At 68.2% G+C, this 56,217-nt stretch carries 50 protein-coding genes (1 of these 50 only partly in view); 28 read left to right on the top strand and 22 right to left on the bottom strand.

Going from position 1 to position 56,217, the window contains the following annotated elements; translation table 11 throughout:
* On the bottom strand, positions 1-2,317 hold the 5' portion of the coding sequence (locus tag MC380_RS06525) for an alpha-1,6-glucosidase domain-containing protein (protein WP_242163754.1). Its footprint begins 686 nt before the window's first position; only the first 2,317 of its 3,003 coding nucleotides appear in the window; the start codon lies at positions 2,315-2,317; its stop codon lies beyond the left edge, outside the window.
* Here MC380_RS06525 and MC380_RS06520 point away from each other — a divergent pair.
* The gene (locus tag MC380_RS06520) at positions 2,316-3,836 is read left to right on the top strand and encodes a tryptophan halogenase family protein (protein ID WP_242163753.1); all 1,521 of its coding nucleotides are present in this window, start codon (positions 2,316-2,318) and stop codon (positions 3,834-3,836) included. The two genes, MC380_RS06525 and MC380_RS06520, sit on opposite strands and share 2 nt — an antisense overlap.
* Before the next feature lie 163 nt (positions 3,837-3,999).
* On the opposite strand, the gene MC380_RS06515 is transcribed toward MC380_RS06520, so the two are convergent.
* Entirely contained in the window at positions 4,000-5,622 is a 1,623-nt protein-coding gene (locus MC380_RS06515; RefSeq protein ID WP_242163751.1) for an alpha-glucosidase family protein, read from the bottom strand.
* 224 nt (positions 5,623-5,846) lie between these two features.
* On the opposite strand from MC380_RS06515, the gene MC380_RS06510 reads away from it, so the two are divergent.
* Entirely contained in the window at positions 5,847-7,376 is a 1,530-nt protein-coding gene (locus MC380_RS06510; RefSeq protein WP_242102399.1) for an MFS transporter, read from the top strand.
* Between the two features lie 123 nt (positions 7,377-7,499).
* Here MC380_RS06510 and MC380_RS06505 read toward each other — a convergent pair whose 3' ends face one another.
* Entirely contained in the window at positions 7,500-8,531 is a 1,032-nt protein-coding gene (locus MC380_RS06505) for a LacI family DNA-binding transcriptional regulator (RefSeq protein WP_242102400.1), read from the bottom strand.
* 190 nt (positions 8,532-8,721) lie between these two features.
* On the opposite strand from MC380_RS06505, the gene MC380_RS06500 reads away from it, so the two are divergent.
* From MC380_RS06500 to fghA, 6 genes are all read left to right on the top strand, one after another.
* On the top strand, positions 8,722-10,101 hold the full coding sequence (locus MC380_RS06500; RefSeq protein ID WP_242163749.1) for a glutamate--cysteine ligase: 1,380 nt from the start codon (positions 8,722-8,724) through the stop codon (positions 10,099-10,101).
* Between the two features lie 84 nt (positions 10,102-10,185).
* The gene (gene ppc, locus MC380_RS06495) at positions 10,186-12,909 is read left to right on the top strand and encodes a phosphoenolpyruvate carboxylase (protein ID WP_242163747.1); all 2,724 of its coding nucleotides are present in this window, start codon (positions 10,186-10,188) and stop codon (positions 12,907-12,909) included.
* A gap of 139 nt (positions 12,910-13,048) precedes the next feature.
* Positions 13,049-13,333, top strand: coding sequence for a metal-sensing transcriptional repressor (locus tag MC380_RS06490; RefSeq protein ID WP_242102964.1), 285 nt, complete (start codon positions 13,049-13,051; stop codon positions 13,331-13,333).
* 46 nt (positions 13,334-13,379) lie between these two features.
* Positions 13,380-14,492: an S-(hydroxymethyl)glutathione dehydrogenase/class III alcohol dehydrogenase gene (locus MC380_RS06485; RefSeq protein ID WP_242163745.1), complete on the top strand. Its 1,113-nt coding sequence runs from the start codon at positions 13,380-13,382 to the stop codon at positions 14,490-14,492.
* 139 nt (positions 14,493-14,631) lie between these two features.
* Entirely contained in the window at positions 14,632-15,204 is a 573-nt protein-coding gene (gene gfa / locus MC380_RS06480; protein ID WP_242102404.1) for an S-(hydroxymethyl)glutathione synthase, read from the top strand.
* A 94-nt stretch (positions 15,205-15,298) separates the two neighbouring features.
* Positions 15,299-16,129, top strand: a complete 831-nt coding sequence (gene fghA / locus MC380_RS06475) for an S-formylglutathione hydrolase (RefSeq protein WP_242163743.1) — start codon at positions 15,299-15,301, stop codon at positions 16,127-16,129.
* A gap of 6 nt (positions 16,130-16,135) precedes the next feature.
* Here the strand turns inward: fghA and MC380_RS06470 are convergent, their stop codons facing one another.
* Positions 16,136-16,819 (bottom strand): adenine nucleotide alpha hydrolase, encoded by a 684-nt coding sequence (locus MC380_RS06470; RefSeq protein ID WP_242163741.1) that lies wholly within the window; start codon positions 16,817-16,819, stop codon positions 16,136-16,138.
* 363 nt (positions 16,820-17,182) lie between these two features.
* On the opposite strand from MC380_RS06470, the gene MC380_RS06465 reads away from it, so the two are divergent.
* Positions 17,183-19,135, top strand: coding sequence for an NEW3 domain-containing protein (locus MC380_RS06465; protein ID WP_242163739.1), 1,953 nt, complete (start codon positions 17,183-17,185; stop codon positions 19,133-19,135).
* Between the two features lie 131 nt (positions 19,136-19,266).
* On the opposite strand, the gene MC380_RS06460 is transcribed toward MC380_RS06465, so the two are convergent.
* A complete protein-coding gene (locus MC380_RS06460) occupies positions 19,267-21,024 on the bottom strand; it encodes a hypothetical protein (protein WP_242102408.1) in 1,758 nt (585 codons plus the stop codon).
* A gap of 348 nt (positions 21,025-21,372) precedes the next feature.
* Here MC380_RS06460 and MC380_RS06455 point away from each other — a divergent pair, with 348 nt between their 5' ends.
* Positions 21,373-21,876, top strand: coding sequence for a LuxR C-terminal-related transcriptional regulator (locus MC380_RS06455; protein WP_242163737.1), 504 nt, complete (start codon positions 21,373-21,375; stop codon positions 21,874-21,876).
* A gap of 44 nt (positions 21,877-21,920) precedes the next feature.
* On the opposite strand, the gene MC380_RS06450 is transcribed toward MC380_RS06455, so the two are convergent.
* From MC380_RS06450 to MC380_RS06435, 4 genes are all read right to left on the bottom strand, one after another.
* Positions 21,921-22,265: a hypothetical protein gene (locus tag MC380_RS06450; RefSeq protein WP_242102410.1), complete on the bottom strand. Its 345-nt coding sequence runs from the start codon at positions 22,263-22,265 to the stop codon at positions 21,921-21,923.
* A gap of 95 nt (positions 22,266-22,360) precedes the next feature.
* Positions 22,361-23,302 carry a DegV family protein gene (locus MC380_RS06445; RefSeq protein WP_242102411.1) on the bottom strand — a complete coding sequence of 314 codons (942 nt, stop codon included), beginning with the start codon at positions 23,300-23,302 and terminating at the stop codon, positions 22,361-22,363.
* An 83-nt stretch (positions 23,303-23,385) separates the two neighbouring features.
* Complete coding sequence (locus MC380_RS06440) at positions 23,386-24,018, bottom strand: 2-hydroxychromene-2-carboxylate isomerase (protein WP_242102412.1); 633 nt, start codon at positions 24,016-24,018, stop codon at positions 23,386-23,388.
* Positions 24,019-24,022: 4 nt separating this feature from the next.
* A complete protein-coding gene (locus MC380_RS06435) occupies positions 24,023-24,430 on the bottom strand; it encodes a DUF1761 domain-containing protein (RefSeq protein WP_242163734.1) in 408 nt (135 codons plus the stop codon).
* 103 nt (positions 24,431-24,533) lie between these two features.
* Here MC380_RS06435 and MC380_RS06430 point away from each other — a divergent pair, with 103 nt between their 5' ends.
* Positions 24,534-26,144: a GGDEF domain-containing protein gene (locus tag MC380_RS06430; protein WP_242102414.1), complete on the top strand. Its 1,611-nt coding sequence runs from the start codon at positions 24,534-24,536 to the stop codon at positions 26,142-26,144.
* Here the strand turns inward: MC380_RS06430 and MC380_RS06425 are convergent.
* Together MC380_RS06425 and MC380_RS06420 are read right to left on the bottom strand one after the other, a co-directional pair.
* Entirely contained in the window at positions 26,141-27,541 is a 1,401-nt protein-coding gene (locus MC380_RS06425) for an amidohydrolase family protein (protein WP_242102415.1), read from the bottom strand. The two genes, MC380_RS06430 and MC380_RS06425, sit on opposite strands and share 4 nt — an antisense overlap.
* A complete protein-coding gene (locus tag MC380_RS06420) occupies positions 27,538-28,965 on the bottom strand; it encodes an amidohydrolase (protein ID WP_242163732.1) in 1,428 nt (475 codons plus the stop codon). Before MC380_RS06420 ends, MC380_RS06425 begins: the two co-directional genes overlap by 4 nt.
* A 327-nt stretch (positions 28,966-29,292) precedes the next feature.
* Between MC380_RS06420 and MC380_RS06415 the strand changes: the two genes are divergently transcribed.
* The 3 genes from MC380_RS06415 (at position 29,293) to MC380_RS06405 (ending at position 31,152) form a co-directional block, all read left to right on the top strand.
* Positions 29,293-30,069, top strand: a complete 777-nt coding sequence (locus tag MC380_RS06415) for an AMP nucleosidase (RefSeq protein ID WP_242163730.1) — start codon at positions 29,293-29,295, stop codon at positions 30,067-30,069.
* Between the two features lie 133 nt (positions 30,070-30,202).
* Positions 30,203-30,610: a GFA family protein gene (locus MC380_RS06410; protein ID WP_242102418.1), complete on the top strand. Its 408-nt coding sequence runs from the start codon at positions 30,203-30,205 to the stop codon at positions 30,608-30,610.
* The gene (locus MC380_RS06405; RefSeq protein ID WP_242163729.1) at positions 30,607-31,152 is read left to right on the top strand and encodes a DUF924 family protein; all 546 of its coding nucleotides are present in this window, start codon (positions 30,607-30,609) and stop codon (positions 31,150-31,152) included. The genes MC380_RS06410 and MC380_RS06405 overlap by 4 nt, the downstream gene beginning before the upstream one ends.
* A gap of 40 nt (positions 31,153-31,192) precedes the next feature.
* On the opposite strand, the gene grxD is transcribed toward MC380_RS06405, so the two are convergent.
* Positions 31,193-32,119: a Grx4 family monothiol glutaredoxin gene (gene grxD / locus MC380_RS06400; protein ID WP_242163727.1), complete on the bottom strand. Its 927-nt coding sequence runs from the start codon at positions 32,117-32,119 to the stop codon at positions 31,193-31,195.
* Between the two features lie 52 nt (positions 32,120-32,171).
* On the opposite strand from grxD, the gene MC380_RS06395 reads away from it, so the two are divergent.
* Complete coding sequence (locus MC380_RS06395) at positions 32,172-32,951, top strand: polysaccharide deacetylase family protein (RefSeq protein WP_242163724.1); 780 nt, start codon at positions 32,172-32,174, stop codon at positions 32,949-32,951.
* A 4-nt stretch (positions 32,952-32,955) separates the two neighbouring features.
* On the opposite strand, the gene MC380_RS06390 is transcribed toward MC380_RS06395, so the two are convergent.
* The 3 genes from MC380_RS06390 to MC380_RS06380 all read right to left on the bottom strand — a co-directional run bounded on the left by MC380_RS06390 (position 32,956) and on the right by MC380_RS06380 (position 35,676).
* Positions 32,956-33,648: a methyltransferase domain-containing protein gene (locus tag MC380_RS06390; protein WP_242163721.1), complete on the bottom strand. Its 693-nt coding sequence runs from the start codon at positions 33,646-33,648 to the stop codon at positions 32,956-32,958.
* 107 nt (positions 33,649-33,755) lie between these two features.
* The gene (locus MC380_RS06385; protein WP_242102423.1) at positions 33,756-34,394 is read right to left on the bottom strand and encodes an SGNH/GDSL hydrolase family protein; all 639 of its coding nucleotides are present in this window, start codon (positions 34,392-34,394) and stop codon (positions 33,756-33,758) included.
* A 13-nt stretch (positions 34,395-34,407) separates the two neighbouring features.
* The gene (locus MC380_RS06380) at positions 34,408-35,676 is read right to left on the bottom strand and encodes an aminotransferase class I/II-fold pyridoxal phosphate-dependent enzyme (RefSeq protein WP_242102424.1); all 1,269 of its coding nucleotides are present in this window, start codon (positions 35,674-35,676) and stop codon (positions 34,408-34,410) included.
* 219 nt (positions 35,677-35,895) lie between these two features.
* Here MC380_RS06380 and MC380_RS06375 point away from each other — a divergent pair, with 219 nt between their 5' ends.
* The 4 genes from MC380_RS06375 to hemC all read left to right on the top strand — a co-directional run bounded on the left by MC380_RS06375 (position 35,896) and on the right by hemC (position 39,390).
* A complete protein-coding gene (locus MC380_RS06375) occupies positions 35,896-36,573 on the top strand; it encodes an alpha/beta hydrolase (protein WP_242163872.1) in 678 nt (225 codons plus the stop codon).
* A complete protein-coding gene (locus MC380_RS06370) occupies positions 36,573-37,631 on the top strand; it encodes a sensor histidine kinase (protein WP_242102425.1) in 1,059 nt (352 codons plus the stop codon). The genes MC380_RS06375 and MC380_RS06370 overlap by 1 nt, the downstream gene beginning before the upstream one ends.
* Positions 37,632-37,674: 43 nt before the next feature.
* Positions 37,675-38,403 (top strand): LytTR family DNA-binding domain-containing protein, encoded by a 729-nt coding sequence (locus MC380_RS06365; RefSeq protein WP_242102426.1) that lies wholly within the window; start codon positions 37,675-37,677, stop codon positions 38,401-38,403.
* A gap of 84 nt (positions 38,404-38,487) precedes the next feature.
* Positions 38,488-39,390 carry a hydroxymethylbilane synthase gene (hemC, locus tag MC380_RS06360; protein ID WP_242163718.1) on the top strand — a complete coding sequence of 301 codons (903 nt, stop codon included), beginning with the start codon at positions 38,488-38,490 and terminating at the stop codon, positions 39,388-39,390.
* A 42-nt stretch (positions 39,391-39,432) separates the two neighbouring features.
* Here the strand turns inward: hemC and MC380_RS06355 are convergent, their stop codons facing one another.
* The 6 genes from MC380_RS06355 to MC380_RS06330 form a co-directional block, all read right to left on the bottom strand.
* On the bottom strand, positions 39,433-40,302 hold the full coding sequence (locus MC380_RS06355) for a DUF481 domain-containing protein (RefSeq protein ID WP_242102428.1): 870 nt from the start codon (positions 40,300-40,302) through the stop codon (positions 39,433-39,435).
* Between the two features lie 137 nt (positions 40,303-40,439).
* On the bottom strand, positions 40,440-41,402 hold the full coding sequence (locus MC380_RS06350; protein ID WP_242102429.1) for a DmsC/YnfH family molybdoenzyme membrane anchor subunit: 963 nt from the start codon (positions 41,400-41,402) through the stop codon (positions 40,440-40,442).
* A gap of 76 nt (positions 41,403-41,478) precedes the next feature.
* The gene (locus MC380_RS06345; protein ID WP_277929291.1) at positions 41,479-42,210 is read right to left on the bottom strand and encodes a 4Fe-4S dicluster domain-containing protein; all 732 of its coding nucleotides are present in this window, start codon (positions 42,208-42,210) and stop codon (positions 41,479-41,481) included.
* Entirely contained in the window at positions 42,207-42,410 is a 204-nt protein-coding gene (locus MC380_RS06340; protein WP_242102430.1) for a hypothetical protein, read from the bottom strand. Before MC380_RS06340 ends, MC380_RS06345 begins: the two co-directional genes overlap by 4 nt.
* Complete coding sequence (locus MC380_RS06335) at positions 42,407-45,268, bottom strand: molybdopterin oxidoreductase family protein (RefSeq protein ID WP_242163716.1); 2,862 nt, start codon at positions 45,266-45,268, stop codon at positions 42,407-42,409. Before MC380_RS06335 ends, MC380_RS06340 begins: the two co-directional genes overlap by 4 nt.
* Positions 45,269-45,439: 171 nt before the next feature.
* The gene (locus MC380_RS06330; RefSeq protein WP_242163714.1) at positions 45,440-46,132 is read right to left on the bottom strand and encodes a hypothetical protein; all 693 of its coding nucleotides are present in this window, start codon (positions 46,130-46,132) and stop codon (positions 45,440-45,442) included.
* Between the two features lie 98 nt (positions 46,133-46,230).
* On the opposite strand from MC380_RS06330, the gene MC380_RS06325 reads away from it, so the two are divergent.
* Both MC380_RS06325 and MC380_RS06320 read left to right on the top strand, forming a co-directional pair.
* Positions 46,231-47,199 (top strand): YafY family protein, encoded by a 969-nt coding sequence (locus tag MC380_RS06325; protein ID WP_242102433.1) that lies wholly within the window; start codon positions 46,231-46,233, stop codon positions 47,197-47,199.
* The gene (locus tag MC380_RS06320) at positions 47,199-48,104 is read left to right on the top strand and encodes a patatin-like phospholipase family protein (RefSeq protein ID WP_242163712.1); all 906 of its coding nucleotides are present in this window, start codon (positions 47,199-47,201) and stop codon (positions 48,102-48,104) included. Before MC380_RS06325 ends, MC380_RS06320 begins: the two co-directional genes overlap by 1 nt.
* Before the next feature lie 196 nt (positions 48,105-48,300).
* On the opposite strand, the gene MC380_RS06315 is transcribed toward MC380_RS06320, so the two are convergent.
* Positions 48,301-48,882: a lipocalin family protein gene (locus MC380_RS06315; RefSeq protein ID WP_242163710.1), complete on the bottom strand. Its 582-nt coding sequence runs from the start codon at positions 48,880-48,882 to the stop codon at positions 48,301-48,303.
* Positions 48,883-49,000: 118 nt separating this feature from the next.
* Here MC380_RS06315 and MC380_RS06310 point away from each other — a divergent pair, with 118 nt between their 5' ends.
* The 7 genes from MC380_RS06310 to MC380_RS06280 all read left to right on the top strand — a co-directional run bounded on the left by MC380_RS06310 (position 49,001) and on the right by MC380_RS06280 (position 56,121).
* Positions 49,001-49,336, top strand: a complete 336-nt coding sequence (locus MC380_RS06310) for a hypothetical protein (protein ID WP_242102436.1) — start codon at positions 49,001-49,003, stop codon at positions 49,334-49,336.
* Positions 49,337-49,434: 98 nt separating this feature from the next.
* A complete protein-coding gene (locus MC380_RS06305) occupies positions 49,435-51,549 on the top strand; it encodes a prolyl oligopeptidase family serine peptidase (protein WP_242163708.1) in 2,115 nt (704 codons plus the stop codon).
* Between the two features lie 186 nt (positions 51,550-51,735).
* On the top strand, positions 51,736-53,874 hold the full coding sequence (locus MC380_RS06300; RefSeq protein ID WP_242163871.1) for a S9 family peptidase: 2,139 nt from the start codon (positions 51,736-51,738) through the stop codon (positions 53,872-53,874).
* 68 nt (positions 53,875-53,942) lie between these two features.
* Positions 53,943-54,332, top strand: a complete 390-nt coding sequence (locus MC380_RS06295; protein WP_242163705.1) for a YbaN family protein — start codon at positions 53,943-53,945, stop codon at positions 54,330-54,332.
* Between the two features lie 22 nt (positions 54,333-54,354).
* Positions 54,355-54,612, top strand: a complete 258-nt coding sequence (locus MC380_RS06290; RefSeq protein WP_242102440.1) for a lipoprotein — start codon at positions 54,355-54,357, stop codon at positions 54,610-54,612.
* Positions 54,599-55,450 (top strand): diaminopimelate epimerase, encoded by an 852-nt coding sequence (gene dapF / locus MC380_RS06285; protein ID WP_242102441.1) that lies wholly within the window; start codon positions 54,599-54,601, stop codon positions 55,448-55,450. Before MC380_RS06290 ends, dapF begins: the two co-directional genes overlap by 14 nt.
* Positions 55,447-56,121: a DUF484 family protein gene (locus tag MC380_RS06280; RefSeq protein ID WP_242163703.1), complete on the top strand. Its 675-nt coding sequence runs from the start codon at positions 55,447-55,449 to the stop codon at positions 56,119-56,121. The genes dapF and MC380_RS06280 overlap by 4 nt, the downstream gene beginning before the upstream one ends.
* The last annotated feature ends 96 nt before the right edge of the window (positions 56,122-56,217 follow it).

Genomic DNA, 56,217 nt, shown 5'->3' with positions numbered 1-56,217 from the left:
AGACGTTGATGTCGAACAGGGTCTGGTTGTCGTGGTTCTCGACGTAGTTGACGACCTCGCCCGGCTGGCTGACGTAGCCGGCGGCCTGGCCCTTGTAGTTGACCTGCTCAAGCGCGACTTCGCGGCCGCGCGCATCGGTCATGCGGTAGTCGCGCAGGCTGCCGGCTAGGCCCACGCGCACCAGGTCGGCGGCGTGGAGCAGTTCGTTGGACGGTTTCGCGCGAAGAACGTCCTTCGACTTCGCGCCTGCGGCGCTGCGCTCAGGACTAACGGAGTCCTTGTCCGCCACCAGATCCGTCACCGGATTCCCTGATTCCGTTTGCCCTGAGCGTAGCGGGACGGCAGTCCCGCGAAGTCGAAGGGGGCGTGGACGCGCAGCGCCGAAGGCGAAGGACGCTTCCGCAAGTCCATTGATGTAGCCCGGCACGAACAGCGCCTCGCCATGATCCGCCGGTCCGCCGCCGCGGATCGCATCGCGCGCGCGGTCGCTGAAGGTGCCGATGCCGCTGCCGTTCAACGACAGCTGGGAGGCCTGGACGAAGCGTTTGCCGTCGGCGATCTCGCCGAAGTTCCAGCCCTCGCCGATCAGGTCGACATGGCGCCCGGCGGCGGCGTCCACCTCGCGCTGCAGGCGTTCCATCTCGGCACGCGGCTGGTGCCCCATCAGGTCGAAGCGGAACGAGTCGATTCGGTAATGCCTCGCCCACAGCGCGACCGAGTCGCGCATCAGCTTGCCCATCATCCGGTGCTCGGTCGCGGTATTGTCGCAGCAGGTCGAACGCTCGACCGCGCCCTTCGCATCGAGCCGGTGGTAGTAGCCGGGCACGATGCGGTCGAGCACCGACTTCGGATCCTGGCCCGAGGCGCTGGTGTGGTTGTAGACCACATCCATGCCCACGCGCAGGCCGGCGGCGTGCAGCGCCTGCACCATCGCCCGGAACTCGCGGATGCGCGCTGCGCCATCGCCCGGATCGCTGGCGTAGCTACCCTCGGGCGCATTGAAGTGAAACGGGTCGTAGCCCCAGTTGTAGCAGTCGCCGGCTGCGACCCGCATCACCGCCGCCTGCTGGGCTTCGCTGTCCGGCGCCGCATCGGGGATCGCCGGCGCGACGCAATCGCGCTCGGGCACGCTGGCGATATCGAATACCGGCAGCAGATGCACGTCGGTCATGCCGGCCTGGCGCAGCGCGCGCAGGTGGCGCATGCCGTGGGAATCGGTGTCGGTGAAGGCCAGGTACTTGCCGCGATGTGATCCGGGCACGCTGGGATCGTCGCGCGAGAAGTCGCGCACGTGCAGTTCGTAGATCGCCATGTCCGTGGGCGCGGGCAGCGGATCGGGGCGCGGCGCGGCGTCCCAGCCTGCCGGTTTGGTCGCAGCCGCATCCAGGCTGGTGATGAAGCTGCGCGTGGAATCGGCCGCCAGGCCGACCGAATACGGATCGGTGACGCGGTTGCGGATCATCCCGGCGCCCGGCACGTGGACTTCGACCAGGTAGGTGTAATAGCTGCCCGACAGGGCCCGCCCCGGACCTGATCCGGGGTCGCGCGGCAGGCGCAGCGACCAGGTTCCGGTGGCGTCGTCGCGCCGCATCGGTTCGGCCGCAATCGCAGGCGACACGCCGTCGCGGTACAGGCACAGCGTCACCATGCGTGCGGTCGGCGCCCACAGCTTCCATTGCGTGGCGCGTCCGGACACGGTGACACCCAGGTCGGGCTGCGCCTCGGCGGCTGCATAGAGCGCATCGAGTGCGCCGGGCAGCTGCAGTCGCGTGGCCTCCAGCACGCGGCCCTGTGCGTCTTCGCGCACCAGCAGCAGCTGGCCGCGCAGCAGTTCCGACAGACGCGCGGCGTCGGCGTCCGCCAGCACCAGGTCGACGCCCGCGCCGGTGAAGGCGAAGCGTTCGGCCACTGCGGGCGGCAGCGGTCCGGCCGGCGCCAGGTCGAAGCCGTGGTCCGCGCCCGTGATCGCGCTCCCGGTCTGCGCACGCATGCGCCCGTTGGCCGAGGCATACAGGCGGTAGCGCCCGGGCGCCGCGCCGGGCCAGCGCAGATGGCGGCCGTCGAGCCAGTAGCCGCGTGCGTCGCTCGCGCCGTCCGCGATGGGCCGGGGCGTGCTGGCGACTTCCGTCGCATCGCAGCCGGCCCGACGCCAGCGTTCCAGCGATGCAGCCGGCGCCTGTTCGGCGCGAATGAACGGGCTGCCCAGCGCGCTGCATACGAATGCAACCACCCAGAAGCGGGCCAGCCGCAGCGCAGAATGACGGGCGGACCGCGGCGCCGCATACTCGCCGCCTGCACGGGAACGGGTTTCAGTCATGATCGAGCGCATCCGGGACATCGTCATCGTCGGTGGCGGCACCGCCGGCTGGATGACCGCTGCGGCGCTGTCCAAGGTGATGGCCGGCACCTACAACATCCGCTTGGTCGAATCCGACGAGATCGGCATCGTCGGCGTGGGCGAGGCCACGATTCCGATGATCAAGCTCTACAACCAGGCGCTGGACCTGGACGAGAACGAGTTCGTGCGCCAGACCCGGGGCTCGTTCAAGCTCGGCATTGAATTCCGCGACTGGGGCCGGATCGGCGACAACTACATCCATGGCTTCGGAAAGATCGGCCAGGACCTGGGCGTGGTCAGCTTCTACCACTACTGGCTGAAGATGCACCAGGCCGGCAAGGCCGCGCCGCTGGAAGACTATTCGATCAACACCGCCGCCTGCCGCCACAACAAGTTCATGCGCGCGGTGACCGACCGGCCGAAGTCGCCGCTGGCCGACATCGCCTACGCCTATCACTTCGACGCCGGGCTGTACGCGCAGTTCCTGCGCCGCTACGGCGAGGCGCGCGGCGTGCGCCGCACCGAGGGCAAGGTGGTGGATGTGCAGCTGGACGGGGAAACAGGCTTCGTCGATGCGATCGTGCTCGACAGCGGCGAACGCATCGCCGGGCAGCTGTTCATCGATTGCTCCGGCTTCCGCGGCCTGCTGATCGAGCAGGCGCTCAAGACCGGCTACACCGATTGGTCGCACTGGCTGCCCTGCGATCGTGCGGTGGCGGTGCCTTCGGCCAATGCCGGGCCGACCACGCCGTACACCCGCTGCACAGCGCGCAGCGCCGGCTGGCAGTGGCGCATCCCTCTGCAGCATCGCACCGGCAACGGCTACGTCTTCAGCAGCCACTACATCAGCGAGGACGAAGCCGCCGCCACCGTGCTGGCGAATCTGGAAGGCGAAGCATTGGCCGAGCCGCGCGTGCTGCGTTTCACCGGCGGCAAGCGCAACAAGACCTGGCACCGCAATGTTTATGCGATCGGCCTGTCGAGCGGGTTCCTGGAACCGCTGGAGTCCACCAGCATCCACATGATCCAGTCCGCGATCGCGCGCCTGACCGCGTTCTTCCCGCATGCCGGGTTCGACCAGGCCGACATCGACGAGTGCAACGCCCATGCCAATTTCGAGATCGACCGGATCCGCGACTTCCTGATCATGCATTACAAGGCGACCGAGCGCGACGACTCGCCGTTCTGGGATCACTGCCGCACGATGGAGATCCCCGATTCGCTGCAGCAGCGCATGGATCTGTTCCGCAGCAACGGCCGGGTGTTCCGCGAAGGCAACGAGATGTTCGCCGAGGTCAGCTGGTTGCAGGTGATGCACGGCCAGCGCGTGCCGGTGGCCGGCTACCACCCGTTGGTGGACGTGTATCCGGAGGCGAAGATCGCCGAGTTCCTGGAGGGCGTGCGCAGCGTGATCGGCAAATGCGTGGAAGTCATGCCCGGCCACGATGCGTTCATCGCGCGGCATTGCGCCATCTCGCCGGAGACCATGGCGGCCTGAACCGGGCCGTTGTGGGAGCGGCCTTGGCCGCGATTGCTGTTGCGAAACCATTGCAATCGCATCCCGCGCTTGGCGCCCGGCACCAAGTTCCGAAGAGCATTCGCGGCCGAGGCCGCTCCCACGGGATGAACACTCGCGGCCAAGGCCGCTCCCACGGCGCACGTTAGATCTCGGCGAACGCGGCGGCGTAGGCGGGCAGGGTCACCGATGCGTCCTGTGGTTGGGCGCCGATCTGCCCGGCCAGTTCGAGCCAGCGCGGCGAGAGTTGCGAAGGCAGATCCCAGGCCACCGGCTGCGCCGACAGGTTGAACACGGCCAGCAGCGACTGCCCATCATGCTCGCGCACGAAGGCCAGCACCGGTTCGGGCGCATCGAGGAAGCGGATCGATCCGAGCACCAGCGCCGGCTGCGCGCGGCGCCAGCGCAGGAACGCACGCGCCGCCTGCAGGACCGAATCGGTCTCGGCTTCCTGCACGGCGACGCTGCGCGCGGCGTGGCGCGCATCGACCGGCAGCCACGGCGCGACCTGGCTGAAACCCGCGTGTGCGTCGCCGGCATCGGATGTCCACGGCATCGGCGTTCGGCAGCCGTCGCGTCCCTTGAACGTGGGCCAGAACGCGACGCCGTAGGGATCCTGCAGTGCTTCGAACGGAACATCGGCTTCGACCAGGCCCAGTTCCTCGCCCTGGTACAGGCAGACCGAACCGCGTAGCGCGCACACCAGCGCCACCAGTTGCCGGGCCAGCGCTTCGGCCGCATCCGCGCCGCCCCAGCGGCTCACCGCGCGCTGCACGTCGTGATTGGAGATCGCCCAGCACGGCCAGCCCTCGCCGAGTTTCGCTTCCAGCGTTTCCACCGTGCTGCGGATGTAGGCGGCGGAGGATTCGTCGGTGAGCAGTTCGAAGCTGTAGCCCATGTGCAGCCGGCGCGGCGTGACGTATTCGGCCATCGTCGCCAGCGAATCCTCCGACGAGATCTCGCCGAGCATGCCCACGTCGGCATAGCCGTCGCTCAGCGCGCGCAGCCGTTCCAGGTAGTCCAGCATCTCCGGCTGGGTGTTGTTGTACAGGTGGTACTGGAAGGCGTAGGGATTGTCGGGGCTGAAGCCGCGGCCGGTGCGCAGCTCGGCCGGCTTGGGCGGGTTGTCGCGCAACGCGCGGTCGTGGAAGCAGAAGTTGATCGCGTCCAGGCGCACGCCGTCCACGCCCTTGTCGAGCCAGAAGCGCACGTTGTCCAGCTGCGCGGCCTGCACTTCGGGATTGTGGAAATTGAGGTCGGGCTGCGCGGCCAGGAAGTTGTGCAGGTAGTACTGACCGCGCCGCGGCTCCCACTGCCAGGCCACGCCGCCGAAGATCGACAGCCAGTTGTTGGGTGGCGTGCCGTCGGGCCTGGCGTCGGCCCACACGTACCAGTCGGCGCGGGGGTTGTCGCGGCTGGCGCGGCTTTCGCGGAACCAGGCGTGCGCCTCGGAGGTATGGCTGAGCACCTGGTCGATCATCACCTTCAGGCCCAGCGCGTGGGCCTTGGCCAGCAGGCGGTCGAAATCGGCAACCGTGCCGAACAGCGGATCGACATCGCGGTAGTCGGCGATGTCGTAGCCGAAATCGGCCATCGGCGAGGTGAAGAACGGCGAGATCCAGATCGCGTCCACCGCCAGCGCGGCGACGTAGTCGAGCCGTTCGGTGATGCCCGGCAGATCGCCGACGCCATCGCCATTGCTGTCGAGGAAGCTGCGCGGATAGATCTGGTAGATCACCGCGCCGCGCCACCAGGGGGTGTGGGTCATTGCCGCGTCTTGCATCCATGTGCGTGCCGCGCATGGGGCGCGCGAGCCGGCGCACATCCTGTCATGCGCCTGCGCCGATCCGGGCGGACCGATGCGCGCGCCGCGCTCCACAGGGCGATGAATACGTATGCATGCCGGTGGGGTCGCACGCGACCGCAGTGCAGCAAGCCAAGTTGCCAGGCATTGGTCACACTTGCCCGATTCCAAGTTCAGGCAACCACGCCATGCAGGCCGCACGCGAGAAACCGCAACTGACGTTCTGGCAGATCTGGAACATGTGCTTCGGCTTCCTCGGGATCCAGTTCGGGTTCGCGCTGCAGAACGCCAACGTCAGCCGCATCTTCCAGACGCTGGGCGCGAGCATGGACGACATCCCGATCCTGTGGATCGCCGCGCCGCTGACCGGGCTGATCGTGCAGCCGATCGTGGGCTATCTGTCGGACCGCACCTGGACCGGCCTCGGCCGACGGCGGCCGTATTTCCTGGTCGGCGCGGTGTTGGCTTCGCTGGCGCTGCTGTTCATGCCGAACTCGCCGGCGCTATGGGTCGCGGCCGGGTTGCTGTGGGTGCTGGATGCCTCGATCAACATTTCGATGGAACCGTTCCGCGCCTTCGTCGGCGACCAGCTCGCTCCGCGCCAGCGCCCCAGCGGCTATGCCATGCAGAGTTTCTTCATCGGCGTGGGTTCGGTGGTGGCCAGCATGCTGCCGTTCCTGCTGGAGAAATGGGGCGTGGCCAATACCGCCGGTCCCGGCGAGGTGCCCGATACCGTGCGCTATGCGTTCTACGCCGGCGGCGCGGTGCTGCTGGGCGCGATCGGCTGGACCGTGCTGCGCACGCGCGAATACTCGCCCGAGCAGCTGCGTGCGTTCAGCGATTACATGCCCGACGAACGCATGCCGCACGTCGACGGCGCGGCGCAGCCGGCGCCGGCCCCGGGACCGTTGCGCAGGGGCGGGCAGGGGGCCGCGTGGCTGGCGGCCGGCGCGTTGGGCGCGCTGGCGGTGTGGCGATACGGCCTGGACAAGCAGCTGTACGTACTGGCCGGGCTGGCGGCCGGCTACGGGCTGGCGCTGATCCTGGCCGGCTTCACCCGTCCCCAGGGCATGCTCGCCAGCATCGTGCGCGACGTGCACGACATGCCGGCGAACATGCGCCGGCTGGCGGTGGTGCAGTTCTTCAGCTGGTTCGCGCTGTTCGCGATGTGGATCTACGCCACCGCGGCGGTGACCGGCGTGCACTACGGCACCAGCGATACGACATCGGCGGCCTACAACGAAGGCGCCAACTGGGTCGGCGTGCTGTTCGCCGCCTACAACGGCTTCGCCGCGGTGGCGGCCATCGTGATTCCATGGATGGCGCGGCGTTTCGGGCTGCGTGTCAGCCACCTGATCAATCTCACACTGGGTGGGCTCGGTCTGCTGTCGATGCTGCTGATCCGCGATCCGCAATGGCTGTTGCTGTCGATGGTCGGCGTGGGCTTCGCCTGGGCCTCGATCCTGTCGCTGCCCTATGCGCTGCTCTCGGACAGCGTGCCGGCGGAGAAGATGGGCGTGTTCATGGGCATCTTCAATTTCTTCATCGTGATCCCGCAACTGGCGGCGGTCGCCCTGCTGGCGCTGCTGGTGAATCTGCTCGGCGGTGCGCCGATCCAGGCGATGGTGATTGGCGGCGTGTGCATGATCGTGGCCGGGCTGTGCACGCTGTGGGTGGCCGAACCGAGGCTGGCGCAAGCTCCCGTCGCGGTGCCATAGCCGCAACGGTTCCGTGGGAGCCAAGTTTGTGGGAGCGGCCTTGGCCGCGAATGCTTTTCTCAACGTCGCAGCCAAAGGCGAAGGGCATTCGCGGCCGAGGCCGCTCCCACAACCACAAAGGCGCTATCCCCGGGCGGGGCAGGAGCGCCGCACCACCAGTTCGGTCGGCAGGCGCTGGCTTTGCGCCGGGTGCCCGTCGACCAGGCTGACCAGGGTCTCCACCAGCAGCTCGCCGGCGCGCACGGTGTCCTGGCGCACGGTGGTGAGCGCGGGGGTGGTGATGCGCGCGGCGGGGATATCGTCGAAGCCCACGACCGCCACGTCACCGGGCACGTCCAGGCCGGCCTCGGCCAGCGCGCGCATCGCGCCGATGGCGATCAGGTCGCTGGCGCCGAACACGGCATCGAAGATCGCGCCGCGGCGCATCAACTCGCGCGCAGCGGCATAGCCGGCGTCCTCGGAGCTTTCCGCATCCACCTGCAGCGCGCGATCCATCGCCAGGCCGGCATCGCGCAGCGCCGCATCACAGCCGAGGAAGCGGTCGAGGAATTCGGGGTAGTGGCTCGACGCATCGCCGAGGAAGGCGATGCGCCGGCGCCCGCAGGCGAGCAGGTGCGCGCCGGCCTGGCGGCCCCCGCCCATGTTGTCGCAGCCGATCGAAATGCCGGGCTGGTCGGGCATCACCGCGCCCCAGCGCACGAACGGCGTGCCCTGTTCCACCAGCTTCGACAACTTGCCCAGGTAGGCCAGGTAATCGCCGTAGCCGAGCAGCAGCAGGCCGTCGGCTTTCTTGCTGTCGCCGTAGTCGGCATGCCAGTCGTGCGAGAGCTGCTGGAACGAGATCAGCAGGTCCTGGCCATGGCTTGCGCAGGCGCGGGTGATCGCGCTGAGCATCGGCAGGAAGAACGGATTGATATGGGATGCGTCGCTGGTGGGATCCTCGAACAGCAGCAGCGCCAGCGTGCCAGCGCGCTGGGTGCGCAGGCTCGAGGCGTGCTTGTCCACGGTGTAATGCAGCTGCTCGGCCGCTTCCAGGATCCGCCGGGTGGTTTCCGGATTGACCAGCGGGCTGCCGCGCAGGGCGCGCGACACCGTCGACTGCGAGACGCCGGCCAGGTAGGCGATGTCGAACGAGGTGGCCTTGCCTTTCGCCATATCGGGCGCTGTGCCTCATGGACGCCGAAGGGAAGTCTAAGTCATGTCGTCTGCGCTCGCCGTGGCGCGCAACAGTGGTGGAACGCTGCGGACGGCGCGCGCCTGCTTTCGTCAGGCAGGCGGAGGCTATAGTGCCGCATCGCGACGGCCCGGCCCGCCCGCGCAACTGCATTCCCATCCGGTCGCCCGCATGTCCAGTCCCAGCAACGTCGCCGATTCACCCATCACCCATCGCGACCAGCTGGTGGAGTACATCGCCTCGGGCGGCAAGCCCAAAGCCGACTGGCGGATCGGCACCGAGCACGAGAAGTTCGGCTTCCAGCTCGACGACCTCAGACCGCCGACCTTCGACGGGGAGCGCGGCATCGAGGCCCTGCTCAAGGGCCTGACGCGGTTCGGCTGGGAGGAAGTACGCGAGCAGGTGGGCGATGCGCCGCCGCGCACCATCGCCCTGCTCAAGGACGGCGCCTCGGTCACCCTGGAACCGGCCGGCCAGCTCGAGCTCTCCGGTGCGCCGCTGCTGCGCGTCCATGACACCTGTTGCGAGGTCGATACCCACCTGCTCGAAGTCAAGACGGTGGCCGACGCGCTGGGCCTGGGCTTCCTCGGCATGGGGTTCCAGCCGAAATGGCGGCGCGACGACATGCCGTGGATGCCCAAGGGTCGCTACAAGATCATGCGGTCGTACATGCCCAAGGTGGGCGGGCTGGGCCTCGACATGATGACCCGCACCTGCACGGTGCAGGTCAATCTCGACTTCAGCGACGAAGCGGACATGGTGAAGAAGTTCCGCGTGTCGCTGGCCCTGCAGCCGGTCGCCACCGCGCTGTTCGCGGATTCGCCGTTCACCGAAGGCCGGCCCAACGGCTACCTGAGTTATCGCTCGCACATCTGGACCGACACCGACCCCGATCGCACCGGCATGCTCGACTTCGTGTTCGAGGATGGTTTCGGCTTCGAACGCTATGTCGATTACCTGCTCGACGTGCCGATGTATTTCTCCTACCGCGACGGAAAATACATCGATGCGTCCGGCAAGTCGTTCCGCAGCTTCCTGCGCGGCGAGCTCGACGTGCTGCCCGGAGCGCTGCCGATCCTGCGCGACTGGTCGGACCACATGACCACCGCCTTCCCCGAAGTGCGTCTGAAAAAGTACCTGGAGATGCGCGGCGCCGATGGCGGCCCATGGAACCGGCTGTGCGCGCTGCCCGCGTTCTGGGTCGGTCTGCTGTACGACGACGCGGCGCTGGATGCGGCCTGGGACCTGGTCAGGGATTTCAGCCTGGCCGAACGCAACGCATTGCGCGACCACGTGCCCAAGCTGGCGTTGAAGACGCCGTTCCGCAACGGCAGCCTGCGCGATCTCGCGCTGCAGGCGCTGCGGATTTCCGCCGCCGGCCTGCAGCGCCGCAACGAGCGCAACGCCAATGGGGCCGACGAGAGCATCTTCCTGACCCCGCTGATCGATTTCGCCGAAACCAACGAAACCCCGGCCGAGCGCAAGCTCAAGCTGTTCCATGGCGAATGGAACGGTTCGGTGGATCCGGTGTTCCGAGAGTTCGCCTACTGATCGATCCGGGCGCGGCCGCCGCTTCCGCGAGGCCGTTGGCCGGCGCATGCTGCACCGCGTCAAAAAAAGCGCTAGCCTGCGGGGATGAACCTTCCCCAGCCGGACGAACCGCTGCGCGGGCCGCTCGCATTCAGCCAGACCGATGCGCTGCTGCGCGACGACGTGCGCGAGCTCGGGGCGCTGGTCGGCGAGATCCTCGCCGAGCAGTGCGGCCCGGCCTTCCTGCGGCACGTCGAGGACATCCGCCGGCTGGCGATCGCGCGCCGCGAACAGCACGCCCCGGTCGATGCGCTGGCCGGGAGCCTGGCGCAGGTGACGCTGTCGGAAGCCGAGCAATTGGTGCGGGCCTTCTCCAGCTACTTCGGCGCGGTCAACCTGGCCGAGCGCGTCCACCGCATCCGTCGCCGCCGCGACTACCAGCGCACCGGTGCGGCGCCGCAGCCGGGCAGCCTGGAAGACGTGCTGCGCGGCTTGCGCGATGCCGGCGTATCCCTGGCCGACCTGCAGGCCCTGTTGCCGCGGATGCAGGTCGAGCCGGTGTTCACAGCGCATCCCACCGAAGCGGTGCGGCGCGCGCTGCTGTTGAAGGAACACACCATCGTCGAGCGGCTGGTCGCCGATATCGATCGCACCCGTACCCCGCCGGAGCGTCGCGCCGACCAGGCCCGCATCCGCCAGTCGTTGACCACCGCCTGGCAGACCACCGAATCGCCCGCCCACCAGCCCAGCGTCACCGACGAGGTCGAGCACATCGGCTTCTACCTGGTGAATGTGCTGTTCCGGGTGCTGCCGGTGTTCTATGAAAGCTTCGGCGACGCAGTCGAGGCCGTGTACGGCGAGCGCATCGCATTGCCGCCGGTACTGCGCTTCGGCACCTGGGTCGGCGGCGACATGGACGGCAATCCGAACGTGGGCGCCGATACCATCCGCGCCGCGCTCGCCGCGCAGCGCAGCCAGGCGCTGGCCGCCTATCGCAGCGACCTGCGTGCGCTTGGCGACATCCTGACCCAGGGCAGCGCCCGCGTCGCGGTGGACGACGACATCGGGCGACGCACCGCGCGCTATCGCGCGATGTTGCCCGCAACCGAGGCCGAAGCGAAACCGCGGCTGGCCGACATGCCCTACCGCCAGCTGCTCGAGCTGATGCGCCTGCGCCTGGCCGCCACCGCCGGCGAAGCCAGCGGCCTGGGCTATCGCGATGCCGCCGACTTCATCGACGACCTCGAGGCGATCGACACCAGCCTGGCGCGCCACGGCGGCGAGCACGCGGGGCGTTTCGCCCTGCAGCGCGTACTGTGGCGCGCGCGCAGCTTCGGCCTGCACATGGCCGCGCTCGACCTGCGCCAGGATTCGGCGGCGCACGACGAGGCGCTGGCGGCGCTGGAAAACGTCGACTGGGCTTCGCGTTCCCCGGCGCAACGCATCGCGCGCCTGCACGCGCTGATCGACGGGGCGCCGCCGGCGTCGCCAGACGCGGAAGGCGCCGCGTCCACGCTGGCCGTGTTCCGCGCCGTCCGCGAGCTGCGCACACAGTTCGGTGAGCACGCCTTCGGCCCCTATATCATCAGCATGAGCCGCAGCGCGGCCGACGCACTGGCGGTGCTGGCGCTGGCGCGCATCGCCGATTGCATCGAAGGCGATGGACGGGTGCCGCTCGACATCGCGCCGCTGTTCGAGACCGTGGCCGACCTGGAAGCGGCGAATGGCGTCATGCGCGCATTGTTCGACGATCCGGTGTACCGCCGCCATCTGGCTGCGCGCGGCGGCCGCCAGGTGGTGATGCTCGGTTACTCCGACAGCGCCAAGGACGGCGGCCTGCTGGCCTCGCGTTGGGCGCTGCAACGCGCACAGGTGGAACTGCTGGAGCTGGCCGGCGCGGCGGGTGTGCGGATCGTGTTCTTCCACGGCCGCGGTGGTTCGGTCAGCCGCGGCGGCGGCAAGACCGAGCGCGCGATCATCGCCGCGCCGCGCGGCTCCATCGACGGCCGCCTGCGCGTGACCGAGCAGGGCGAGGTGATCCACCGCAAGTACGGGATCCGCGCACTTGCATTGCGCAACCTGGAGCAGGCTGCCGGCGCAGTGCTGCGCGCTTCGCTGCGCCCACGTGCGCCAGAACCGCGCGAGGCGCAATGGCGCACGATCGCGGCCGAACTCGCCGGCGTCTCCAGCGCCACCTATCGCGCGCTGGTCCACGAACGCGAGGACTTTCCGGCCTACTTCCGCGCCGCCACCCCGATCGACGTGATCGAGCGGATGCGGATCGGTTCGCGCCCCTCGCGCCGCCGCGACGGCGGCATCGGCAATCTGCGTGCGATCCCCTGGGTCTTCGCCTGGTCGCAGAACCGCTCCGGCCTGACCGGGTGGTATGGCGTCGGTACCGCGCTGCACCACGGCATCGCCACGCACGGTCTGGAGGCGATGACTGCGATGGCGCGTGAATGGCCGTTCTTCGCGGCGATGCTCGACGATGTCGAGATGCTGATGGCCAAGTCCGACCTCGACATCTTCGAGCGTTATTCGCACCTGGCCGACGATGCGCACGACGCGTTCTTCCCGGAGATCGCCGCCGAGTTCGCGCGCGCCCGCGACGCGATCCTGCAGCTCAAACAGCGCAATGCGCTGCTCGCCGGCGACTACCGGCTGAGCCTGTCGATCCGCCTGCGCAATCCCTACGTCGATCCGATCAGCGTGCTGCAGGTCGAGCTCCTGCGCCGCTGGCGCGCGGGCGACCGCCAGGACGACGCGCTTCTGCACGTGTTATTGGCCACGGTCAACGGGATCGCCGCGGGCATCCAGAACACCGGTTGAGGGCCGCCCGCGATCGCCCGGCCCCGCGGCCGGTCACGCCGCGCCCATGCGTTTTTCCCTGCTGGCCGTGCCGCGTCGCAGCGTGCACATCGGCCACGGCTACGTATACTCCCCGCCAGTATCCATCCGGGTCGCACCCTTGCCACACTCTCCCGAGGAAAAAAAACGCGCCATCACCCGCCTGCGCCGCATCCGCGGCCAGGTGGAGGGGCTGGAACGCGCGATCGCGGCGGGGACCGACTGCGGGCCGGTGCTGCAGCAGATCGCGGCGTTGCGCGGCGCGGTCAACGGCCTGATGGCGGACATCCTGGATGGTCACCTGCATGAGGAGTTCACCCAGGTCGCGGTCGATCCGAAGATCCGCAAACAGCACCAGGCGAGCATCGAACAGGTGATCGCACTGGTGCGTTCCTACCTCAAGTAATCCCTGAAGCGATTCCCCAAGTAATTCCTGTTCCGGAGCCGTGCCCATGAAATCCCGCGCCGCTGTCGCCTTCGCCGCAGGCGAACCCCTGAAGATCGTCGAGATCGATGTCGAGCCGCCGCGCGCCGGCGAGGTGCTGGTCAGGATCAGCCATACCGGCGTCTGCCACACCGACGCGTTCACCCTGAGCGGCGACGACCCCGAAGGCATTTTCCCCTCGGTGCTCGGCCACGAGGGCGCCGGCGTGGTGGTCGAGGTCGGCGAAGGCGTCACCTCGCTCAAGCCCGGCGACCATGTGATCCCGCTGTACACGGCCGAATGCCGCGAGTGCAAGTTCTGCAAGTCCGGCAAGACCAACCTGTGCCAGAAGGTGCGTGCGACCCAGGGCAAGGGCCTGATGCCAGACGGCACCAGCCGCTTCTCCTACGAAGGCAAGCCGATCTACCACTACATGGGTTGCAGCACCTTCAGCGAATACACGGTCGTCAACGAGATCTCGCTGGCGAAGATCAACCCCGAAGCGCCGCATGAAAAGGTCTGCCTGCTCGGCTGCGGCGTCACCACCGGTATCGGCGCGACCCGCAACGCCGCGCGCGTGGCCGAGGGCGACAGCGTCGCGGTCTTCGGCCTGGGCGGCATCGGCCTGGCGGTGATCCAGGGTGCGCGCCAGGCCAAGGCGGGCAGGATCATCGCGATCGACACCAATCCGGGCAAGTTCGAACTGGCCAGGTCGATGGGCGCCACCGACTGCGTCAACCCGAAGGACCATGACAAGCCGATCCAGGAGGTGATCGTCGAGATGACCGACGGCGGTGTGGACTGGAGTTTCGAGTGCATCGGCAACGTCAAGGTGATGCGTGCGGCGCTGGAGTGCTGCCACAAGGGCTGGGGCGAGAGCGTCATCATCGGCGTGGCCGGCGCGGGCCAGGAGATCTGCACGCGCCCGTTCCAGCTGGTGACCGGGCGCGTCTGGCGCGGCACCGCCTTCGGTGGAGTCAAGGGCCGCACCCAGTTGCCGGGCATGGTCGAGCAGGCGATGTCGGGCGAGATCGACCTGGACCCGTTCGTCACCCACACCCTGCCGCTGGAACGGATCAACGAGGCCTTCGACCTGATGCATGAAGGCAAGTCGATCCGCACCGTGATCCATTACGACTGACCCGGTTCCCTCTCGCGCGAGCGGGAGAGGTCAGGACGGGGGCCGCCTTTCATTGCCGCGGCCACTCGCCCGGCGCGTCGCGCCACCCTTCTCCGCAGGCGGGGAAGGCTTCCTCCTTCGCAATGATGAGGAGTCCAGCATGGCTACGGTCCCGATCCATCCTGCGGTCGACAACGGCATCGTCAAGGGCGATCCCAACTTCGCCGGCGGCACGCTCGAATGTCATTGCGCCAGCGACAAGGTCGAGGTGAAGGTGGACAGCAACGTCGCCCACAACCACGCCTGCGGCTGCACCAGATGCTGGAAGCCGGAAGGCGCGGCGTTCTCGGTGGTCGGCGTAGTCCCGCGCGACAAGGTCACGGTGACCGCGCACGAGGAAAAGCTCGCGGTCGTCGACGACAAGGCCACCATCCAGCGCCATGCATGCAAGGGCTGCGGCACCCACATGTACGGGCGGATCGAGAACAAGGATCATCCGTTCTACGGGCTGGATTTCATCCATACCGAGCTTTCGCCGCAGCGTGGTTGGGAAGAGCCGCGCTTCGCTGCGTTCGTGTCCTCGGTCATCGAGGGCGGCGGCGCCCGGCCCGAACAGATGGACGCGGTGCGCGCCCGCCTGGCCGAGCTCGGCCTGCCCCCATACGACGCGCTCAATCCGCCGCTGATGGACGCCATCTCCACCCACATCGCCAAGCGCAACGGCGTGCTGTAAAGCTTGCCCCGGACCCGATCCGGGGGCGGGTCTCGACCCGCCGCACGGTGAGATGGAAGGCACGGCGGGTCAAGGCCCGCCCTAGGAGGTCAACATGCAACAGCTCGAATCGCACGCCTGCTTCGGCGGTACCCAGCAGGTCTGGTCGCACCGCTCCGACGCGCTCGACTGCGAGATGAAGTTCGCGATCTACCTGCCGCCGCAGGCGCAGCAGGGACCGGTGCCGGCGCTGTACTGGCTGTCCGGCCTGACCTGCACCGAACAGAACTTCATCATCAAGGCCGGCGCGCAACGCTACGCGGCCGAACACGGCATCGCCCTTGTCGCGCCGGATACCAGTCCGCGCGGCGCCGGCGTTGCCGACGCCGAGGGCTACGACATCGGCCTGGGCGCAGGGTTCTACGTCAATGCCACGCAGGCGCCATGGTCGGCGCATTACCGGATGTACGACTACGTGGTCGATGAACTGCCCGCGTTGGTGGAAGGCGAGTTTGCGGTTACGTCCGCGCGTGCGATCAGCGGACATTCGATGGGGGGACACGGCGCGCTGGTGATCGCGCTCAGGAACCCGGACAGATACCGCAGCGTGTCGGCGTTTTCGCCGATCGTGGCCCCGTCGCAGGTGCCCTGGGGCGAGAAGGCGTTCCGCCAGTATCTGGGCAACGACCGTGAAGCCTGGAAGGCCTACGACGCCACCGAGCTGGTGCGCGACGGCAGCGGCGACCTGCCGCTGCTGGTCGACCAGGGTGAGGCCGACGAATTCCTTGCATTGCAATTGAAGCCGCAACTGCTGCAATCCGCGTGCGAAGCCGCAGGCCGTCCGCTGAACTTGCGCATGCAGCCGGGTTACGACCACAGCTATTACTTCATCGCCAGCTTCATCGGCGAGCACGTCGCCCATCACGCGGCCGCGTTGAAGGCATAGCAATTCCTACGGCGATCCGGCGAGCAGGAAGTCGGTATAGGCGAAGCGGCCGTCGCGCAGCATGGTTTCGCCGGGTCCGATCGCCAACGGATACGCGAACATCGGGCCGGCCCAGACGCAGGTATGGAACTCGCCGTTCTCGCCGCAGGGGTCGATGCCCGCAGGCAAGGCCTCGAGCAGGGCGGCGTCGAATGCGCGGCCCGCGAACCTGGCGTCGAGCTGCGTGGTGTCCACGCAGCACACATGTGCGCGCAAGCCGCCGTCGATCATCTCCCGCGCCAGCATCGACGTGTCGCTGTCGAACAATGGGAACAGCGGCGTCCACCCCAGCGTCGCGCACAGCGTCTCGCGCCAGGCGCGGATGTCGGCCAGGAACAGGTCGCCGAATGCGATCGTCTCAAGTCCGGGCCAGCGCGTGCGGGCTTCGGCCAGGCCCGCCGCGAAGCTCGCGACATAGGCCTCGTTGTCGGCGTCGCGCGGGATCCGCGCTTCGATCACCGGCAATCCCACGGCGTCCGCCTGGGCATGCAACACCGCGGTGCGGATGCCCTGCATCGAGATGCGTTCGTATTGCGCGGTGATGGTACTCAGCAGCCCGACCACCTCGACTCGGCCGTGCCGGCGCAGCGCGTGCAAGGCCCAGGCCGCATCCTTGCCACCGCTCCAGGACAGTAGAACCGGTGCGCGCATGGCGTTATCGCGGCGGGAATAACACAAAAATAACCGATCGTGCCGTGTTGTCGCAAAGCCGACGGAACGTCATACGACGTACGTTCGGCAGTTGCGAGGGCGGCCCGAACTGGGAACCAGTCCTCGGTCCGACATGGCAATCCTCCCCATAATACCGCCCGTCGGATACGCACGGCTTTGGGGAAGTGCGCATCCGCTGACGATGCAAGGAGGTGTCGGAACGGATCCCCCGGATCCAGTCCGGAACGCGCCTGCGCGTTCCGGCACCGGCCTGAAGGCCGGCGTCCAGAGCCCTCCACATCCGGTAGTTCGCCAATGCATTTGTCCCGCGCGTTTCGCCACGCAGGAAGATTCACTGCAACCTTGCTTCTTCTTTCCGGCATCTTGGCCGGCGTCCCGGTCGGCGCCAGCCTGGCTGCAGCACCCGTCACCAGCACCGGCAAGCCGGTTGCCCTGGAAGGCGAACTCGACGTGTTGGTCGAAGACTATGCCGACGGTCGCAGCGTCACCCGGCACTTTCTCAAGACTACGCATGGCCGCGTCGAACTGAAGTTCGGCCGCAAGCCAACAACGCTGCTCAGCGGCACGCGCGTGCGGGTCCGAGGTCAACTGGCTGGTGGCACTCTGGCGCTGGACGATGGGTCGAGCGCCAACGTCGAGGTGGTCCAGGCCGCGCTCCCCTACACGATGGGCGAGCAGCGCACGGCCGTGATCCTGGTCAACTTCCAGGACGACAACTCACAGCCAGTCACCTCGTCCGCGGCGCACAGCCTGGTGTTCACCACGGTCAGCAACTTCTACCAGGAAGCCTCGTTCCAGCAGACCTGGCTCGCCGGTCAGACGTTCGGTTGGTACACGATCCCGGTGAGCAAGAGTGTTTGCGATACCGGCGCGATCTACACCGAAGCAGACAAGGCGGTCGCCGCCAGTGGCGCCGATCTGTCGGGCTACGCACGCAAGATCTACATGTTCCCGAGGAATGCCTGCGGGTGGACCGGGCTGGCCAACGTCGGCGGCTCGGTCACACGCGCCTGGATCAACGGTTCATTCACCCTGCAGGCCGTTGGTCACGAGCTCGGCCACAACCAGGGCCTGAGCCACGCGCACAGCCGCGACTGCGGTAGCGTCACGCTTGGCGGCACCTGCACCGTGAGCGATTACGGCGACGTCGCCGACATCATGGGCGCCGTGCGCGTCGGCCACTTCAGTCCATTCCAGAAGGAGCTGATGGGTTGGCTCAACGACGGCGTGTCGCCGCCAATCCACACAGCCAGCACCAGCGGCCGTTATTCGATCGAACCCTATTCGAGCAGCAGCGTCGGTCCGAAGGCGATCAAGATCCCACGCGGCACCGACACCAGTGGCAGGACGCTCTGGTACTACGTCGAATACCGCCAGCCGATTGGCGCCGATGCGTCGATGGGTACGGTCGGCAATCTGACCAAGGGCGTGCTGGTCCGCCTGGCCACCGAAGGCGATCGCTACAGCAGCGACCTGCTGGATACGACCCCGGCCAGCTATTCGGGCAGTACCGGCGACTTCCAGGACGGCGCGCTGGCGACGGGCCAGAGCTACAACGATGCGGGCGCGGGTGTGACCATCACGCTTGCGTCCGCCGACACCACCGGCGCGACCGTTGACGTCACCTTCAGCGGCTCCACGTCGCCACCGACCTGCACGCGCGCCGCACCGACGCTGAGCATCAGCGGCTCGACCGCCGCCGTCGCCGCCGGCAGCACCGTCAGCTACACGGTGAGCCTGAGCAACAAGGACAGCAGCGCGTGCGCGGCGACGACGTTCAACCTGGCGAAGAGCATTCCGGGCGGTTGGACCGGGACGCTGGCCGGCAGCACGCTGAGCCTGAGTCCCGGCGCCAGCGGCAGCACCACGCTGAGCGTCACTTCGCCAAGTACCGCCACGGCGGCGGGCTATGGCATCGGCGTCGGTAGCAGCAGCGCGGTCGGTAACGCCCACACCGCGAGTGCCTCGGCGATCTATACGGTTGCGAGCAGCGGCACATTGAGCGAAACCGTCGGCACCAACAAGACCAGCTACCTGCGGGCCGAGACGGTGTCGATGAGCGCGCTGGTGAAGAACAACGACGTGCCGGTGAGCGGCGCCAGCGTGAAGTTCACGGTGACCTTGCCGAGCGGCAGCACCACGGTCATCAGCGCGACCAGCGGCAGCGACGGTTATGCGCGCGGCACGTACAAAACCGGCAAGGGCAAGGGCGCGATCGGCAGCTACACGCTGCGTGCCGACGCCACCAGCGGCAGCAGCACCGCGACGGCCAGCACCGGTTTCAGCGTGCAGTAGCCGCCGAACGCGGAAGAGCGACTGCAGGATGCAGCAAAAAAGAGGGCGGTGGAGGCAACTCCACCGCCCTCGTTCGTTAGCACGACCGGGAAAGTCGTGCTGAAGGGCCTCATGCCCGTGCGCTCACCATATCAATGCACGGACTCCGATTGCGGCGGCGGACACAGCTTGCACTGGATGTTGTCAGTGTCGCTGGCTGCCACCTTGCTGATGGCGCCATCGGCGGATGCCAGTGCTTCGTTGCTGAACGTCGCTTCTTCAGGCTCCTCAGTGTCGTTGTCGGTGGCGGTCGGGATGTAGCAGTGGTCGATCGGCGTGATCGATGCGCCCGGCGCGAGTTCGCCGCCGCTGATCAGCGTAGTGCTCGGTGCGTTGGCCGGATCATCGACCAGTTCGATGTTGACCAGCTTTTCGTTCGAGGTGTTGGTCAGCGTGATCGTGTTGCACACCTGCGGTTGCAGGGTGCCATCGACCTGTACCAGCAGGACCGTCTTGCACTCCTTCTCGACGTCGATCATCGGGGTGACGAGCAGTTCGCAGGTGTCTTCGGAAGACATCTGGTAGCCGTCCGTGATGTCGCGAGTGCCGCCCGGGGATGCCGATGCACGCGCGGTGACGTTGTTGAATACCGTGCTCTTGGTGTGATCGCACTCCAAGGTGGCCGTGACCGAGGCGCCAGCGGCCAGTTCGCCTTCCAAGATCTCCTTCAGCTCGTCCTTGTCGAGGTCATTGTCGACCACCGGCGAAATCAGGCGGCAGGCCAGCACGCCCGTGTCCGCATCCGGGATTTCGATGTCTTCTTCAAACGCGGTGTTGAACACCGAGCCGAAGCCGTTGTTGGTCACGGTGACATCGAGCGTGGTGGTCAGGAACGTGCCGGTGGGATCGATCACCGGCGCCGTGCCGTCCTTGCACTTCTTGGTCACCAGGATGGAGCACAGGTTGAAGTCGCCCAGCGCGAAGTCCTTGAGTTCGGCAGTCTCAGAGTGCGAACTGCGTGTCTCAGCCATGAAGCTGGAGAAACACACTTCACCCAGTAGTGCTGTGATGTCGATGCCGCCTTCGTAGAAGCTTTCCTGCGGGAAGGTGCCAGCGGGGCCGGACTTGGGCGTGTAGTTCCACGGGGCGGGTTGCGGACTGTTGTTGGTAGTTGCACATGCCGTGTCGCCATCGGTGCACACGGTGGTGCCGTTGGCCGCGGCGAAGGCAATCTCCTGCAGGTTGCCGAAATCGCCGCTTCCGTCGCCGACCCACTTGAAGATCTGGATCTCGCTGCTGCTGCCGCCCTGGACGAAGTCGACCTGGATCAGCAGGTCGTTGACGATGTGCTCGCCGTCGAAGCCGCCATTGTTGAGGGCCACATCATCCTGGAAGAACCAGAAGCCCAGCGCGGCGTCGCCGTTGTTGGCAAAGCGGTCGGCGCCGAAGTAGATAATGAGGTGGTTGGGCGTCGTCGGATCGTCGTCGTGGTCGACGGAGTAGGGCTTCGCGTAGGCGTTGGTGATGTTGTCCTTGTCAGGAGTGACTTTGGAGGTCATGCGCTCCCAGGTGAGGATGGTGTCGATGTCCTTGTTGCTGCCCTTCCAAGCGCTGGTTTCTTTGCCACCGGCGGCGTTGGGTCCGTCGTTGACGAAGGTCTTGTCTGGGCCGGGGACGGGAACGCCGTTGACGATAGGAGCCAGCGCAGAGTCCCAGTCGTCCAGGGCACTGGTCTTCACGGCGTTGCCATCCAGCTCAAATGGGGAATTCAGGAGGGGAGATGCATCGTCATGCACTGCTTGGGCTGGCTGGGGCGCAAACACCATGACGCTGGCCAACACCAGGCCAATGGCGATACCCAAGGTGGCGGTCAGCCAGCTGGGCTTCCAGTTGAAGGTTTGATTAGCCATGTTCGTAGTCCTTGCCGGTTTGGGGGGGCGCAGCCGCCCGGACAGACCGGGCTGCGGGCGCTGGCACAGTGCGGCGCAGGTCGGGGGGAAAAAATCCTGATATCGGGTGATGGGGGATGTGACCGGTTCTGTGGAGCGACGGCGTTCTGGGGGTGTCCGGCTAATTTGGGCGACGGAAACCTTCGCTCACGGGGTTCCGATATGGCAGCGATGCCAGTACTGGCGATCGGATTCGACCCGGTGTGGCGGGCGCGGATGCAGCGCTTGCTCGCCACGCGGGGCGAGCTGGACTGGCTGGGGGCCTACGCCCCAAAGCAGCCGCGCCGCAGCGGCCATAGCGTCCCGGCGTTGCTGCTGCTGGACGGTGACGATCCGCTAATTGAGCGCGAACGCCGACGTCCATTGCTGCCGGCGCCGCGGCGGCTGTACTTCTACCGGCATCCCAACGTGGCGGCACTCCAGCACTGCATCACCAGCGAGGCCAATGCCTGCCTGGACAAGGATGCGTCGCCGGACACGGTGTTGCGCGCAATCCACGCTGCCGAGTCAGGCTTGTTCGTGGTGGCGCCGGAGTTGTTGCTGCGGGCAATGCACGAAGGCGGCGAAGTGCCGATGCCGGCGCCGGCTGATCCACCGGGCGACTGGTCGGCGCTGACCGAGCGTCAACGCGAGATCGTGCGCTGGGCCGCGCGCGGGATGAGCAACAAGCAAATCGCGCGCCAACTTGGGATCAGCCCGGAAACGGTGAAAACCCATTTGCACCATGTGTTCGAGCACGAAGGCATCAGTGGCCGCGTCGCTTTGCTTGTCGCGCATCTCGACGACATCGAAGCGCAAGTGCGCACAACCTGACGTGCGTTGGCTTGGGCGGCGGTGACGTCCGCCCGCGGCTGCCTTCAGGCAGCCGTGACATCCCGCAGTTCCCAGCCGCTGCCGGCCAGCAGGCGCAGGCGATGTTTGAGCACGGCGCCCGGCAGCGTGGTGGTGACGACCAGATCGATGTGCACATGATCCTGCTGACCGTGCACGGTCGCGTCCGGATCGGTCGCGCCCAACGTCGGATCCACGGCGTCCGGGTCCTCCTGTCCCGCGCGCCAGCGCTCGAACAGCACGTCGCTGCGCAGCGCGTCCTGCAGTTGCGCGGCGAATCCGTCCGCGCCCTGCGCGGAGAACGAGCATGCGCTGTCGCTGCCGCGCGCCTTCTGCGGGTCGGGAAGGCTGAGGTAATAGCGAGTCGCCATGGTCGCATCCCCGTGCAAAGCCAGGGAACAGATTAGCGAATGCATGTTAGCGGCATATCAACGCAGCGGCCCGTCGCCGCGATCCGCGCAGATGTCTAGTCGAATGCCGCGGCCTCGCCTGCGAAGCCCGCGACCAGCGCGCCCTTGCCCACGTTGACCATGCCGGTCAGGCTCATCACGCTTTCGAACACTTCGACATTGTGTTCGGCGCAGACGTCGATCAGGCGCGAGTAGCCCGGCAGGGCACGCATCGCCTCCAGTTCCCCGCCATAGCTCAGCGCGACCGTGGGCGTCATCAGTCCGGCGGCCACGCGCCTGCCGACGAAGCCGAACAGGCGCTCGGCCGCGGCTTCGAACCCCTTCACCTTCGCGACCGGACCGGTCTCGCCGCGGTGGCAGTGCAGGATCGGCTTGATGTCGAGCGCAGTGCCCATGGCCGCGCTCAGGAAACTCACGCTGCGGTCGCCGCGACGCCGGATCCGGTTGCGCAGGTGGTGCAGGTCCGGCGGGACCATGTACCCGTGCGTATGCATCGCCAGGTTCTCCAGCCGCGCGCGGATCTTGGGCGCGCCTTCGCTGGCCGCGCGCAGGCGGGCGGCTTCCACCGCCAGCACGCCGGAGGCGGCAAACACGTTCTGGCTGTCCACCACCCGCAACGAGAACGGCGTGGCGTTGCCCGCGGCCGCCCGCACCGGCTTGTAGTCGTTGAGGATCGAGAAGCTGGCCTGCATCGCGTTCTCGTAGATCGCGCTGCGGGTCCGGGTCATGGTGATGCAGAACACATAGTCGTAGTCGAGCACCAGCCGCGACAGGAACAGGTCGTGGATCTGCTGCACCGTGAACGGCGTGGTGTCGGCCTCGGCCGCGCGTGCGGCGACGTCGCCGCTGAGGAAATTCAGCGCGGCTTCCTCGTTGCGGGTGTCGGCGAGGACGGCGTTGCCGATCTGCACCGTGACCGGCAGGATGGTGACGTGCTCCTGCTCGTAGAACGAGGGGGGCAGGTCGATCGAAGAGTCGACCACGATTCCGATGCGCATGCGCTCTGGTCCGGCGGAACTGCAGGCCCGCAAACTACCGCATCGCGATCAGGCGCGCATGCGGCGGTGCAATGCGTTACAGGCTAGCGGCGCCGCACCCCGACCGGAAGCGAGGCGAGGCGACGCATCTGCGCATCGTCGAACAGCGCTGGGTCGCGCAGCGCCTCCAGGGCGAACGCGTGCGCGTCATTGCCCCAGAACAGCAGGTTGCCGACGGCCAGCGTCGGCACGCCGAAGACGCCGGCCTGCAGCGCTTCCTCGGTGTTCTGGCGCAGGGCCTGCTTCACCGCGGCGTCGGCCGGCAACGCCGGGTCCATGCCGAGCCGGGCGCACACGGGCGCAAGCGCCTCGACGCTGTCGCCGGCCCGGCCCTGCACCCAGATCCAGTCGAAGATCGCATCTATCGCCTCCACCGAGGCCCCGGCCGCAATCCCCAGCCGCAGTGCCGCAAGCGGGTTGAACGGGTGTGCGGGCGGGAACACGAGCGGTACGCCTGCGCGCCGCGCCTGCCAGAGCACGTAGCGATAGGTGAACTCGCGCTTCCCTGGAATCTCCGCGGGGCCTTTGTGTCCATGCGCATCGAGCACCGTCGCGAACAGGATCGGCACGCACGCGACCTCGCGCTCGCCCATCAGTGCCCGCACCTTGGGCCAATGCAGGTACGCGAACGGCGAAATGAAGTCGAAATACCAGCGGATCGGCGGCGCGTCGCTCATCGCGTCAATGCCATAGCCCCAGGATCAGCCCGTACAGGGCGAACTGCAGGGTGTGGTAGCCGGCATCGATCAGCCACAGCTTGAGCGAGCGTCCCGCGAAGGCGTAGTTGATGCCGAAGCTGGTGGCCACGTACGCCAGCCCGACCATCAAGCCGGCATGCACCGCGTGGTGCATCTCCGGGCGCGGCCCGAGGAACCAGGCGAAGGCGAAAGCAGCAGCCAGCGAGGCGATGGCCGCGGTGCCGAACACCCGCGCCGGATGGCCGTTGGGCTTGTCCGGGTCCACGCCTGCTTCCCGGCACCAGACGCGCTTGAACAGCGGCCCGTACCAGATTCCGCCAAGCACGAAAGCCGATGCTGCCGCGACCAGCACCGCCCATAGATTGAGATCGGGCATGTTGAGTTCCGGCATGGTGTTCTCCCCAGCGTGGTTGCCCCGCGGCGCAGCTTACTCCGGGCCGCTTGCTGACACCGCCGCATCGTCCGACACTGCGAGCCTGGCTGGGGGATCGACCATGGCGCGCGTGCTGTTCTGCTGGCTGGCTGCGTGTCTGCTGGGTCTGGTATCGGGGCAGGTGGGCGCGCAGCCGAGCGGCATCGTCCAGATCAGTCCCGAAGGCCATTCGGGCGGGCCGCCAACCACGGCGCGCGTGATGCTGCTGACCGGTGCGGTGCAGGGCAGCGGACAGTGGGTCGTGCGACCCGTGCCTGCCGCTGGCCCACGCCTGTTGCTGGTCTATCACCCCTACAGTGCGCGCGTGACGGTTGCGCGCGCGGGCGGCCCGGCCCAGACGAAAACCGTCTTCGATCGCCAGCTGGACCCGCGCTTCTCGCGCCGCGCACTGGTGTTTCCGTTCGAGGGCGACCAGCCGCTGGTGGTGTCGGTGCAGGGCGCGCGCTATCCGCTGCAGGTGCAGGTGCTCGGGCCCGACGAGCATCTGGCCACCGACCTGGTCCACGTCAGGGTGGTCTCGGTCGTGGTCGGCGTGCTGGTCGGCATCGCCCTGGTCGTCATCCTGTTCTGGCTGCTGCTACGCGAACGCGTCTACCTGCTGTACTCGGCGACGATGGCGCTGCAGCTGCTGTATCTGCTGTGCGCCTATGGCGAAGCGTATGCGTTGCCTGGCCTGCGCGAACTGGCCCGCTTCGGCGCGCCTGGCATCTGGACCGTCGCCACCCTGTCGACCGTGGTCTCGTCGCTGTTCCTGATCGAATTGGCCGACCTGGACACCTATACGCCCCGGCTGAGCCGGCTGTTGCGCTGGATCGGCGCCTGGACGCCTGCGCTGCTGCTGGTGCCGCTGTGGCTACCCTGGCCGGCGGACAAGAGCTGGTTTCCGAACGTCGGCAACCTGCTGCTGCTGGTCGCCAACGTGCTCGGTCTGCTGGCGCTGGCCAACGCCTGGCGCCGGGGCAACCGGCGCGCCGCGTATGCGCTGCTGGCCTGGGTACCGCTGGTGGTGTTGTCCACCGCGCGGGCGGTGCAGCTGTCGACTGGCGCACCGCTCGGGCCGGCGGTCGAGTACGGCCTGCCCGTGGTGCTGGCGCTCGCGGCGGTACTACTGGTCCTGATCCTGGCCGACCGGATGCTTGCGGTACGGCGCGAACGCGACGACGCGCAGGCGGTCGCCGAACGCGACGTGCTGACCGGCGTGTTCAACCGCCAGGGCATCGAACGCCAGCTCGAGCGCGAAATGGCCGAAGCGCGCCACACCGACGGCGACCTTTCCCTGCTGTTCCTGGACCTGGATCACTTCAAGCAGATCAACGACACCCACGGCCACGCCGTGGGCGATGCCTGCCTGCGCGCGATGGTGCGCGCGTCGGTCGGCGAAATGCAGCACCTGGATACCATCGGCCGCCTGGGCGGCGAGGAATTCCTGGTGCTGTTGCCCGGCAGCAACCGCAGACACGCGCGCGATGCCGCCGAGCGCATCCGCCGCACCATCGAAACCCGCTGCGCCACCGTCGCGGACCGGCCGGTTGCGCTGACGCTCAGCATCGGGGTGGCCGAATTCGGCCACAACGACACGCGCGAAGCCCTGTTGCGTCGCGCCGATCAGGCGCTGTACGAAGCCAAGCGCAGCGGACGCAACCGGGTGGTGGTCAGCGCCGCCGAAGCCTAGCGACCCTGCGCGGGGTAGGCGCGCGGCAGGCCGCCGGCTTCCGCAGGCGTGAGCCCGTGCAGATAGCGATCGCGCAGCTCGGTCTGGCGCGAGCGCATCGGGATCGCACGCCCATCCAGCCACACCTGCTGCGCCAGGCTGCTCACTTCCAGCGGATCGCCGCTCCACAGCACCAGGTCGGCCCGGCGCCCCGGTGCGATCTCGCCGATCTGGTCGGCCACGCCCAACGCTTCGGCCGGCACCGAGGTCAACCCGGCCAGGCCGGCTTCCCAGGGCAGGCCATTGGCCACCGCATTGCCGGCCAGCTGGCGCACCTTGCGCGCGTTGTGCGAGGCATCGCCCGATTGGGTGAAGCCGACACGCACGCCCGCGGCCTGCAGCCGCGCGGCATTCTCCATCGTCGCGCCGATACGGTCGAAGTTGCCGGGCAGGTTGGCCAACGGGTCGACGAAGACGGGCACCTTGGCGGCGGCCAGCTGCGGCGCCAGCCGCCAGGCTTCGGCACCGCCGGAAATGGCGATGCGCACGTTGCGCCGCTGCGCCCAGCGCAGCAGCTGGCGGATGTCGGCGGCGCGATCGATGCGCACCATCACCCGGCCACCGCCGCCGAAGTATTTCGCCAGGGTCGCGCGGCCCGCGGGCGTGAGCAGGGCCATGCTCGAATCCTGGCCGATGCGGCCGCGCGATTCATCGATCAGCTGGTCGAGCAGCATCCACTGCGCGGCGCGCGATTCGCCGGTCAACTCCGCCGCCCCGCTGCCCAGGTCCACGAACAGCACGTGCGCGCCGATCGGGTCGGCGCTGCCGTCGAGCCGGACCACGCCGCCCTGTCCGCCGATGATCGAGCCGCCGGCGGCGGTGCCGGCGCCCAACAGGGTCCAGCCGATGCCTTCGACCCGCGCCACCGGCACCAGCAGCGAGTCGGGGTTGTAGGCCAGGGTCACGTCGAACTCCGGGCGCACCGTCATGTGCTTGGCGTCGGCCCCGAGCGCGAGCGAACCATCGGTGGTGGCGTCTTCGCCCGAGACTTCCTCGATGCCGATGCCGGTGATGCCGCCGAACAGCGCCGGCGTGACCGGCCGTCCCTGCGCGTCGACCACCTGGGCATCGCCCGCCGCCAGGCCGGTACCGACGGCGGCGATGCGCCCGCCGCGCACCAGTACGTCCGCGTTCTGCAGCGTGCCGCGTGACGTCGCCGTATGCACGGTGGCATTGCGGATCAATACGTCTTGGGCGAGGGTAGGGCTGGCGACAAGCACGGTTGCGAGCACACAGGCGACCAGCCATAGCGGTCGTGGGAGCGGCTTCAGCCGCGAATGCTTTTCGTCGCAGGAGCATTCGCGGCCAAGGCCGCTCCCACGCTGGCCGTTCGGACACTCGGCGCCGACACGTGTCATCGCACACCTCCGGTGGCCGCCGCGCCCTGGCCGAGCATGAAATCCGACTTGGGCTGGCGCGAGGGATCTGCGCGGTCGTAGACCCGCGCGCCGTCTACGTACACCTGTTCGGCGTGCGCATACACGCTGAAGGGATTGCCGCTCCACAGCACCACGTCGCCCATCTTGCCCGGCGCCAGCGTGCCGGTCATGCCGTCCACGCCCATCGCCTTCGCGGGATTGAGCGTGATCCAGCGGATCGCGCGCTCGGGCGGGATGTCGATACCCACCTGTCTGGCATGCGCCATCACCTTGGCCGCTTCCTGGTTAAGCCGCTGGATGCCCTCGTCCGAATCCGAATGCACGATCGCGCAGCCGTTCTGCGGCCGGTCCACCAGGGCGATGTTCTCCTGGATGCCGTCGAAGGCCTCCATCTTGAAGCCCCACCAGTCGGCCCACAGCGCGCCGCACACGCCTTCCGCGGCCAGGCGATCGGCCAGCTTGTAGGCCTCCACGCCGTGGTGGAAAGCGGCGACCTTGAAGCCGAATTCCTTGGCTAGGTCGAGCATCGTCGCCATCTCGTCGGCGCGGTAGCAGTGGATGTGCACGCGGATGTCGCCGTTGATCGCGCCGGCCAGGGTGTCGAGCTTGAGGTCGCGCTTGCCGCCGGCATCCTTGTCGGAGTCTTCCTTGCCCTCCTTGGCCGGTGCGGTGCGCTTCTTCAGGTACTCGGCCGCATCGATGAAGGCGGCGCGGTAGCCGGCCACGTTGGCCATGCGCGTCGCTGGCCCGCCCTTCTGGCCGTACACGCGCTTGGGATTCTCGCCGCAGGCCATCTTGAGGCCCCAGGGCGCGTCGGGGAACTTCATCCCCTGATAGGTGGTGGACGGCACGTTCCTCAGGGTCACGCCGCGACCACCGACCAGGTTGGCCGAGCCGGGCAGGATCTGCAGCGTGGTCACGCCGCCGGCCATCGCCGCCTGGAAGCCCGGATCCTGCGGCCACACCGAATGCTCGGCCCACACGTTCGCCGTCACCGGCGCGGTGGCTTCGTTGCCGTCGCTGTGCGCGTTCATGCCGGGGCTGGGATACACGCCAAGGTGCGAATGCACGTCGATCAGCCCGGGCGTCACCCACTTGCCGCTGCCATCGACGCGGATCGCGTCTGCCGGCGCCGACAGCCCGCTGCCGACCGCGGCGATCTTGCCGCCCTGCAGCAGCACATCGGCATTGTCGATGCGCTCGCCGCTGCCGGTGAGCACGGTCGCGCCGGAAATCAGCACCGGAGGGGAGGCGATCGCGCGATAGGTACTGGGATAGGGATCGTCGGTGAAGGACGGGCGCGCGGCCGATGCGGATGGGTCCGGGGCATCGGTCCGCGCCGATGTGCTGGCGCAGCCCAGCAGCAACGTGGTCGCCAGCGCGGCGGTCAAGGGTTTGAGCATGGCGGTTCCCCGGAAGCGAACCGGAAACCTAGCCGCTGCGCGTCGTGCTGCCAAGCCTGACGATGGTCATGGGACGGTGTGACGAAATACCCTGCGTGCTCGGTGAGCGTCCTTCGACTTCGCTGCGCTACGCTCAGGACCAACGGTTCAATACTCCCCGTTCGCCCTGAGCGTAGGGGCCGGAGGCTCCGAAGTCGAAGGGCTTGGAACAAACGGCTTCGTCCCTTCTGGAAACATTGGTCCCCGGATCAAGTCCGGGGCAGGCTCTGAGCGTAGGCGCGCAGCGCCGAAGTCGAAGGACTCGGGGCAGCGGTTTAAGCTAGGCGCATGAAGGAAAAGTCCCAGATCGTCGACAACTGGCTGCCGCGCTACACCGGCGTCCCGCTGGATGGGTTCGGCGAGCACATCCTGCTGACCAATTTCGGCGGTTATCTCGGCCATTTCAGCCGGCTGACCGGTGCCGGGGTCGTCGGCATCGACCGGCCGATGCCCAGCGCCACCGCCGACGGCATCACCATGATCAATTTCGGCATGGGCAGCCCCAACGCCGCGACCATGATGGACCTGCTCTCGGCCATCGCGCCCAAGGCGGTGCTGTTCCTGGGCAAGTGCGGCGGCCTCAAGCGCAAGAACCAGCTCGGCGACCTGGTGCTGCCGATCGCGGCGATCCGCGGCGAAGGCACCAGCAACGACTATCTGCTGCCGGAAGTGCCGGCGCTGCCGGCGTTCGCCCTGCAGCGCGCGGTCTCCACCATGATCCGCGACCTGGGCCACGACTACTGGACCGGCACCGTCTACACCACCAACCGGCGCGTGTGGGAACACGACGATGCGTTCAAGGAACGCCTGCGGCTGATGCGCTGCATGGCGATCGACATGGAAACCGCCACCATCTTCGCCGCCGGATTCGCCAACCGCATCCCTTGCGGCGCGCTGCTGCTGGTCAGCGACCAGCCGATGGTGCCGGAAGGCGTCAAGACCGAGGCCTCGGACGCGAAGGTCAGCGCGGAGTACGTCGAGCGCCACATCCAGATCGGCATCGAGGCGCTACGCTTGATCCGCCGGCACGGCAAGTCGGTCAAGCACCTGCGGTTCGACGAGTGATGCGCTGTTCCAGGCCGCTTCGTGGGAGCGAGCTCGCTCGCGAATGCTCCTGGCGAGCTGCTGTGTCCGTTAAAGCATTCGCGGCCGAAACCGCACCCACCGGAAGTGAATCTGTTTCGACAAGGAGACCCGAATGGCCATCCAGACCTACACCGGCAGCTGCCACTGCGGCAACGTGAAGTTCGAGGTCGACCTCGACCTGGCCGAAGGCGGCGGCAAGTGCAACTGCTCGATCTGCCGCAAGACCCGCAACTGGTCGGCGAGCGTGAAGCCCGAAGCCTTCCGCCTGTTGAGCGATCCGGAGGCGACGACCGACTATTTCCGCAATGGCGTGGTGCACTGGCCGTTCTGCAAGACCTGCGGCGTCCGGCCCTACGGGCACGGCGACATTCCCGAGGCCGGCGGTCCGTTCGCCTCGGTGCAGCTGGCCTGCCTGGACGCACCGGCCGAGGAGCTTGCCGCGGCGCCGGTGCGCTACGCCAACGGACGCGACAACGACTGGTGGCACGAGCCGTCCGAAGCTGAGAAGAAGTTCCTGTGACGAATCGGACCGATGCTGGCGACGTCGTAGCGTTCTGGCGCGACGCCGGTTATCCGAAGTGGTTCCAGGGCGGCACGACGTTCGACGAAGACTGCCGCGACCGCTTCCACGATGCCCATTTCGCCGCGGCGCGCCGCGAGTGCGAAGCCTGGATGGACAGCGCCGAAGGCGCGCTCGCGCTGGTGCTGCTGCTGGACCAGATCCCGCGCAACGTCTTCCGCGGCAGCGGGCATGCGTTCGCGACCGATCCGCTGGCGCGGCATTACGCGGCCCGCGCGCTCGCAGCCGGCTTCGACCTGCAGTGCGATCCGGCGCTGCGGCTGTTCTTCTACATGCCGTTCGAACATTCCGAGGACGCCGCCGAGCAGGCGCGTTCGGTCGAGCTGTTCGCCGCGCTCGGCGACGACAATCTGATGGGCTACGCGGTCGCGCACCGCGATGTCATCGCGCGCTTCGGCCGCTTCCCGCACCGCAATCGCGCGCTGGGTCGCGACAATACGCCCGACGAGCAGGCGTGGCTGGATGCGGGTGGAGGCTTCTGAAGTTGTGTAGGGAACGTTCGCGACCGGAGTCAGGACAGGGTCAGTACCGCGGAATCGACGGATCGACCGCCTCGGCCCAGGCCTCGATTCCGCCTTCGACGTTGTAGACCTCGCGGTAGCCCAGTTCGCGGAAGTGCTCGGCCGCCTCCTGGCTGCGGTTGCCGTGATGGCACAGGAAGGCGAGCGGCGTGTCGGTGGGCAGTTCGCGGATCCGTGCGATGCCCTCGTCCAGATGCAGATACGGCAGCGGCACCGCGGCGAGTGCGCGTTCCTCCGCCGGACGCACGTCGACCAGGGTGAGACTGCCGACGCGCGTGCGGGCTTCGGCGTCGATCGGCGAAAGCGCGCGCACCGGTGCAGGCGCATTCGGATTCTCGATCACCAGGCCACGGCCGCGGTCGTCGTCGGCCCAGTCGATCGACAGGCCCTCGGCGCGACGCGCGCCCGCCAGGTCGAACTGCAGCGGGATGCCGTCGACTTCGGTCACGATCGCGGCGGGGTTGCGCGGCGCCAGCTGCAGCCGGGTGCGGAAGCGCGGATCGATCTGCAGCTGGATCACGACCTCGCCACCGGCGTCGTCGAGGGCCTGGCGCAGCATCTTCACTGCCGAGGGAGTCAGGTTGACGCGCGGCGGGGTGCGGTCGGGCTTCGGCAGGCCGAGCGCGGCATGCAGTTCGCCCGAATTGGCCATCTGCTCGACGATGTCGCTGCCGCCGACCAGTTCGCCGCCGATGTACAGCTGCGGGATCGTCGGCCAGTCGCCATAGGTCTTGATGCCTTCGCGGATCTCCGCGTCGGACAGCACGTCGACGTGCGCGTACTCCACGCCCAGGTCGCCGAGGATGCCCACGGCCTTGGCCGAGAAGCCGCACTGCGGCGCCGCCGGTTCGCCTTTCATGAACAGCACCACGCGGTGCGTCTGCAGCAGCGTTTCGATGCGTTGGCGGGTATCGGGGGACAATGACATGACGGCGATCCAGGGCGGGGGCAGCGATTCTACGCCGTGCGATCATGCCGGCATGTCGTTGCCCCGCTTCCATCGGCCGCCGCGCCGTCCGCATGCGTGGCTATGGGCGCTGTTGCTCTCGCAACTGCTCGTGGCGGCGCTGTGGTGGCGCTTCGGCTGGCGGCTGGGGCTGCCGGTCATGATCGCCAGCCACCTGCCGTTATGGTGGGGCGTGCTGTGGCCACAGTCGCGGCTTTACGGGCCCGTGCTCACGCGATTGCCAGTCGAGGACCGGCGCGTATGGCTGACCATCGACGACGGGCCTTCGGCCGACACGCGCGCCATCCTCGACCTGCTGGACGCGCATGGAGCCAGGGCGACGTTCTTCCTGGTCGGCGATCGCGCGCGCGCGCGACCCGACGACGCGCGCGAGATCGTGCGCCGCGGCCACGGCATCGGCAACCACAGCGCGGGCCATCCACAGGCGTGGTTCTGGGCGCTGGGTCCGCGCACCATGGCAGGCGAGATCGAACGCGGGCAGGAAGCGTTGCGCGCGATCACCGGCGTGAAACCGCACTGGTTTCGTGCCGTGGTCGGCATGGCCAATCCGTTCGTATCGGCGCCGCTGAAGCGGCTCGGGCTCGCGCGCGTAGCCTGGAGCGCGCGTGGCTACGACGGCGTGGGCGCATCGCCCGAACGCGTGGTCCGGCGGATCGCCGCCCAGCTGTCGCCCGGCGCCATCGTGCTGTTGCACGAAGGCGGTGCGGCGACGCGTAGCGTGGAGACCATCGCCCTGCTGCTCGATCGCATGCGCGCCGAAGGCTACCGCACCGTGCTGCCCGAGCAGCTGTAGGCGCTTACGTCCGGGTCGCCACGATCAGCCAGTTATTGAACGGCGTATTGCCGTACAGAGGCTGGAAGCTGGATTCCAGCCCGGCTGCGTGGAGCCGCTGCTCAAGGAAGGCGCGACTCGGATAGCGACGCGGATTCGTCTGCATCCACCCGGCAAGATGCCCGAACCAGTCCGCCGCGCGCGTGGTGCGATGCCGCCCACTGTCATCGCCCAGGCCGCTGCGGATGACCAGCCGCGCACCCGGCACCAGCATCGCGGCGGCCGCGTCGAGCATGGCGTGTTGCGCCTCGTCCGGCAGGTAATGCAGCACGTCGAGGATCGCGACGCTGCCGCGATGATCGGGCAGCGCCTGGACCAGATCGGCGGTCGTGAAGCGCGCGTCGTGCAGGCCGGCGCGCTCGGCGATGCGTGCGGCGCGCGCGATCTTGCCGGCGTCGATGTCGACGCCCGCGTACGGCTGGCGCTGGCCGTCGCCGCGCAGCGCATGCGCCAGCAGGCCCAGCCCGCAGCCGAGGTCCAACAGCGGCGCATCGCAGCCGCGCAATGCGGCGAGGACCCCCGGATACAGCGGATCGCTGCGTAGCTTGGCGAGCGTGTAGTAGTAGTCGTAGCGGTTGCCGTGCCAGCGCGCGGGCCGGAAGGCGCGTGCGATGCGCGCGGCCGTTTCCCGGTCGAAGGGCTGTACGTCGTTGATCATGGCGTCGATGCGCTCCGGTGAAGCGGCAACCTAGCAGACGAGGCTCACAGCACGTCGCGGTCGGCGCGACTTCGCGCCCGCACCGTGACTCGCGGTCCAGCGGCGTTCTATGTGCCGTTCTTCAATGCCGCGCGCACCGCGGGCTGCGCCAGCTGTGCCCAACGCGCGTACATCGCCGGCCCCGGATGCAGGCCGTCGGCGGCGAGCATTGACTCGTCGCCACCACATTCGCGGCTGAGCGGCGTGATGTCGACGAAGGCGACGCCGTGCCTGGCGCAGACCGCGCGCGCGGAGGCGTTGTAGGCGTCCAGTTCTGCCGATACCTGCGCCAGGGCGCGCCCGCTGCCGGCGCCGAATCGGGTAGAGCCCCAGTCCGGAATCGACAGCACCACCACCCGCTCCGGCCGGCCGCCGGCGAAGCCGATCGCGCGCGCCAGCAGGCGCTCGAATTCGGCCGCGTAGTTGTCGAGGTCGCGCCCGCGGTACTGGTTGTTCACGCCGATCAGCAGCGTGACCAGGTCGTAGTCGCTCGCCGGCGCCTCGGCATCGATCGCCGCATCCAGCTCATCGGTCGTCCAGCCGGTCATGGCGATCGTGCGCGGGTCGTGCAGCGCAATGCCCGCGTCGCGCAGCGCGGCGGCGAGCTGATGGGTCCAGCGTGCGTCGGCCGCGACGCCTTCGCCGATGGTGTAGGAATCGCCGAGCGCGAGGTAGGACAGTCCGGTCACATCGCCTCCGGCGGGCATCGCCGGCAGGGGATCACGCTGCAGACTTCGCGCCGACCTTCAGCGGGACGACCTTGCCCGCCGCCTCGGCGCGCCGCGACAGCACCCGGTCGATGCGGGCGAAGACTTCCCGCAGCACCGCGGCCTCGGGCAGCAGCGTGACCCGGAAGCGGTTGCGATAGGGCACGTTGAAGCTGGAGCCGGGCACGATCAGCACATCCTCGGTCTCGAGCATCTCCAGCGCGAAGGCATGGTCGTCGAAGCCGCGCGCCGCGTCGCCGACCACGCCGGGGAAACCGTACAGCGCGCCCTGCGGCGCGACCAGGGACAGGTGTTCGCTGGCCTGGCAGCTTTCGATCAGCGCGCGCCGGGTCTCGTACAGCCGTCCGCCCGGCTGGCACAGCGCGCCGATGGTGTCGGCGCCGTGCAGCGCCTGTTCGATCGCGAACTGCCCCGGCACGTTGGCGCACAGGCGCAGCGCACCCAGCAGGTCCATGGCGTGGTGGAAATCGCCGCTGGCCAGCGGATCGCCGCTGAGCACCGCCCAGCCCACGCGCCAGCCGCAGGCCCGGTGCACCTTGGACAGGCCGCCGAAGCTCAGGCAGGGCACCTCGCCGGCCACCGGAGCGATCGGCTCGAAACGATGGCCGTCGTAGAGGATGCCGTCGTAGATCTCGTCGGCCATCAGCAGCAGGCCATGCTTGTGCGCGATCGCGACGATGCGCTCGAGCAGCGCGCGCGGGTAGTTCGCACCGGTGGGGTTGTTCGGATTGATCAGCACGATCGCGCGGGTGCGCGCGGACACCAGCGATTCGATCTGGTCCGGGTCGGGCAGGAACCCGTCCTCGGGCGTGCAGCGGTAATACACCGGACGGCCGTCGTTGAGGATCGTCGCCGCGCTCCACAGCGGATAGTCCGGCGAGGGCAGCAGCACCTCGTCGCCCGGGTTGAGCAGTGCGCGCAGCGAGATGTCGATCAGCTCGCTGACACCGTTGCCGATGAAGACGCGCTCGGGCGACGCGTTCGGCGTGCCGCGCGCCTTGTGGAACGCGGCCACCGCCTCGCGTGCCTCCGGCAGCCCCTGCTGGTGGGTGTAGGGGTCGGTATGCGCGATGTGGTCGGCGATCGCGCGCTGCAGGTGGTCCGGCGCGCGGAACCCGAACGCCCCCGGATTGCCGATATTGAGTTTGATCAGGGTGCGGCCCTGGGCCTCCAGTTCGCGGGCGCGCCGGGCCAGTTCACCGCGGATTTCGTAGCGGACTTCCGACAGGCGCTGGCGGGTCTTGAGGCTAGGGGGTGACATCGGGCAGGCGGGCGGGGCAGGGAATATGCCAGCCTAGCGGAAACCGGCGCCGGGTTCAGCCCGGACGAAGCAGATTTTGCGGCGATTTGCTTTTCCCCTGAACCGGATCGAAAGTCGAAGGCACCCGACCCCGGCGACCCACGGGGGCGCCGAAACGGCGCGCTCACGATACCTTTGGTCCCTCCCATCGCTGTTGCTACCGATCCCTGCATGGCTGATATGCCCGTCGAGCTTCCCGAAACCATCGAACGCAGCACCGGCGAGGCGCCGGGCTGGAGCGTGATCTGGCTGCACGGCCTGGGCGCGGATGGCAACGATTTCGTCCCGATCGTGCCCGAGCTGCTGCGGCCGGAGTGGCCGGCGATCCGGTTCGTCTTCCCGCATGCGCCGGTGCGCGCGGTGACGATCAACGGCGGTGCCCGGATGCGCGCGTGGTACGACATCCGGGACATGGACCTCTCCAATCGCGCCGACGCCGAGGGCGTGGACCAGTCGATCGCACAGGTCGGTGCGCTGATCGCGCGCGAGGGCGAGCGCGGGGTGCCGCCTGCGCGCGTGTTCCTGGCCGGGTTCTCGCAGGGCGGCGCGATCGCCCTGGCGGCGGGTATCCGCCGGCGCGAGCCGCTGGCCGGCCTGATCGCGCTCTCCACCTACCTGCCGCTGGGCGCGGCGACCCTGCAGCCGCTGACCGCACAGGCCCGCACGCAGCCGATCTTCATGGCCCACGGCCTGCACGATCCGGTGGTGCCGTACACCGGCGGCAAGCGCAGCCGCGATGCGCTGCGCGACGCCGGATTCGATGTCGACTGGCACGCGTGGCCGATGGCGCACCAGGTGTGCGCCGAGGAAATCGGCGCGCTCTCGGCCTGGATGTCGCGGCGCTTCGCGCAAGGCTGATGGCCGGCGACGCGCCCGCGCCCTGGCTGCCGGATCTGTGCCGGCTCAGCCGGCTGGCGGTGCTGTTCGGGGTGGCGGAAATGGTGGTGCTAGTCGTGGCGCTGGCCCCGGACGGTGGCGCGCCCTGGAATTTGAACCGGTTCGTCTCGGGCAGCGGTTTCGCCCTGTGGCTGGCGCTGACCGTGGCGGTGTTGCTGTGCGTGGCCCGGAGGCGGCTCTCGCGCCTGCCGCGCGCGCTCGGCGGTGCGCTCGCCCTGCTGCTCGGGGCCTCGGTCGCGGCGGGCGGCGCGGCGCTGCTGTATCTGATCGACACCAACCTGGGCGCGGGACTGGTGCCCGAGGCCGTGACCGTGCAGCGCTTCGCCTTTGGCAGCGCCGCGCTCACCGTGCTGGTCCTGGCGGCGGTGCTGCCCTACCTGTACGCGGTGGAAGCCTGGCGCGATCAGGTCCGCGCCAGCGCCCGCGCCGAGGTCGACGCGCTGCAGGCGCGGATCCGCCCGCACTTCCTGTTCAACAGCATGAACACGATCGCCGGGCTCGTGCGCAGCGACCCGAAGACCGCCGAGCGCGTGGTGCTCGACCTGTCCGACCTGTTCCGGGCCGCGCTCCAGGCCGGCGAGGTCGAATCCAGCCTGGCCGAGGAGGTCGAGCTGGCCGAGCGCTACCTGGCGATCGAGTCGCTTCGGCTCGGAGCGCGCCTGCAGGTCGAATGGCACAAACAGGACCCGCTGCCCTGGCGACTGCCGCTGCCCCGGCTGGTGCTGCAGCCGCTGGTGGAGAACGCCGTGCTGCACGGCATCTCGCGTCTGCCCGAGGGCGGCACGATCGAGATCGACCTGGCCGAATCCGACGATCTGCTGCGCATGCGGGTGCGCAATCCGGCGCTTCCGCCACGTGAACGGGATGGCGGCGCCGGGGCTGGACATGCGCAGCGCAGCATCGGCCATCGGCTGGCCTACGCGTTCGGGCCGCGCGCGCGCATGGCGGCCGGGTGGGAGGATGGCTACTATCAGTGCGAACTGCGCATTCCGACGACCCCCCAGCCGCTGAGGACCTGATGGCCGTGGCAGCGATCCAGGTGGCGACGTGCAAGGTAACGGCATGAAAGTGGTCATCGCCGACGACGAGCCGCTGGCGCGCGAACGCCTGCGCAGCCTGCTGGCCGAGCAGCCGGATGTGGAAGTCGTGGCCGAGGCCACCGATGGCCACAGCGCCCTGCATGCCTGTGCCGAACACATGCCCGACGTCGTGCTGCTGGACATCGCGATGCCCGGCATCGACGGGCTGGAGACCGCGCGCCATCTGGCCGCCTTCGAACCGCGCCCGGCGGTGGTGTTCTGCACCGCCTACGACGCGCACGCGCTCTCTGCATTCGAGGCCGCGGCGGTCGACTATCTGGTCAAGCCGGTGCGTCCGGAGCGCCTGGCGGGCGCGCTCGAGCGCGCGCGGCGCTTCATGGCGGGGCGTCGCACCGCCGAGGAACCGGGCGCGGGCAAGCGTCGCACCCATCTGTGCGCGCGCATGCGCGGCTCGCTGCGCCTGATTCCGGTCGACGATGTGCACTACCTGCAGGCCGAAGAGAAATACGTGGTGGTGCATCACGCACGTGGCGAGGACCTGATCGAGGAGTCGCTCAGATCGCTGGAGGAGGAATTCGGCGAGCGCTTCGTGCGCATCCACCGCAATTGCCTGGTGGCGCGCCACGAGCTGGTCGAACTGCGCCGCGCCGCCGACGGCCACGTGCACGCGATCCTGCGCCACGGCCGCGAGCCGCTGGAGGTCAGCCGACGCTGCGTCGGCCAGGTGCGCGAGACGGTGAAGCATCTTTGATGCCGGGATTCGGGATTCGGGATTCGCGAAAGCGGGCGACCGCTAGAATCCGCTAGCAATCCCCAATCCCCAATCCCGAATCCCGTGCTTCTTCGCATCGCCACCCGCAAGAGCCCGCTCGCCCTGTGGCAGACCGAACACGTCGCCGCGCGTCTGCGCGCGGCGCACCCGGACCTGGCGATCGAGCTGGTGCCGCTGTCGACCCGCGGGGACGAAGTTCTGGATCGTTCGCTATCGGCGATCGGCGGCAAGGGACTGTTCCTGAAGGAACTGGAAGAGGCGATGCAGCGCGGCCACGCCGACTGCGCCGTGCATTCGCTCAAGGACGTGCCGATGGCGCTGGAACCGGACTTCGCCCTGCCGGCGATCCTGGCGCGCGCCGACCATGCCGATGCCTTCGTCAGCAACGGCTACACCGGCATCGATGCGCTGCCGCCAGGCGCGCGCGTGGGCACGTCCTCGCTGCGCCGGCAGGCGCAGCTGCGCGCGCGCCGCGCCGACCTGCAGCTGCTCGACCTGCGCGGCAACGTCAACACCCGCCTGGCCAAGCTCGATGCGGGCGACTACGACGCGATCGTGCTGGCCTGCGCCGGATTGCAGCGGCTCGGCTTCGAGGCGCGTATCCGTGCCCGGCTCGATGCTCCCGACTGGTTGCCCGCGCCGGCGCAGGGCGCGATCGCGGTGGAATGCCGGGAAGGCGATGACGCCACCCACGTGCTGCTGTCCGTGCTGGACGACGCCGCCACGCGCACCTGCGTCGAGGCCGAGCGCGCCCTCAACCGCGCGCTCGATGGCAGCTGCCAGGTGCCGATCGCGGCCTTTGCCGCATTGCAGGCCGGGCAGTTGCGGTTGCACGGCCTGGTGGGCGATGCGGGCGACGGACGCATCGTGCGCGCGGACGGGCAGGGCGATCAGGGTGATCCGGAAGCGCTGGGCCGGCGCGTGGCGGGGCTGCTGCTTGAGGATGGTGCCGGCGCCCTGCTCTAACGTGAGTGCGTGCCGCGCGCGTTTTCACCGTGTCCGGGGTTGCTAGAAGGTGCGGCGCAGCTGGAAGCTGCCCTGGGTCGAAGGCGCGCCGTCGTTCGTCGTGTCGTCGCGAAGCTGTTCCAGGCGGGTGGACAGGGTCCATTCCGGGCGCAGCAGCATTTGCAGGCCGATCGCACTGCGCAGCTGCATGCCCTGGTCGCCGGCCTCGACCAGGACCTGCTGGGTCAAGGATGCGCGCTTGCCGAAATCGCGCTGCATGGTCAGGTTGCCGAGCATGTCGGTGCTGCCGCGACCGCCATCGCCGGCGCTGTCGTGCTCGATCTGCAGGCCGGAATTCAGGCGCAGCTGGGGCATCAGGCGCATGTCCACCCCCAGCGCGTTATGCACATAGGTATTGGCGCGCCCGGTTTCGATCACCAGCTCCTGCTTGAGGTCGGCGTTTTCGCCGATGCGCTGCTCCAGCAGGACCCGGCCGCGGGCGATCGGCCCCAGTTTCGCGGTTCCCTTGTCCAGGTAGGGCTGCAGTCGCACGCCGGTGCCGGCCTCGATCTGCAGCGTGGTGTCGCCATTGCGGATCGGGGCGATGCCGTAACCGGTGACGGCACGGCTGTAATCCACGCGCTGGTAGATCCAGTCAGGACGGGAGACCGCAACCTGGAGTGCGGTGCCGCCGCGTTGCTCGCCCGGAAGCGTGGAACGCACCACCGGCTGCTCGTCATCGCGGTAGGCGTAGGTCGTGGCCGGTGCCGGCGGTTCCCACTCGGCGCCCACGCACGTCAGCCGCAGGCAGGGCCGACGCAGCGAGACCTCGCCCGCGGCGAGCGCGATCGCGGCAGGTTGTTCGGGGACGGCGGCGAAAGGCTGCTGGAAGACCGGAAGACCGGCGACCACGAGCCAGAGCGAGGCAAGCATGGACAGGCTGGAAGCGGTTACAACCCCATTCTGCCGGCCCATCACGACAAATTCCACCGCCGGCGGCGGTCCACGCGCGCACGCGGTTCACGCTTCGACGATTGCGCAGGGACCGGCCGCCCGACGCTGCGGGCCCCTCAGTAGTACAGCGTGACCATGTGCCGTGCCTGGGCGAAAAACAGCCAACGCTCGACGAAGCTGCCTGCCAGGATCGCCGCCGCGGCCGCGCCCCAGCCCCAGCTCGCCTCCAGCCCGGCGTGCATCGTCAGATAGACGGCCAGCAACGGCACGCCAGTGAACAGCAGCAGCGCCAGCGCACGCAATCGCCGCGCATGCCGGCGCGCGACCACGAACGCCATTTCGCGCGTGATGTAGCTGGCTTCGGTATGCGGACGCTCGAAGACCGAGACCGCACGTCCCGGCAGCCCGACCGCGTCGCCGCGATCGGCGGGCAGTTGCGTCCGGTCGAGGGCGCGCCAATAGCCCAGCTTGAGCCCGGCCGCGAGGGTCGCCAACAGCGCCAGCGCCGTGGCGACGATGCGCATCGCAGGCAGAGCGGCAGCTGCGGACAGGATCGCTGCCAGCAGTGCCAGGCCGCCCAGCAGCGCGAAGACCAGGTAGACCGGGACGACCAGCCGGTGGCGCCAGGCAGGTATCGGCTTGAGCGAGGCGTAGATCATCGCGGTGCAGACGATCGTCGCCAGGGCGCAGGCGATGGTGGCCAGGGCGATGACGAGCACTGCGACCGTCGGTCCGGACGAGCGAAAAACGACGGACTCGGGATCGAGCCATTCGAGCCAGGCCATGCCGGCCAGCAGCAGCGCGGGAATGTAGGTGACCACTGCCATCACCCCTTCCCGCGACAGCCAGGAGGTGCGCCACTGCGAGAACGCGCGCCAGGCGCGCACCGGTTTGCCCAGGTGCAGCATCGAACTGAGCAGGCCGACGGTCGCCAGCACCAGGCCGGTGAGCGCGCACACCAGCAGTCCGCCGGCATCGCCCGGCCGCGCATACAGCGCGACGAGCGCGGTCCAGATCAGCAGGCCGTAGCCGGCGCCGGACAGGGTGGTGAACAGGATGACGGAAAGGGCTGGATGCACGGCGCGGTCGCGGATGGAGGTGCGAAGGAAAGATGCGGTCAGGATGCGCGCGGGCGCTGGCAGGCGGCCGCGCCGGTCACCGCCGCAGGATGCGGTTCAACCAGCGGCCGACGCCGGAATCTTCCGGCTCCGGCTCTTCGGCGACTGCTGCGGCGCCGCCTCGCCGCGGACGCGGCGGCAGATAGCGGTTGACTGGCGCATAGCCGAGTTCCGGCATCAGGGCCACACCGCCGCGCTCGGCGACCAGCTTCGACACGTCCGAGTCGGGATCGCCCAGGTCGCCGAAATGGCGCGCGCGCGTGGGACAGGCTTGCACGCAGGCGGGCTGCCGCTCGCTTTCGTCCAGATGTTCGTTGTAGATCCGGTCGACGCAGAGCGTGCACTTCTTCATCACGCCCTCGACCTCGCTGTATTCGCGCGCGCCGTAGGGGCAGGCCCAGCTGCACAGCTTGCAGCCGATGCACTTGTCCTCGTCCACCAGCACGATCCCGTCTTCGGCGCGCTTGTAGCTGGCGCCGGTGGGGCACACGGTGACGCAGGCCGGGGTCTCGCAGTGCAGGCACGAACGCGGGAAGTGCAGGGTGATCGCCGGCTGCGCCGGGCTTTCGGCCACTTCGTAGCTGTGTACGCGGTTGAACCACACGCCCTGCGGGTCCTTGCCGTAAGGACGTTCGTCGGTGAGCGGCCCGGCGATGCCGCCGGCGTTCCATTCCTTGCAGCTGGTGGCGCAGGCATGGCAACCGACGCAGGTGTCCAGGTCGATCACGAGGCCGAGCTTCTTCGTCGATGGCGGCGGCAGGGCGGTCATCGCGAGGGCTTTCCCTTCTTCAGCAGCCACACCCCTACGGCCAGCAGTGCCAGACCGACCGCAACCAGCGGCAAGTGCGCCATCAGTGCAGGCGAAGCCGGCGCGGATACGCCGGACGCGCCGCCGAGTGCGAACAGCACGATCAACGCCAGCGCGGCCACGATGCAGGCCCAGCCGGCCAGGATGCGCAGTACGTTCATGGGCCGGTCCTGTTGCGGCGGCGCAAGCTGGCGCCGTAGCGCAGCGGTCGGTCATCTGCCGGATGCGCGTGCAGCGGCGCGAACTGCGGCTGCGACACCTCGGACTGCGCTGGCGCCTTGCCGATCGCCACGCGCAGGTCGAACCACGCGGCCTGTCCGGTGACCGGATCGGCGTTGGCGTAATCGCCGCGCGGAGTGAGGTCGGAAATCAGATGGTTGAGCAGGAAGCCCTGCGCCGCTTCCGGTGCATCCTTGGCCAGCTTCCACGCGCCGCGCCGCTTGCCGATCGCGTTCCAGGTCCAGACCGTGCCCGGCTGCACATTGGATGCGAACTTCGCCTGCACCGTTATGCTGCCGTGGTGCGATGACACCGTGATCCAGTCTTCGTCGGCGATCCCGTGCTGTTCGCCGGTGGCCGGATGCAGGTACAGATAATTGCGTGCGGCGATCTGGCGCAGCCAGGCGTTCTGCGAACCCCAGGCGTGGTACATGAACATCGGGCGCTGGGTGACCGCGTTCAGCGGGAACCGCTCGCGCGAGGTCTGGTCGTGCTCGAACGGCTCATACCAGATCGGCAGAGGATCGAAATACATCTCCACCCGTGCGCGGTGCGCCTGCGGCGGCTGGTGTTCGCCATGGCCCTGCGCGGCGAGCCGGAATTTCTGCAGGGTTTCCGAGTACAGCTGCAGCACGATCGGTTCGGTCGCGCCGACGAAGCCGAACCGCTGCGCCCATTGCAGGTAGTCGCGGTTGGCCATCTTGAAATAGCGCGCCGATTCGGGCACCGGCGCGTGCCAGAAGCCGCCGTGCTCGATATAGCGCTGCAGCTGTTCCGGATTCGGCGCGCCCTTGCCTTCCTCGTCGCCCTCGGCGCCGCGCCAGCCGGCCAGCAGGCCGACGCCGGGCGCGCGTTCGTGGCGGACGATGTAGTCGGCGTAGTCGCGGTACCGCGCCGAGCCGTCGGCGTGCACCATGCCAGGCAGGCCCAGGCGTGCGCCCAGGTCGAGCAGCACCGACTGGAAGCCGCGCACGTCGCGCGGGCGCCCCTGGTCGTCGGGCTGCGTGGCCGGTTCGAACACCGGATGCCGGATTGCGTCGCTGGCGGCGTCGGCGTCGGAGATCGGCCGGTCGAGCAGGCTGATCGCGTCGAAGCGTTCGAGATAGGTCGTATCCGGCAGCACCAGGTCGGCGTAGGCGACCATCTCCGAGGCATAGGCATCGGAATAGATGATGTGCGGGATCCGGTAGTCGCCGGCTTCGTCCTTGTCGGTCAGCCAGTGCATGGTCTGACGCGTGTTCATGGCCGAGTTCCAGCTCATGTTGGCCATGAACATCAGCAACGTGTCGATCCTGTACGGATCGCCCGCGTGCGCGTTGCGGATCACCGTGTGCAGCATGCCGTGCGCGGAGAGCGGATACGCCCATGAGAAGGCGTGGTCGATACGGCGCGGCTGGCCATCGGCATCGACGACGAGATCTTCGGGTCCGTGCACGAAGCCGAGTGGCGGTGCGTCCAGGGTGCCGTCGTCCCGGCGCGTCCGGCCCGGCCGGTTGGGCGGTGGGATCGGCTTGGGATACGGCGGCTGGAAACGGAACGAGCCAGGCGCATCCACCGCGCCCAGCAACAGCTGCAGCAGATGCAGTGCACGGCAGGTGTGGAAGCCATTGCTGTGCGCGCTGATCCCGCGCATGGCGTGCATCGACACCGGGCGGCCGACCATCTGCGCATGCTCGCGGCCCCAGGCATCGGTCCAGGCGATGGGCAGCGAGAGATTCGATTCGAAGGCAGCTTCAGCGAGTTCTCGTGCGATCCGCCGGATCGTGTGGGCCGGGATGCCGCAACGCTCGCTGACCGCGTCGGGCGAATACTGCGGATCGAGATAGCGCTCTGCGACGAGCTGGAACACCGGCACGGCGCGATGCCCGTCGGGCAGGGTGTATTCGCCGACGATCGCCGGCGAGATGCCGATGGCATCGGCGCGTGCGGGGCGCGCGTCGTCGCGATCCCAGCACAGCACATCGCCCCCTTCGTTGCGCGCGAACAGCCCATCGTCCGCGCCGCCCGGATTGCGGACCACGAGCCAATGCGCGTTCGCGTAGCGCACCAGGAAGTCCAGGTCGATGCGATCCGATCGCAGCAGTTCATGGATCAGCGCGAACGCGAACAACCCGTCGGTGCCCGGACGGATGCCGATCCATTCGTCGGCGATCGCGCCGTAGCCGGTGCGCACCGGGTTGACCGCGATGATCTTCGCGCCACGCCCCTTGAGCTTGCCCAGGCCGAGCTTGATCGGATTCGAGTCGTGGTCCTCGGCCACGCCCCAGAGCATCAGCAGCCGGGTGTGCTCCCAGTCGGGTTCGCCGAATTCCCAGAAGCTGCCGCCGAGCGTGTACAACCCGCCAGCGGCCATGTTCACCGAACAGAAGCCGCCATGCGCGGCGTAGTTGAGCGTGCCGAACTGCTGCGCCCACCAGCCGGTCAGGGCCTGCGACTGGTCGCGGCCGGTGAAGAAGGCCAGCTCGTCGGGATTGCGCTCGCGGATCGGCGCCAGCCAGGCAGTCGCGATCTGCAGCGCTTCTTCCCACTCGATTTCCCTGAACTCGCCGCTGCCGCGCTCGCCAGTGCGCAACAGTGGCTTGCTCAGCCGGGCGGGCGAATAGTGCTGCATGATCCCGCTCGCGCCCTTGGCGCACAGCACGCCCTTGTTGACCGGGTGTGCGGGATTGCCCTGGATATAGCGGATCTGCCCGTCCTGCAGCCACACCTTGATGCCGCAGCGGCATGCGCACATGTAGCAGGTCGTGGTCTTGACCTCGTCGCCGGGCGAAGGCGACAGATTGAGGATGGGCTGCCTCATGCGCACCTGCCGGCGCGCGCACACACGCAGGTCGTGGTCTTGACCTCGTCGCCGGGCGAGGGCGACAGATTGAGCTGCGGTTTGCGCATGGCGCACATTGTGCCGCATGCGTCCCCGGCGGGAGCGACCTTGTGGGAGCGGCCAAGGCCGCTCCCACAGGTTCCCGAATGATTACTGCGGCGGGTCGATCATGATCGCCGGGTCGTTGTAGCGGGTGTAGCGGATCGTGGTGGTGATCGGCGTACCCTGGTAATCGCTCTGCATCCGCGCCTGGTGGACGAGATCGTCGCTGTTGATCCAGACCGCCACGTCACTGGGCTTGGGGTCGGTCTGGTGGATCAGGTACTTGCGGGTGGGCACGCCGTCGATGGTTTCGCGGCCCTGCGCCTCCACGTCCATCGTTTCCTGGCTCTTGTGCATGATGTCCTGCCACTGGTCCATGGTCCCCGGCGGCATGGTGACCTTGCTGGTCCGGCCGTTCATGGTCATCCAGGTGTCGTTGCCGATACGCACGTTGTGCACTTCCATGCCGCGGCTCTTCATGGTGATGCGGTAGCGGTCCGGGGCGACGAAGTCCATTTCATTGGTCATCACCCCTTCCGGACCGCCCTCCATGCGCATGCTGGCGTGGTAACTGCGCACGTCGCGGAACGCCTTCATCGAGGCCAGCATCGCGTCCTTGGGCGTGGCCAGCGGGTTGAGCGCCTGCGCGGTGGCAGCCATGCCGGATTCGCGGCTTTCGCCGCTGGCTGCCGTCGCGGCCGTGCTGCCGTCCGCAACCGGTGCGGCGGGGGAGGAGGCCTTGCAGGCGCCCAGCGTGGCGATGAGGACGATCGCGCTCGTGGCGACGACATAGCGGGTCATGGACTGCTCCGGCGGGCGTGGAACGCGACGATCGCGACCACCATCTCCCTTCAAACGGCAAAGCGGCTGCCTGGCGGCCGACGCGGCATAATCCGCGCATGGACCGTTACGAACGCATCAACGCCCTGCATCGGATTCTCAAGGCCGCGCGTTATCCGGTGACGGTGCCGCGGCTGCAGGAAGACCTCGGCTGCTCGCGCGCCACCGTGTACCGCGATCTGGCCTTCCTGCGCGATGCGCTGATGGCGCCGGTGGTGGGCGATGGCGAGGCCGGTTTCCGCTACGACCAGAAGGAAGGCGATCGCTTCGAGCTGCCGGGTCTGTGGCTCAGCTCGGAGGAGCTGCATGCCCTGCTTGCGGCGCAGCAGCTGCTCGCACGGACCGGCGGTGGGGTGCTCTCGAGCGCGCTCGCCCCGTTGCAGGGGCGGGTCGAGGCGCTGCTGGCCGAACAGGCCGGAGGCAAGCGCTGGCCGGTGGAGCGGGTGCGGGTGATCCCGCACCGCACCCGCAAGCTCGACGAGCACGCCTTCCGCGCGGTGGCCAGCGCGGTGCTGGACCGCAAGCAGCTCGCGTTCGACTATCGCGCGCGCTCCACCGACGAAAAGACCAGGCGCACGGTGTCGCCGCAGCGCGTCACCCATTACCGCGACAACTGGTACCTGGACGCCTGGGACCATGAGCGCGACGCGCTGCGCAGCTTCTCGGTGGACCGCATCGCCGCGGCGCGGGTGCTCGACGCCGCCGCGCGTGACATCGACGAGGCCGAACTCAACCAGCACCTGGCCGGCAGCTACGGCATCTTTTCCGGCGAACCCAAGGGCTGGGCCACCATCGTGTTCAGCCCCAAGGCCGCGCGCTGGGTGGCCGACGAGCACTGGCATTCGCAGCAGCAGGGCCGGATGCTGTCCGATGGCCGCTACGAGCTGAAGATCCCCTACAGCGCGCCGCGCGAACTGCTGATGGATGTGCTGCATTACGGCAGCGACGCCGAGATCGTCGAGCCGCCCTCGCTGCGCGAACAGGCCAAGTCTCTGCTGGCGCTCGCGCTGTCCAACTACGACCGCTGATGGCGGCCGAAGCCCCGAAGATCGCGCAGGGCGAAAAGGTCGCGCTCGCGCTCGGCGCCGGCGGCGCGCGCGGCCTGGCCCAGATCGGGGTGATCGAAGCCCTGCAGGCGCGCGGGCTGCGGATCAGCACGGTCGCCGGCTCCTCCAGCGGCGCGCTGGTCGGCGGCATCTTCGCCGCAGGCAAGCTGTCCGAATTCCGCGAGCAGCTCGAGCGCATGAGCCGCGCCGACTTCCTGCGCCTGCTCGCCGATCCTGCGCTGGGGCAAGGCGGGTTGTTCCATGGCCAGCGCCTGGTGCGGGCGATGCGCGATGTGGTGGGCGATCCCGATATCGAGACGCTGCCGATTCCGTTCGTCGCCGTGGCGGTCGACCTGCTGCGCCAGCGCGAGGTCTGGCTGCGCACCGGGCCATTGTGGCAGGCGATCCGGGCCTCGTTCGCCATCCCCGGCTTGTTCACTCCGGCCGAAGTGCACGGACGCGAACTGGTGGACGGCGGCCTGCTGGCGCCGTTGCCCATTGCGGCGACGCGCCTGTCGGACGCGCACCGGCTGATCGCGGTGGACATGCATGGCTGGCCGGCGCATCCGCCCGGATCTCCCGCGCCCGAGGGCGAGGCGGAAAACGGCGACCCCGGGCGCAACCGGTTCACCCGCTGGGTCGAGCGCCAGCTCGACCAGCGCCTGCGCGAAGACGACGAGGCCATCAGCCTCACCGAGATCATGGCCCGCTCGCTCGACACCATGCAGGCCCAGATCTCGCGCGTGCAGCTGGCGCTGGACCCACCCGAACTGGTGATCCGGATTCCGCGCGACGCCTGCCTGTTCTACGAATTCTGGCGCGCACGCGAAGTCATCGCCATCGGCCGCGCCGAGGCGGACAAGGCGTTGGACGCGGCGGGTTATTGAAGCCTGCGGGAGCGATCGTAGGAGCGACGTCAGTCGCGAGCCTTCCGCCAATAGCCGCCCGAAGGCCGTGGAGCGTCTCATGCGCGCTACCCGCTATTCGGTGGCGCGCAAGATCCAAATGTTCCAACCCAATCCATCTCCAAGCCGCTGCGCCGGCCTGGAAGCCGTCGCCGGCGGATACACGCCCGCGGCGCGGCTATTCGTTCTTCGGAATGTCGTAGCCGCGACGGCCGACTTCCTCGGCCGTATGCGGGACGCGCCAGACCTTGTCGGTATCGATCCCATGCGCCTGCATACGCTTGCGCAGCGCCAGGTACTGGGCGTCGTCCATGGTCGGCTTGCGCGAGAAGATCCACGCCAGGTCGCGTCCGGGCGAATCGATCAGCGCCCACGAACCGTCCGGCGCGACCTCCAGGATCCTTTGCCGGGTCGGCACGATCTTGAAGAAGCGCATCCGCCACTCGCGGTTGCCGGTGCCGGGCAGCACGGAGGCCACGATGTCCAGCATCTTCTCCGGCTCCCGCGGTCCGGTGCGATACACGTAATGCACCGCGATCTTGCCGTCGGGCTGCAACGTGTATACGTCGCGACTGGCCATGTGGCCGCGTTCGAGCGCGTTGGGAATGCGCGCCATCACGTACCAGGTGCCCATGAACCGCGGCAGATCCACATAGGCCAGCGGCTCGGTATGCCGCTCGGGCGTACTGCCGCAGCCCGCCATCAGCAGACCCAGCAGCATGGCGGCGAACAGCAGGAGCAATCGGGGGCGTCGGGTCATGGAGACGGGGTGCCTGGATCGGGAAACCGGGTGGATCGGCGATGCATAGCCTAAGTCGCAAGCTGTGAGATGGGGGTGCAGGAGTCTGAACGGCATCGCCAACCGAAGGATCTTCGCCATGTCCAGTGTCCTCGCCATGACACCCGCGGTGCGCCGTCCGCTGTTCCATTCGCCCGACCCCCGGCTCCGGGCTGCGGTGTTGCGGACGCTGTGGCTGGGCGCCACGCTCGTGCTGTTGTTCCCCGCGGCGCGCGGACACAACGCATGGCTGGGCTGGATGCCGTTATGGCTGCTGGGCATGCCGTTGAGCGCGCTCTGGGCATTGCATCGCTTCCGGATTCCGCATTGGCCGGCATCGGCCGCCGCGCGCCGGCAGCCGCGGCGCCGGCGGGGTGGCCAGGCGCGCCGGCGTCCGCTGCGTCCCGGTGCGCGGCGTTCGGTACGCGCGGCCTGAGCGTCGCTTCGGCAAGGGCCGGAACGTGACCTTGGGCAGGCCAATGCGTGCGGACGCCTGTGCTAGCGTTGCCCGCCCTTGAACCGGAGCTCCGCCGCATGTCCAAGCTTGCCCATGCCTGCCATGCCGTAGGGATCGCGGCGGGACTCGCCGCCGCCGGTGCGCATGCCCAAGCCCCCGCCAGCGACGACCCCTATGCCTGGCTGGAGGACGTCAGCGGCGACAAGGCCCTGGACTGGGTCCGCGCGCAGAACGCCAAGGCCGAAGCCGAGCTGGCCAGCACGCCGCAGTTCAAGCAGCTCGAGGCGGACATCCTCGCGATCCTGGACTCCGACGCCAAGATTCCCGGCGTGGAAAAGATCGGCGATTACTACTACAACTTCTGGAAGGACAAGCACCACCAGCGCGGCCTGTGGCGCCGCACCACGCTGGAGGAGTACCGCAAGGACAAGCCTGCCTGGGAAACCGTCATCGATCTGGACGCGTTGAACGAAGCCGAGCAGATTCCCGACGGCAAGAAATGGGTCTGGCACGGCGCCGATTGCCTCAAGCCCGATTACAAGCGCTGTCTGATCGCGCTGTCGCCTGGCGGCTCGGATGCCGACGTCACCCGCGAATTCGACCTCGAGACCAAGCAGTGGGTGAGCGACGGCTTCTTCCGCCCCGAAGCCAAGGGCGGCCTCGGCTGGATCGATGCCGACACGGTCTACGTCTATACCGATTTCGGCCCGGGTTCGATGACCTCATCGGGCTATCCGCGCATCGTCAAGCAGTGGAAGCGCGGGACCCCGCTGGAATCGGCCACCCTGGTGTACGAAGGCGGGCCGGGCGACATGTACATCGCCGCGCTGCGCGACCACACGCCGGGCTTCCAGCGCGATCTCGTCAGCCGCACCATCGCCTTCTACAACGACGAGCTGTACCTGCGCCGCGGCGACGGCACGCTGGCGAAGATCGAGGCGCCCAACTCGGCAAACAAGTCGGTGCATCGCGAATGGCTGACCCTGGAACTGCGCGAACCCTGGGAAGTCGGCGGCAGGACCTACCAGGCAGGCTCGCTGCTTGCGACTAGATTCGACGACTTCATGGCCGGCAAGCGCGAGTTCGAGGTGCTGTTCGAACCCACCGCCAACAGTTCGCTCGCCGGTTTCGACTGGACCCGGTCGCATCTGGTGCTGAACGTGCTTCAGGACGTCAAGAACCAGCTGAGCGTGGTCACGCCGGGAGAGGGCGGCTGGACGCGCACCGGCTTCGTCGGCGCACCGGGCATCGGCACGCTGGCGGTGTCGGCGGTGGATCCGGACGAGAGCGAGGCGGTCTGGCTCACGGCCACCGATTTCCTCACCCCCACTACGCTGTCGCTGGCGCAGGTCGGTGCAGCGCCGGAGAAACTCAAGTCCAACCCGGTGTTCTTCGATGGTTCGAAGCACACGATGGAGCAGCATTTCGCCACCTCGAAGGATGGCACCCGGGTCCCGTACTTCCTGGTGCGTCCGCGCGACCTCGCTCTGGACGGCACCGCGCCGACCCTGCTGTACGGCTATGGCGGCTTCGAGATCTCGATGACGCCGTCCTACTCGGGTGGCGTCGGCAAAGGCTGGCTGGAGCAGGGCGGCGTGTTCGCGCTGGCCAATATCCGCGGCGGCGGCGAATACGGCCCGCGCTGGCACCAGGCCGCGCTCAAGGCCAACCGGCACAAGGCTTACGAGGACTTCGCGGCCGTGGCGCAGGACCTGGTGGATCGCAAGATCACCTCGCCCGCGCACCTGGGCACCCAGGGCGGCAGCAACGGCGGCCTGCTGATGGGCAATATGCTCACCCAGTATCCGGACCAGTTCGGCGCGATCGTGGTCCAGGTGCCGCTGCTGGACATGAAGCGTTACAACCAACTGCTCGCGGGCGCTTCATGGATGGCCGAGTACGGCGATCCGGACAAGCCGGAGGAGTGGGCCTTCATCCAGAAGTTCTCGCCCTACCACCTGTTCGATCCTGCAAAGGATTACCCGCCGGTGCTGTTCACCACCTCCACCCTGGACGACCGCGTCCATCCCGGCCATGCGCGCAAGATGATGGCGAAGATGGCGGCGGCGCAGAAGGACGTGCGCTACTACGAGAACATCGAAGGTGGGCATGGCGGCGCCGCCGACAACAAGCAGGCCGCGCACATGCAGGCACTCGCCTATACCTTCCTCTGGCAACAGCTCGGCGAATGACCGCCGGCGGAGCCGGGTCGTCGCCCCACGCAAGCTGCGTGCCGGCGTCTTGATGACCGTCTCAATAAACAGAAAATCCCGGCCTGCGCCGGGATGACGGAACAAGGATCCGGCGAATGCCGTTGCGATCCCCACCCACGGACCCCATCCATGAAGCCGACTCACTTCTTCCTCGCACTAGGCCTGATGACCACGACCACGCACGCCGCCGCACCGATACCGCCCACCCCGCCTGACGCGGTCAAACAGCCGCACGTGGTCAAGGCTCCGTTCGGCGCCGAGCGCCAGGACGAGTACTACTGGCTGCGCGACGACAAGCGCGAAAACAAGCAGATGCTCGCCTACCTGCAGGCCGAAAACGCGTATACCGATACGGTGATGGCGCCGCTCAAGCCGGTGGAAGAGCGGCTGTACCAGGAGATCGTCGGCCGGATCAAGCAGGACGACAGCTCGGTGCCCTACCGCGAACGCGGTTGGTGGTACTACAGCCGCTTCGAGACCGGGCAGGACTATCCGGTGCACGCGCGGCGCAAGGACGGCCCGGGCGTGGACGCGGCATCGATCCAGCAGGCCAACGCCGCCGGCGACTTCGATGGCGAAGAAGTGCTGCTCGACGTCAATGCCATGGCGAAAGGCAAGGACTACTACCAGGTCGGCGACTACGAGGTCACCCAGGACAACACCATCCTGGCCTATGCCGACGACACCAACGGCCGCCGTCAGTACACGATCCGCTTCAAGAACCTGGCCACCGGCGAGACCTATCCCGAGCAGATCACCGGCGTGTCCGCCAACCTGGTCTGGGCGGACGACAACCGCACCCTGTTCTACGTCGAGAATGATCCCGAGACCCTGCTTACCAAGCGGGTGAAGAAGCATGTGCTGGGCACGCCCGTCGCCCAGGACGCGCTGGTGTACGAAGAACCCGACGACAGCTTCTACATGGGGATCGACCGCAGCCGCGACGACAAGTACATCTGCATCGGCGTGGAAAGCACGGTCTCGAGCGAGCAGCGCTGCGCGCCGGCCGCCGACCCGGCGCAGTTCGTGGTGCTCGCGCCGCGCCAGCGCGACGTGGAATACCAGGCCGAGCACCTCGGCGATCGCTGGGTGATCCGGACCAACGCCGACGGTGCGAAGAACTTCAAGATCGTCACCGCGCCGAGCGACTCCACCTCGCGCAAGGACTGGAAGGACTGGGTGCCGCACCGCGACGACGTCTACATCGAAGGTTTCGAGCTGTTCGACGGCTTCACCGCCGTGGCCGAGCGTTCCGACGGGCTCGAGCGCGTGCGCATCCTCAAGGCCAAGGGCGAGGAGGAATACGTCAAGGCCGACGAGCCGGCGTATTCGATGGGCCTGGACGTCAATTCCGAGCCCGACAGCGACTGGCTGCGCTACAGCTACACCTCGCTGACCACGCCGGCCACCACCTACGAACTCAACGTCAGCACGGGAGAACGCCGGCTGCTCAAGCGCCAGCCCGTGCTCGGCGGCTACGATCCCGCCCGCTATGTCACCGAGCGGGTGTGGGTGCCGGCGCGCGATGGCACCCAGATCCCGGTGTCGCTGGTCTACAAGAAGGGTTTCGAGAAGAACGGCAAGGCGGCGATGCTGCAGTACGGCTACGGCAGCTACGGTGCATCGATGGACCCGGGCTTCAGCGTCACCAACGTGAGCCTGCTCGATCGCGGCATGGTCTACGCGCTCGCCCATATCCGCGGCGGCCAGGAAATGGGTCGCAAGTGGTACGACGACGGCAAGCTGCTGAACAAGAAGAATACCTTCACCGACTTCATCGATGTCACCGAGTATCTGGTGCGGCAGGGCTACGCGGCGCCCGATCGCGTCGCCGCGCTCGGCGGCAGCGCGGGCGGGCTGCTGATGGGCGCGATCGCCAACATGGCGCCGGACAAGTACCGCGTGATCCTGTCGCAGGTGCCGTTCGTGGACGTGGTCACAACCATGCTCGATCCGAGCATCCCGCTGACCACCAACGAATACGACGAATGGGGCAACCCGGAGCAGAAGGAGTACTACGACTACATGCTCTCGTATTCGCCCTACGACAACCTCAAGGCCCAGGATTATCCGGCCATGTTCGTCGGCACCGGCCTGTGGGATTCGCAAGTGCAGTATTTCGAGCCGGCCAAATACGTCGCACGCCTGCGCGACCTCGACACCGGCAGCCAGCCGGTCGTGTTCCGGATCAACATGGAAGCCGGCCACGGCGGCAAGTCCGGTCGCTTCCGCAGGTATCGCGAAACGGCGGAAATGTACGCGTTCATGCTCGACCAGCTGGGAGTGGCCGAACCGGCGCCGTAAATGCGCATCGCTGCGCGATCGGGTGCCCGCGACCTCTCGTGCCGCGGTGGCGCTCCTACAATCGGGCCATGACGCGTTGGGTGTGGTGGCTGCTGGCCTACGCCAGCCTCGGGGTCGGTATCGTCGGCATCTTCTTGCCGGTGCTGCCGACCACGGTGTTCGTGCTTCTGGCAGCCTACGCCGCCGCGCGTGGCTCCAGGCGCCTGCATCGCTGGCTGCTGCGGCACCGGACCTTCGGTCCGGCGATCCGCGACTGGCAACGGCATGGGGCGGTGAGCCGGCGTGCCAAGTGGTCGGCGACGCTGGCGATGCTGGGAAGCGCGTTGATCCTGCTCGCGATCATGACCCGCTTCCCCGCGCATCGCTGGTGGATGACCGTGCTGCCGATCGCCTGCATGGCGATCGTCGGTTTCTGGCTGTGGCGCCGGCCAGAACCGGCCCAGCAGCCACCCTCCTAGCGTTCCGCGTTACCATGCGGACATGAACACGATCATGCGTTTACTGCTGTGCGCCGCGTTGCTGGCGGGTTTGTCGGCCTGCGGCAACAAGGGCCCGCTGGTGCAGGCCGATGCCCCCGAAGCGCAGGAATCCGACACCGCGCCGACCACGGAAACGCCGACCACGACCGAGTCAGCCACCCCCGTGGATCCGGCAACCGAGCCGACGGTGGAGGAGGACGAACCCGCGCCGGCCGATCCGGTCGAACCGCCGCCGCCCGCGGACGATGGCACACCCTGATCCCCGGCGCCTGCGCTTCACCAAGATGCATGGTGCGGGCAACGACTTCGTCGTGCTCGACCTGCGCAGCGGCGCCCCGGATCCTTCGCCCGAATTGTGCCGCGCGCTTGCCGACCGCCACACGGGCGTGGGCTGCGACCAGATCCTGACCATCGAGGCTGCGCGCAGCAGTGCGGCGGTCGCGGCTTACGGCATCTGGAATGCGGACGGCTCGACCTCGCGCCAATGCGGCAACGGCGCGCGCTGCGTGGCCGCCTGGCTGGCGCGCGATGGCGCCGCGCCGGGCGAGCGCTTCGTGCTCGATAGTCCTGCCGGCAGTCATGCCGTGCAGGCCCTGGGTGCAGGCCGCTACCGGATCGCAATGGGCGTGCCGCAGTTCGCGCCGCAGGCCGTGCCGTTGCGCGGTTTCGCCGAAGCGCAGGACGAGTATGCGCTGGAGGTCCACGGCGAGCCGCTGCATTTCGGCGCGGTGTCGATGGGCAATCCGCACGCAGTGATCGAGGTGCTCGATGTGGACGCCGCGCAAGTGGCACGTATCGGCGCGTTACTGCAGGCCGACCCGGCGTTCCCGCAGTCGGTCAACGTCGGCTTTGCACAACCGGTTGCGCGCGATCGCATCCGCCTGCGCGTCTACGAGCGCGGGGTGGGCGAGACCCAGGCCTGCGGCAGCGGCGCCTGCGCGGCAGCGGCGGTGCTGATGCGGCGCGGTCGCCTCGATCGCGAGGCCGTCGTATCGTTGCCGGGCGGCGAGCTTGACATCACCTGGCCCGACGACACGTCGCCGATCCTGATGGGCGGCCCTGCTGCATTCGTTTTCGACGGGGAATGGCTGCAATGATCGATTCAACCGAGAAGCTCGGCGCGCACGAGGTGGCTGCCTTCCTGCGCAGGCACCCGGAATTCCTGCGCCAGTTCCCGGACCTGGCCGTCAGCCTGGTGGTCCCGCGCGACGCAGGCCCGGCCGCGTCGCTGGCCAGCTACCAGCTGGAAGTCCTGCGCGACAAGAATCGTGAGCTCAACCGCCGCCTGCAGGAGCTGTTCGGCAATGCCCAGGTCAACGAACGTCTGGCCGTGCGCACCCACCAGCTCACGCTCGCGTTGCTGAAGCAGAACAGCGCCGCCGACACCCTGCGCGCGATGGCCGCCGCGCTGGCCGAGGATTTCCAGGGGGATCTGGTGCGGATCGTGTCGTTCCGCCCGGTCGTCGGTCTTGACGACGCCGGCTGGCTGCAGGTGATCGACCAGGGCGACAAGCATGTCGATCCGTTCCGCGACTGCCTGGCCGATGGCGAACCGCTATGCGGCCGTCTGCAACCGGACAAGCACGCGCTGCTGTACGGCGCGCGCGCCGACGAGGTGCAGTCCAGCGCGTTGCTGCCGATGCCGGGCCAGGGGCTGATCGCCGTCGGCAGCCTCGATCCGAATCGGTTCTATCCCGGCATGGGCACCCTGTTCCTGCGGATGATGGCCGAGTCGCTGGCCACCGCGCTGCGCCGCTTCGATGGGTGACATCGAAGCACTTGTGGGAGCGGGGGGGGGGGGGGGGGGGGGGGGCCCCCCCCCCGGGGGGGGGGGGAAAAAAAAACGGCGCGCCCCCCCCCCCCA

It is taken from the genome of Lysobacter sp. M15 (assembly GCF_022662515.1).
Taxonomy (GTDB): domain Bacteria; phylum Pseudomonadota; class Gammaproteobacteria; order Xanthomonadales; family Xanthomonadaceae; genus JAKPBU01.
Note: the sequence above shows the minus strand (reverse complement) of the source record. Positions and strands in the feature narration are given on the sequence as shown.

Excerpts from the sequence above, each read along its gene's own strand:
- MC380_RS06430 (WP_242102414.1), top strand. The coding sequence starts at position 24,534 with ATGGCGCGCGTGCTGTTCTGCTGGCTGGCTGCGTGTCTGCTGGGTCTG.
- dapF (WP_242102441.1), top strand. The coding sequence starts at position 54,599 with ATGGCACACCCTGATCCCCGGCGCCTGCGCTTCACCAAGATGCATGGT.
- MC380_RS06295 (WP_242163705.1), top strand. The coding sequence starts at position 53,943 with ATGACGCGTTGGGTGTGGTGGCTGCTGGCCTACGCCAGCCTCGGGGTC.
- MC380_RS06385 (WP_242102423.1), bottom strand. The coding sequence starts at position 34,394 with ATGCCCGCCGGAGGCGATGTGACCGGACTGTCCTACCTCGCGCTCGGC.
- MC380_RS06310 (WP_242102436.1), top strand. The coding sequence starts at position 49,001 with ATGTCCAGTGTCCTCGCCATGACACCCGCGGTGCGCCGTCCGCTGTTC.
- MC380_RS06335 (WP_242163716.1), bottom strand. The coding sequence starts at position 45,268 with ATGAGGCAGCCCATCCTCAATCTGTCGCCTTCGCCCGGCGACGAGGTC.
- MC380_RS06340 (WP_242102430.1), bottom strand. The coding sequence starts at position 42,410 with ATGAACGTACTGCGCATCCTGGCCGGCTGGGCCTGCATCGTGGCCGCG.
- MC380_RS06300 (WP_242163871.1), top strand. The coding sequence starts at position 51,736 with ATGACCACGACCACGCACGCCGCCGCACCGATACCGCCCACCCCGCCT.
- MC380_RS06415 (WP_242163730.1), top strand. The coding sequence starts at position 29,293 with ATGAAGGAAAAGTCCCAGATCGTCGACAACTGGCTGCCGCGCTACACC.
- MC380_RS06450 (WP_242102410.1), bottom strand. The coding sequence starts at position 22,265 with ATGGCGACTCGCTATTACCTCAGCCTTCCCGACCCGCAGAAGGCGCGC.
- MC380_RS06505 (WP_242102400.1), bottom strand. The coding sequence starts at position 8,531 with ATGGCGAAAGGCAAGGCCACCTCGTTCGACATCGCCTACCTGGCCGGC.
- ppc (WP_242163747.1), top strand. The coding sequence starts at position 10,186 with ATGAACCTTCCCCAGCCGGACGAACCGCTGCGCGGGCCGCTCGCATTC.
- MC380_RS06390 (WP_242163721.1), bottom strand. The coding sequence starts at position 33,648 with ATGATCAACGACGTACAGCCCTTCGACCGGGAAACGGCCGCGCGCATC.
- MC380_RS06305 (WP_242163708.1), top strand. The coding sequence starts at position 49,435 with ATGTCCAAGCTTGCCCATGCCTGCCATGCCGTAGGGATCGCGGCGGGA.
- MC380_RS06515 (WP_242163751.1), bottom strand. The coding sequence starts at position 5,622 with ATGACCCACACCCCCTGGTGGCGCGGCGCGGTGATCTACCAGATCTAT.
- MC380_RS06355 (WP_242102428.1), bottom strand. The coding sequence starts at position 40,302 with ATGCTTGCCTCGCTCTGGCTCGTGGTCGCCGGTCTTCCGGTCTTCCAG.
- gfa (WP_242102404.1), top strand. The coding sequence starts at position 14,632 with ATGGCTACGGTCCCGATCCATCCTGCGGTCGACAACGGCATCGTCAAG.
- MC380_RS06485 (WP_242163745.1), top strand. The coding sequence starts at position 13,380 with ATGAAATCCCGCGCCGCTGTCGCCTTCGCCGCAGGCGAACCCCTGAAG.
- MC380_RS06320 (WP_242163712.1), top strand. The coding sequence starts at position 47,199 with ATGGCGGCCGAAGCCCCGAAGATCGCGCAGGGCGAAAAGGTCGCGCTC.
- fghA (WP_242163743.1), top strand. The coding sequence starts at position 15,299 with ATGCAACAGCTCGAATCGCACGCCTGCTTCGGCGGTACCCAGCAGGTC.
- MC380_RS06425 (WP_242102415.1), bottom strand. The coding sequence starts at position 27,541 with ATGACACGTGTCGGCGCCGAGTGTCCGAACGGCCAGCGTGGGAGCGGC.
- MC380_RS06500 (WP_242163749.1), top strand. The coding sequence starts at position 8,722 with ATGTCCAGTCCCAGCAACGTCGCCGATTCACCCATCACCCATCGCGAC.
- MC380_RS06520 (WP_242163753.1), top strand. The coding sequence starts at position 2,316 with ATGATCGAGCGCATCCGGGACATCGTCATCGTCGGTGGCGGCACCGCC.
- MC380_RS06380 (WP_242102424.1), bottom strand. The coding sequence starts at position 35,676 with ATGTCACCCCCTAGCCTCAAGACCCGCCAGCGCCTGTCGGAAGTCCGC.
- MC380_RS06510 (WP_242102399.1), top strand. The coding sequence starts at position 5,847 with ATGCAGGCCGCACGCGAGAAACCGCAACTGACGTTCTGGCAGATCTGG.
- MC380_RS06365 (WP_242102426.1), top strand. The coding sequence starts at position 37,675 with ATGAAAGTGGTCATCGCCGACGACGAGCCGCTGGCGCGCGAACGCCTG.
- MC380_RS06460 (WP_242102408.1), bottom strand. The coding sequence starts at position 21,024 with ATGGCTAATCAAACCTTCAACTGGAAGCCCAGCTGGCTGACCGCCACC.
- MC380_RS06330 (WP_242163714.1), bottom strand. The coding sequence starts at position 46,132 with ATGACCCGCTATGTCGTCGCCACGAGCGCGATCGTCCTCATCGCCACG.
- MC380_RS06290 (WP_242102440.1), top strand. The coding sequence starts at position 54,355 with ATGAACACGATCATGCGTTTACTGCTGTGCGCCGCGTTGCTGGCGGGT.
- grxD (WP_242163727.1), bottom strand. The coding sequence starts at position 32,119 with ATGTCATTGTCCCCCGATACCCGCCAACGCATCGAAACGCTGCTGCAG.
- MC380_RS06345 (WP_277929291.1), bottom strand. The coding sequence starts at position 42,210 with ATGACCGCCCTGCCGCCGCCATCGACGAAGAAGCTCGGCCTCGTGATC.
- MC380_RS06410 (WP_242102418.1), top strand. The coding sequence starts at position 30,203 with ATGGCCATCCAGACCTACACCGGCAGCTGCCACTGCGGCAACGTGAAG.
- MC380_RS06375 (WP_242163872.1), top strand. The coding sequence starts at position 35,896 with ATGCCCGTCGAGCTTCCCGAAACCATCGAACGCAGCACCGGCGAGGCG.
- MC380_RS06445 (WP_242102411.1), bottom strand. The coding sequence starts at position 23,302 with ATGCGCATCGGAATCGTGGTCGACTCTTCGATCGACCTGCCCCCCTCG.
- MC380_RS06315 (WP_242163710.1), bottom strand. The coding sequence starts at position 48,882 with ATGACCCGACGCCCCCGATTGCTCCTGCTGTTCGCCGCCATGCTGCTG.
- MC380_RS06440 (WP_242102412.1), bottom strand. The coding sequence starts at position 24,018 with ATGAGCGACGCGCCGCCGATCCGCTGGTATTTCGACTTCATTTCGCCG.
- MC380_RS06395 (WP_242163724.1), top strand. The coding sequence starts at position 32,172 with ATGTCGTTGCCCCGCTTCCATCGGCCGCCGCGCCGTCCGCATGCGTGG.
- MC380_RS06325 (WP_242102433.1), top strand. The coding sequence starts at position 46,231 with ATGGACCGTTACGAACGCATCAACGCCCTGCATCGGATTCTCAAGGCC.
- MC380_RS06470 (WP_242163741.1), bottom strand. The coding sequence starts at position 16,819 with ATGCGCGCACCGGTTCTACTGTCCTGGAGCGGTGGCAAGGATGCGGCC.
- MC380_RS06420 (WP_242163732.1), bottom strand. The coding sequence starts at position 28,965 with ATGCTCAAACCCTTGACCGCCGCGCTGGCGACCACGTTGCTGCTGGGC.
- MC380_RS06280 (WP_242163703.1), top strand. The coding sequence starts at position 55,447 with ATGATCGATTCAACCGAGAAGCTCGGCGCGCACGAGGTGGCTGCCTTC.
- MC380_RS06370 (WP_242102425.1), top strand. The coding sequence starts at position 36,573 with ATGGCCGGCGACGCGCCCGCGCCCTGGCTGCCGGATCTGTGCCGGCTC.
- MC380_RS06435 (WP_242163734.1), bottom strand. The coding sequence starts at position 24,430 with ATGCCGGAACTCAACATGCCCGATCTCAATCTATGGGCGGTGCTGGTC.